This window comes from Nonomuraea helvata (assembly GCF_039535785.1).
Taxonomy (GTDB): Bacteria; Actinomycetota; Actinomycetes; order Streptosporangiales; family Streptosporangiaceae; genus Nonomuraea; species Nonomuraea helvata.
On record NZ_BAAAXV010000001.1, the window covers coordinates 57,672 to 115,342 of the forward strand.

Here is a 57,671-nt window from a genome sequence, read left to right on the forward strand (position 1 = left end):
GGACGTACAGGCGGTTGCCCTCCGGGCCGGTCCATTCCACCCGCACGACACCGGGCACGGCGGCGTCGGCGACGCGCGACGGGTCGGCCCAGTAGCCGAAGTTGGGGTTGCGGAAGAACGTCGCCCACAGGTGGCCGCCGTGGTCCACGAAGAAGTTGTTGTGGCCGGCGCCGACGCCCGCGGTCCACCGCTCGGAGTACGGTCCCTCGAAGCGGTCCGAGACGGCGACGACCGCGTCGTACTGGTACTGCGTGCGGCCGGGGCCGGGCGGGTCGTAGGCGTATCGGGTGCTGCCGTCGGCATTGGGCGAGGACCGGTTCCACGCGGCCTGGAGGAGGTAGTACTTGCCTCCGTGCTTGAACACGTACGCGCCTTCGAGGTACGGCTCGGGCGAGTAGGGAACCTGCTGGAATGTCGGAAGGTTGGTCGTCGGGACGATGTCCTCCATGTCGTCCCGGAACTTCGCGTACAGGTGGTTGTGCAGCACCAGCCACGCGTCGTCGCCTTCGGAGTAGAGGCTCCCGTCGATGTGGTGGTAGGCGCCGGGCCTGATGAAGTTGGGGCCGCCGATGACAAGGTCACCGAAGGGTTTGTCGGCGTTGCCCTCGACGAGCCGGTACGGGCCCTCGAGGCCGCCCTCGCTCACGAGCATGAACGAACCGACCTTCTGGGAGTGGTCGCCCATGCACGCGACGATGTACCACTTGCCGCGGAAGTAGTGCACCTCCGGGGCCCAGGCCTGGCCCCGCTTGCCGAACCGGTCGTCGTACCAGTACTCCTGCCACGGAGCGACGACCATGCGTCCTGGCCGGTTCTCGCCGACGAACTCCGGAGACCAGACCTTCCCCTTCTCGGCGCCGGGGCGGATGCCGGTGGTGTCGACCAGCTTCCACGGCCCCCGCATGGAGTGGGACACCCACATGAAGATGCCGTCGTTCCACGGGCCGGCCGCGGTCAGCCCGGGCACCCGGGTGGTGCCCGTGGCGACGTAGACCGGGCGGCCGTCGACGACGAAGCAGTTGACGTAGGTGTCCCGCATCCAGACCCGGCCGAGCTCCTTGTCACGGGGGCGCAGCTCGAGCGGGAGGATGAAGGAGTTGTCCGCACGCGGCCACAGGTCCTGCCGGGTGTCGGCGAGGCCGTAGGGCTCGAGCTCAGGCCAGTTCGACGGATACCGCCGCATCGATGCCGCCTCTGTCATCGGGGCCGCCTGCGCAGCGGTCGCGGGCAGTGCCGCCACTCCTAAAAGGCCGGCCGCCCCGGTCAGCAAGGAGCGTCGGCCCATGGGAAACCCACTAGCGGAACTGGTCATCACTCACACTCTCCAACGTCGGCGCCGGCCGAACTCACTCCTGGTAGCCGGCGGCATTGCGGAGAGTCTGCCCAAGTTGCTTGAATTACGTCAATAGTCCGGAAGAAATAGCCGGCCGACGCCGGCGGCCGCCGGCCGAGCCGGATCACGTCACGTGCGGGCCGGCGCCTCCCTCACGCGCCTCCCTCACGCGCCTCCCGCAGCTTCCCCGTGGCGATGTAATCGACCGCGACCCGGTAGAAGCCGGCGATCGACTCGCCTTCTTCCGCCCCGTCACGGAACTGCTTACGCACTTTCACGAACGGGAAGGCCACAGTGCCGTCCGGAAGGAGCACACCCCACCCGTCCTCCTCCGACCAGCGCCAGCTGCCACCCGTGGCGGCGACGATGCAGGCGCCCAGGAACGAGCCGAGCACGCCGACCAGGCCGCCGATCCGCTCCAGATCGAAGTCGGGCCGCGCACGCTGGCGCTCGATGAAGCCGTCCACCCACTCGACCGACTCCTCGTTGAGCCCGAAGTCCACGTCGCTCACCGGCCCGAGCCGGTCGATGGCGAGGCTGACGTTCGCCTCGATCTGCTGCAGCTCCTCTTCGTTCATCTGAGGATGGTTACATCAGCCGCAGATCCGATCAATTGGCTTTCCAGCTCGACAGCCCACCGGCCGGCGCCGGCACCTCGGGCCGGACAGGACAGCACCGGAAGGGCGACCGCCGCCCTGCTCAGGGAGGCGGTCGCCGGGGCGGCATCAGGGGTAGTACGCGGCCAGCTTGGCCTTGATCTTGGCGACGGTGCCGTCGAAGGGCATGGGCTGCGGGTCGCCGTTCCGGTAGTCGAGGAGCTGGACAGCGTACACGGCGCGGCCCTGGCGGACCACGGCGACCCAGAAGCGGTACGTAATGGTCGAGTACGGGTTGCTGGCGGCGGTGACGCGCAGGACGTCCACGCCGTCCGCCTCACCGACCTTGGTGATGTCGAACACGGCCGTACCCGTCTCGGCCGGCGGGTTGCGGTCGACGCAGGTGGCCAGGTCGGCCCGCCACTGCCGCTCGAAGGCCGCCGCGGCGTCCGCGCTTGGGAAGACCCAGACGTCGTTGTAGGAGTGGAACGACGTCGGCGTGGCGAATCTCGCGCCGAGGCCGGCGCTCGCGCCCGTGCGGCGTCCGTAATCCCAGCAGCTCGGGCCGTTGACGTCGTGCTCGGAGTACGGGTCGATCCACGGGTCCCCGTACGCCTGGCCGACCGGAGGCTGCTCCGCCTTGGTCAGCAGCACTCCGCGGTCGACTCCGGCTTCGGTCGTGCCCCCCTGGACGGTCGAGGCCGGTGCGGCCACGGCGGTCGCGGGGAGGGCGGTGAGAAGCATCGCGGTGACGACGGTGACACCGCCCAGAGCGGCCCGAGCTGCGGCTAAGTGCATGAGGCGTCCTCTCTTCGGAGCTTGACTCCATTGATCATTTGACGTCATGCGATAGTGTCATGCGAATTTGAACGATCACAAGAGGCATCCAGGCGGACCACTGCCGCGGTCCTGTTCTCCAAGGCCGAGGCGCTCATCGGGCTGACATGAGCCGCGGCCGGTCTCGGCGACGCCGGGGCTGCGGCCTTGCCGAGCAGGCGCTAGAGGTCGCCCGCGAACGCTCCTTCCGCCTGCTGGAGGGCCTCGCCCTGAGCCCGCTCGCCGATCTCGCCCTGGCGAGTGCGGACCCCCTCGGGAGCGGCGCGGCTCGCGGAGCAGGCCCTGAAGATCCATCGCGACACCGGCCACCGCATGGCCGAGGCCCGCACCCTGCGGACACTCGGCCAGGCCACTGGTGACGCCGTGTACGGGCCGCCCATGTCAGTTACTTGGCAGGACATGGCTGCTGTATCGGTGTCGCGACATCCCAATCGCAGAAGTTGGTGCCTATCTGGATCCCGTTCACGATGAAGTCCCAGCCACCCCTCATCCACTTCACCCCCTTTTCGAAGTCGTTCACGAAGGCACGGCCACCGTTGCGGATAATCCCCACGTTGACCCCCATGACCAGCGCTCCCGTCGCAGCCTGCTCGCAGGAGAATCTATCCCCGCCGCCGAGACATCCGGCCACGTCCTTGCCTGTAGAAAGCAGGCTGGCACCGAAGGCGACGTACCCCACGCCGGTGACGACAGCGGCGGGAACGCTGAGGGCAGGAATAGCGACCGCGACTGCGACTATGCCCAGGATTCCGGCGACCGTGCTGATGTGGTCCCAGACCCACGTGGCCTGACTCTCAAGGCTGTTGGCCTCCCGGAACGCCGCGAGCGCACGCGCGGCGCGGTCCGCGATATCCTTGACAAGCGGCCGACTAGCCGGTCCCGTTCCGGGCTTGTATCTGCAGGCGATCCAGCACTCTCCGTCGGGAGCGGTCCTGGTGTTGATCCGCCAGTAGCCGTTCTTGGTCGCGACCTTGCTGGCCGGGCCTTTTCCGGGCTTGTATCTGCAGGCGATCCAGCACTCTCCGTCGGGAGCGGTCCTGGTGTTGATCCGCCAGTAGCCGTTCTTGGTCGCGACCTTGCTGGCCGGGCCCTGGCCCGGCTTCCAGCCGCAGCCATTGGCGCATTCGCCGTCTGGTGCCTGCTTCCACAGCATGCCGGTCGGGTCGCTGAAGGTCACCGGGTTGTTGCCGGAGTAGGCGTAAGCGCTGAACTGCTGGGGGTTGGCCGTGTCGAGCACCGGATCGACGGACAGGAACAGGCCGGTCTCCGTGTCGTAGTCGCGGGCGCCCAGCCTGGTGAGCCCGGTGGAGGCGTCTTGCGTGCCACCGACGAAGCCCCTGCTGCCCGGCCAGCCCTGCGGCGCCTTCCCTCGTGGTGCCCCGAACGGATCGGAGCGACGTTTGGAGGCGGTCAGGGTAGCTGGATCAACAGCCAAGTCAGGCGTGCCGTGGTGGTCGGCGAAGAGGTAACGCAGGCCCGCGCCGGTCCGCACGGCCACGGTCGCGCTGCCGTGGGTGTAGTACCGCGTGCCGATGCTCTTGCCCGTGGCCTTGTTGTAACGCACCTCTCCAGACGGCAGGTAAAGGGTCGCGCCGGTGGAGTCGCGGGTGATGAGCCGGTTTCCGTCGGGCGTGTAGACGTAACCGGTGCTGGACACCGTGGCGAGCAGGCCCTCGACGTCCCAGGTGAGCGCCTGCCCGCCGGGACGCGACTTGGTGTTGCCGGCCGCGTCGTAGTCGAAGGCGTCGGTCTTCGTGCCGGATGGGCCCGTCACGGTGACGCTCGTCGGGGCATGCGGCCGGGGCCGGCCGGGGGCCGGGTAAGTGGACGTGGTGACCGTGTCGGCCGTGCCGCCGAGGCCGTGGCGGGTCTGCGACGTGCGACTGCTGACGACGTCGTACCGGTAGCTGGTCCAGTAGGGCGCCGCGCCCCCGACCGCGCTGCCGGGCGCGCCCACGCAGTCGTCGGTGGCCGCCCAGGCCTCGGTCAGCCGCCTCAGCCGGTCGAAGCCGAAGCACTGGACGTCCGTGCCATCCCCTGGCGTGGTGTTTGCGATCTTTGTGACGTTGCCTGCGGGATCGTAGGCGTAGGTGGTGTCGTCGACCGTGAGCGCGCCGGCCTTCTCGCGTTCGACGAGCGAGCGGGACAGGTTCCGGGTGGCGAGGTCATAGTTGGCAGTCCACCAGATCTGCGGCATGTCGGGGTCGCCGAAGTGGATCTGGCCGACCTCGCCGAATTCGGTGTAGCCGGTCTTGTCCACGTAGCGGTCCCGGCCCGTGAGCTCGTACGGCGAGCCGAGGTCGTCGTACGTCTGGACGAGCGTCTCGGCGGGTACGTCGACGCCGAGCGCGGGGAGCTTCGTCGCATCGACGCTGCCGTCCGCGAGGTACGTCGTCGTGGTCTCGTAGGTGCCCGCCAGCCCGTCCCCGGTGTCAGGGATGGTGATCCGAGTCCCGGTCGGCCGGTAGCCGGGGTCGTACCCGAGCACGGTCGTGGTGTACGCGACGCCGCCGTCGTAACGGGTGGACGAGTCCAGCCGGCCCTTGGCCAGGGTGTCGTAGGCCCAGGAGGCCAGCTTCGTGCCGGTGGGTGCCCCCTCGTGGACGGAGGACTTCCGACCCAGCGCGTCGTACACGGTGGCGACCGTGGATCCACGCGCGTCGGTCGTGGTGAGGAGTTGGCCGGCATCGTCATAGGTCATGGTCGACGTGCCTTTGTCAGGGTCCACTGTTCTGATCTTGTTCCTGCGCAGGTCGTATTCATAGCTCCACACGTTGCCCGCGGCGTCGGTAAGCTTGGCCAGGTCTCCTGCCCTGGTGTAGGCGTAGTTCGTCCTGGTGAAGGAGTCGCCGCCGGGCTGTGCCGCCATGTACTGCCGCAGCTCCGTGGTCTGGCCGCGGGCGTCGGTGTAGGTCGCCGTGGGCGTGCCGCCTGCGGGCGGCGTGACCTCGACGTGGTCGCCGAAGTAGCGAGTGGTCGTCGACCACTGTGCCTCGTTGAACTTCTCCAGCGTGGCCTTGGTGAGCCGTTCTGCCCCGTCGTACTGGTTGACCGTCTGGGACGGGATGAGGGTCTCGTCAGCGGGCTGGACCAAAGTGGTGCCCGGGTCTCCGTTCGCCTTGTAGGCGGCGTTGGACTTGGCCACGAGACCGCGCGCGTCGTAGAAGGTGTCGGTCAGAATGCGCCCTCCGCCCCAGCTCGGCGCCTGTGTCTGCCGCTTGCGCAGGAACCCGTCGAGCAACTCATAGCTGCTCACCAGGTTGCCGTTGGCCTTTAACGTCTCGGTGCGGACCCAGGTGGCTCCGTCATTACGGACGCCGTAGGAGAAACGGAGGTTCGGGGTCTGCCTGGCGTCGTGGGAGCGGCCCGGCAGCCATACACCCGTCAGGCGGCCCAGAGGATCGTAGGTCTGGTCAGTGCGCCGGTCGTTGGCGTCCACCGTCTTCACCGTCTGGTTCCTGGCCGGGTCGAGCGTGGCAGTGGCGGTGTGACCGAGTGGGTTGGTCGAGGTGGCCGAGGTCGGCAGACCGGTCTCGGGCTCGTACGACGTGGCGGTCCTGCGGCCGAGCGCGTCCTTGGACTCCTTGACCCGGCCGTAGCCGTCGTAGGTCGCCTGCGAGACGGTGACGTAACGCGGCTCCCCGTCGACGTAGTCGCGCACGTGCTCCGTCTTGGTCACGTCCCCCGCGATGGGGGCCTGACCGGGGGCGCCTCCGTCGTAGGAGGTGAGCACATCTGAGATGGCGTCCCTGGGCAGCACCGGGGTCGTGTCGCAGTTGACTCTGACCGTCCTCTCGCGGCTGAGAAGCACCAGCCATGCCTCGTCGTTCCGGGCGTACTCCCTGGTGGTGCACCGGTCGTCGTCGGCGGTGCTCACATCGCCGCGGTCGTCCACCTTGACCGCCACCGGCACCAGCATGTCCCCCTGGTCGTAGGTGGTCGTGGAATCGGTGCGCCGCCAGCCGCCGGGGATCGCCGTGCGGGTCCGCGTACGCTCGACCTGCACCTGGTACGCCTTGCGCGTGCCCTGCGTCGCCGTCGGGCCGCGCTGCCAGGGGTCGTAGATCGAGCCCTCGACCACCGGGCCGTCGACCCCTTCGTAGGTGAGCTCCTCCCGCAGGAAGCCGGCGAGCTGCGGCAGGTCGTCCAGGGTCCCACCTTGGGAGTCGGTGACCTGCGACGTCCGGGTGCCGCCGGCGGCCTTCTTGTCGCCGTGCAGACCGCGGAAGTACAGGTAGCCGGTGGCCGACTGCGTCAGGTCGCTCGGGTCCTTGGGGTTGCCGTGGCGAACGCGGACCTTCGCGTACCCCCGCCAATCGTTCCAAGACCGGTACTCGGCCGGGGTGAGCGGATCGTCCACGTACGCCCAGCCGGCGTCGCCCTCGTAGTCGTAACTGGTGTACTCCGTGGTGTTCCCGCCGATCCTGTCCACCTCGCCCACGTAGGCGACGACGTACTTGTGGAACCAGTCGTTCAGCGTCTGCGCGCCCTCGGGAGTCCACCTGACCGGGAAGCAGCGTTTGGGGTTGTCGTCGGGGGTGGGTTTGGAATCGGTCGCGCACTCCGGGGCCGCGTAGTTGACCTCGATGCGGCCGCCGGACTCGGTGTTGACCGCGTACACGCGGTACTTCTTCATCGGCCGCAGGCCGTCGGTGTTGGAGTCCACCCGGTTCGCCAGCGCGAGCTTGTCGAACGTCACCGGCGGGACCGACGCCTTGCCGCCCACCCTGCCCTCATGGGCGACGCTCTTCAGCCACAGGGCCGGGCTGGTGCCGTCGTCCACCGCCGGATAGTCCTGGTCGAACGTCCAGGCGTCCACGTCGCAGTAGTCGGTGCAGTCGCCGCCCAGGATCTGCGTGGTCACGCCGGTGAGCCGCTTGGTCGACCAGAAGGTCGGCGAAACCTGAGTCGGGCAGGTGGCGGCCTCACAGTTCAGGTACCACGGCACGTCCGGCCAGCTGGCCGCGGTGCGCTGCGCGCAGTCCTTGCCGGGGGCGCACCTGTCGACGGCGGTGAACATCACCCTGGCGGGGGCCCGCTGGGTGTACTCGGCGCCCTGGCGAGTGCCGTACTCGATGCGCTGCAGGGTACCGCCGCGGGTGTAGGTCTCCTTGGTGGTCGCCATGTTCGCCCCGTACGCGTTGGTCTCGGGCGCGTAGTAGTACGTCATCGTGTTGCCGTGCGGGTCCACGACGTAGTCGAGGTTCCACCGGTAGGCCTGGCGGCACTTGGACGCGGCGAACGTGGCGGCATGGCACGGCTCCCCCGCGTCGTTGCCGTAGACCGGGACGGTCCACGCGGACTCGGTCTGGGGCCGGCCGTCGGTCCAGTTCGGGAGGCGGTTGAGCCCGAAGTGGTACTGGGTCCCGTCAGGCGTGGTGATCCGCCAGTACTCGCCGTCGTCGTCGCCGTTGGCGGTCCCAAAGATGTGGTCGACCCGGGAGCCGTCGTCCTCCTTCATCCGCCACTGTTTCTTGCCCGCGTCGTACACCAGCTCGCTCGAGTGGCCGCCGAACGACACCGTGACGTACTCGAACTGCTTGGTCGCCGCGTCGGTGCCCCAGCACAGGTCGCCGGTCTTCGGGCCGTCGTACACGCAGGACTTGTACCGGCGCTCGATGCTGCCCGACCAGAGCGACCAGCCCTCCCCCAGCCATGACGCCTGGTTGTTGCTGGTCGCGATGCGACCGTCCACCGAGGCCGAGTTGTACGTCGCGGCCAGCTCCGGCTTCAGCCCGCCCGGCACCTCGGGGGCATCGAGGGGATAGGACCAGGTGAAGGCCCCCGTCTGCGTGGACACCTGCCAGGACGCCGACGGCGACAGATCCGTCGCGCGGTAGTCGCCGGTGTCACCGGAGGGGGACGCCTCCAGCGCGTAGACCGTGTCCTGCGCCGCGGCCTTCACCTCGGCCGACAGCAGTCCACCGGCGTTGCGGCTCGTCACCGGTGCGGGCCGTGCGCATTCGGCTTTGGACGGCGTCGTCACCGCGCAGGCGGGCAGCTCGACCAGGCGCAACCGGGAGGCCCAGTCGGCGCCGTAGAGGTCGCGGAAGCCGCCGTAGTCGAGGTCGAGCCTGACCTTGCCGTCGCCCTGGCCCCCGTCGGCACGGCGCAGGCGGAGCAGCAGGCCCCCCTTGGCTGCCAGCAGCTCGATGCGGACCTTGCCAGGTGGCTGCGCCGCGCCCGCCGTTCTCTTGTCCATGTCCGGTCCCGGCGCCGCCGGGCTGATCCGTACGGGCAGTCCCCCGACACGGGCCTGTGCGGGCTCGGCCGCCGTGCGCGCGTCTGTCAGGGCGATCTCCGCCACGCCCGGCTGGGGCAGCGTGAGCTTGGGCGCCGGGCTCGCAGGACCCGGGTTCCGCCTGACCTGCCGTACCGGCACCGGCTCCACCTTGACGGTGGGCTCCTGCTGCGGCTTGTGCGGACGTAACCCGGGTGCGGCCTCGGCCGCTCCGGCCGGCGTCACCAGCGTGGTGAGCGCGACCAGCACGGCCGTCGCCGCTCTCGTTCTTCTCATGACCACCCTCCAAGGCCCGTCGCGACATAACCGAGCGGCTTCACCTGCGCCTGGCCCTCGCAGCCCGGGTCGAGCGACTCGAAGCGCTCACCGGAAGCGGTGACCTTGCACCGGTAGAGCCGCGTACTGTCCACCCCTGGCGGCGGCTGTGTCCAGAGGTTGCCGATCCACGCGGTCGCCACGGCCGCACCCTCGCAGTCGGACTGTGTGGAGACGAACTCGTCCGCGCCGTCGCGGCAGGTCCTCAGCGCCACGGTGTCCGGCAGCGTGGCCAGCGCCACCATGCCGAGGACCGCTTCCGGCCGATAGTCGCCGGGCACCCCGAACGCGCTGCTCACGCGGTCACCCGGACGCGCGCTGCGCACCAGCGCCCCGTACGCCCGGGTGAATCCGAGCGGGCCTTTGACCGTCTCCCCGCCGCAGGTGGGGTCGCTGGAGTCGAAGTTCTCAAGGGTCTTCGTCACGGCGCACCGGTAGAGGGCGATGGTCGGCACGTCCTTCGGCGGGTTCAGGTACACCCGGCCGTGCTCGCCGAGCTTGCGGTGCCCCTCGCAGTTCGGGTCCATGGAGGTGAACTGGTCCTTCTCCTGGTAGAGGCAGGAGTAGAGGACCCGGGTGTCCGCGGCGCCCTCTGGTGCCGGCAGCCCGTACGAGCCGTCGAAGTGATAGCCCGGCGGCACAGAGGCGGTGCCCGTCAGGTGGTCGCCGTCGTGGCTGTACCAGCGGGAGATCTGCCCCGCGTACGGGGACGACGGCCGGGTCGCGGAGTCGCGGAACGCGGCCTTGATCTGGTCGTCGGTACGCACGCCGGAGTAGACCCGCACGTCGTCGATCGCGCCGGCCCAGAACTCGGCCGGCCGGCCCTGGATCCGCGATCGGCCGATCGCGAACGGCCCGCCGGCCTGCCAGCCGCCTTCGAGCGGCAGGCTCGTGACCTGCGCGCCGTTGACGTAGAGCCGGAGCCGCCCTGAGGCGACGTCGCGGACGGCGGCGAGATGGGTCCACTCGCCGCGGGTGGCCACGTCGGCGGACTCGGCGTTCGTCCCGGTGGTGCCGTTCCCATTCTCGTCGGGAACGGTCACGCTCCACTTGCCGCTGCTCGCACGGTATTTGATGGCGAATCCGCTGGCCTGGCCGGTGCCGTCCTGACTGAGCACGGTACGGTCGGAGGTGCCAGGATCGTCCATCAGCACCCAGGCCATGGCGGTGTAGCTGCCGTCGGTCCTCACCACCGGCCCGGCCGTGGACAGGTAGCCGGTGGTCCCGTTGAGCCGGGCCGCTCCCCCGCTGTTGCCGGGCCCCCAGGTGACGCCGCCCGTCGCGGTAGCTGTCCTGAAATTTCCAGAAACGTCCGCTGCGGTCACGCCCGCTGTCTCGTCCAGCGGCCACAGGCCCTCGTCCAGGCTCGGCGTCGTGGCCAGCTCCCTGACCTCGTCCTCGCCGAGAATCCGGTCGTAGACGCGCACGTCGTCGACCGCGCCGGGCCAGCGGTCGTCCGGTTGTCCGCCGAACTTCCCCCGCCCGACGGCCAGCGGTCCGGCGGCGTTCCATGTGCCGGTGTGCTGCAGCGTGCCGCCGAGTTCGCCGTTGACGTAGATGCGCATCCGGCCGTCGGCGGCGTCGTACGAGCCGGCGAGATGGGTCCAGACACCCGGCCGCACCGGGGCGTCCGCCGTCACCCGGTCGAACGTGGGGTCATCCCCGTCGGTCTGCGCCATGGTGAACTCCCACTTGCGAGTGCCGCCGCCGTACTGCAGGAAGAACCCGCTGACCTGGCTTCCGTCCTGGCTGACGGCGGCGTACCAGTCGTCGTCGGCACGGTCGAGGCGGACCCAGGCGGCGACCGCGAAGCTCTGGTCGGTGCGGACCGCGGGGCCGCCGGCGCTCATGTCGCCCGACTCACCGTCGAACCTGAGGGCGTCCCCGTTCCTGCCGGTGGTCCAGGCCGCGCCCTTCAGGTGAGCGCCGTCGTTGGTGACCGTGCCGGTGCGCCCGTTGCCGGAGGCGTCGCTGACCGTGCTCTGGTGGCCGAAACCGTCGAGCTGCCAGTGCCCGGTCGAGGGTGTGCCGCGGCCCGCCGCGAAGTGGTAGTGCCGGATGTTCTGCCCCACGTTGCCCGCCCGGTCCACGCTCTGGACGTACAGGTCCATCGGGCCTCTGCTCGGGGGCGTGACCAGCGCCTTGGCCGGCCCGCCCGGCGCGTCGGCGCTCACGAACGCGGGCGGCGTGGTCCCGGCGACGGAGGCCGTCCAGTACCGGTAGCGGACCACGTCGCCCACGCCGTTGGCGCCGAAGCTGAAGGTCCCGGTACGGCCCACGCCGCCCCCGAGGTCGTTCTCCGGGTACATGTCCGATGCCACGGTGGGCGGTTTGTCGGGCGCCGTCTGGTCGACGGTGAGTTCGCACCAGTCGGTCCAGTCGCCGGAGTCCGTGTGATCGGTCGTCTGCGCACGCCAGCGGATCTTGTTGCCGTTCCGGTAGGCGCCTCCGGGGACGGTCACCGCGAACTCTGCGCCCGAGCCCTGGTCCAGGGTCGTGCTCCCGCCGATCCGGCTGTCGCCCTTCCACCACTCGAACGTCACCGCCACCGGCCCGCCGTCCGGGTCCGTGGCGGTGGCCTTCAGGCGCGGGGCCGCGGTGTAGACGTACTGCCCGTCCGCACAGGGGCGGCCCTCGGACGAGAGGTCGAACGGCTCGTCGGGGTAGGAGTTGTAGTCGACGATCAGCGAGGGGTTGGTGTCGAACTTCTTCCACGCGAGCGAGTCGTTCTCGTCACCCGCCCGGAGCATGAACGCCACGCCGGCGGAGCCGGAGCCGAGCGCGCTCTCCACGTTGCCGGTGACGGTCCAGCCGATCACGTTGGCCGGGCAACCGCTGTAGCCGAAGGCGACGTTCTGGCCGCCGATGTAGGTCGCCCACGGCTGAGTGTTCCACGTCAGACCGGGGCCTATCGGCCCAGTGTGGTACAGGTCGACCACTCGCGGACTGCACGATGGCGCGTAGTTCTCGCGGGCGTTGAACTGGGCGTTGAGCACGTGCTTGCCGCGCAGGGCCCCGATGTCGAACAGGAAGTACGACCGGTAGCGGACGATCGGCCGATCCCAGGCCGAGTAGCCGACCTTCGCGACGGGATCGCCGTCGCCGCCCCAGTAGCTGTTGCCGGCCAGGCCCATGTCGGCCACCTCGGCCCAGCCCGACTTGGGGGCGTCGAGGCTCGGTCCGTTGGCCGCGAGGGTGACGGGGAAGGCCGTGTCCTTGGCGGCCAGCTGCTTCCTGTCGACCTTGACGGGCAGTTCGTCCAGCTTGCCGTCGGCCGCGGCCTCGCGGGTCTTCACCGTCAGCGTCTGCGAGAGCCCTTGCGGAGTGGCCGTCACCCGTAGATCGATCCCAGGCCGCACCTCCTGGTAGACGGCCGTGGAGCCGGTGAGCACCGGCTTGGGGAGCGGGCCGGGCCAGCTCACCTCCACGCTCTTGCCACCGCGCCGGTAGCGGGCCAGCGGGCCGTCCCCGCCGCCGGAGAGCGTCAGGTCCTCCGGCGTGGCCGCGGCGGAGACCGTACCGTCAGGGTTGACCCGCAATGTGGTGTCCACCGGCACCCACGTGCCAGCCCGCCGCACGCGGGCCGGTTGCGCGTTGAACGTGGCCGTCAGCCGCCCGTTGGGGTTGGCCACGACCTGCCGCGTCTCGGAAGTCAGCGCCGTGACCTCCACGGGCTTCCCGGACGCCCGCGCCGCCACGACAGCGGCCTGCTCCGGAGCGGGTCCTGTGCTGTCCGCACGGCCCGTGCCGTGCACCACCGATAAAAGGGTGGCTGACGCCACCACCGTAGTCATAAACCGCCGCATGGCCGCCCCAGAAGAGATCTTCACATAGCGGTCACAGTGTGCGGGGAGCGCCTGTCGTCTTGGCGACGCCGCCCATGGGCCCGCGTCAGCGCGACGACAGCGAAACGACAGGGCAGCTCGCCAGAGTGGGCTCCGCGCGGGCCGGCCCTCCTACGCTCCGTCCTCCGCCTCCCGCCTGGCCGGGCGCGGGCAAGCTCAGGGAGAGTCGTTCACGACAGACGCAGGCCGGGGCTCCGCGTGAGGCCGAGGAGGCCGAGCAGGTCGTCGATCATCTGCTCGAACAGCGGCTGCGGATCGTCGAAGGCGAATCCGTGGTGTCCGTAGACGGCCATGCAGACCAGCCCGTAGATCTGCCGCCAGCAGACGACCATGAGGAACGCCACGCCGATGGGGAACTTCAGGCCGACTTCCGAGCGGTAGGTGCGCAACTGTGCTGCCAGCACAGGGTCGATCTCCTCGTCCGCCGGACAGGTCAGCCGCCCCTCGTCCCACAGACGGGCGAACAGCCGCCCGAACAGGCCGCCCAGCTCGCGCGCGATGACCACCGGGATGCCCTCCTCCGACTCGGCGACCTTGGCATACCCGGCGCCCATGAGCAGGTCGAACTCGACCTTGTTGGCCACCGACCACTCGAGCACGGCGTGGGTGCCGGCGTGCAGCTGGGCACTGAGGTCGTCAGAGGCCTGGCGTCGCACGGCCCGGTCCACGGTGTCGATGAACTCCGCGGTGATGTCGTCGTAGATGGCGCGTACGAGGCCCGCCCTGCCGTTGAAGTAGCGGTAGAGGGCCGGGGGCGTCACGCCGACGCCGCGGGCCACGGCGGCAAGGGTGAGACCCTCGATGTCCTCCTCCGCGGCGATCCTGCGGGCGACGACCTTGGCGTCACGTTCGCGCGCGTCTCCGTCACCGCCGACGCCAGGAAGACGGCGCTGGCCGAGACGGCGAAGCGCCTTCCGGCCGTGCTCGCCGCCCAAGGGCCGGTCGCCTGCTCGCGGAATGACGAAGGGTGGCGGGCCACGGCCTACGACGACGCCTTCCGTACCCCTGTCGCCGACTTCTCCAGTGTGACGCTCGCGCCACTCCTGACCGAGATCGCCGCGAAGGCGGGCGGCGCCCGACGCTGCCCGCGCACCATCCATCCCTCCGGCAGATTCGCGGCCAACCCAAGCGGGGTGGCCGTGGGGTGGAACCTGATCAAAGGGGCCGAGCTGGAGATCCTCGCGAACACGGTGGACCGTTACGAGGACGCTCCGCTCCGGCTGCCGTTCGGCATGAAGATCGTCGTGCGCGACGGCGGCCTGCGCCACTGCGACCCCCTCGCCTGGATCAACGCCACCGACCTGCTCTGCCTGGGCGGGAGCAACGACCTCTACACCGTGCAGGTCAACCCCGGGCTGGCCCGGGACGACATCGATTACGTCCAGCACACCGAGGTGAAGGCGAAGAAGAAGATCGCCCCCGAGACCGAGACGCCGATCATCTCGGTGGCCGTCTCCCGGGACCGCCGCTCCCTGATCATCGCGGCCGGCGAGAACAGCGACTCCGGCACGGCCAAGCTCTACCGCGTCAGCCTGACCTCCCCCTCCGATCCGGTGGAACTCGGCCCGATCCCGGCGGAGTCGAGGGAGCACTTCACTCTCCTCAGCAACTTCCAGCAGCCTGTACGCGTCGACGGCACGTCGCACTGACCCCCCTGGGGTCCCCTTCCCTTGGCAGGCGGGCCTTGGATGCCGGCGGCGCGCCGGTCTCAGTACAGTGGCGGGGTGGCAGGTGAGCAGCTGAGCGTGCGCGTGGACAGTTGGATCTGGTCGGTGCGGCTCACCAGGACTCGTTCGATCGCGTCCGACGCCTGCCGGGGCGGTCACGTCCGGGTCAACGGGGTGCGGGTCAAGCCCGCGCACGCCGTACGGGTCGGCGACGAGGTCCGGCTCCGGCACGAGGGGCGCGAACGCATCGTGGTCGTCTCCCGCGTCATCACCAAGCGCGTCGGCGCCGCCGTGGCCGCCGAGTGCTACGTCGACAAGAGCCCTCCGCCTCCGCCCCGCGAGGAGGCCGTGACGGTGGCCGTCCGGGCTCGCGGCGCGGGCCGTCCCACCAAACGCGAGCGCCGCAGCATCGACAGGCTGCTCGGACGCCCGGCGGCGGAGGGTCGGCGGGACCGCCGGCCGGGCCCGGAATGACCGCCGGCTTGCTCACTGACCAGCACGGCTTCAGCGTCTACGACACCAGGTGCGAGCGGTTCTCCAGGGTCTCGGCGATCGAAACAGGGCGGCGTGGCGCGGACCGGGAAGGATAGGCTCCCCGCGTGATCTTCCCCGGATCGGCGCGTACCGATCAGCCCAAGCCGTCCCCCGCTCGACCGTGATCGATGAAGACTGACACGCGACCAGTCACCGGCTCGCTGTGGCGTGACCGGGACTTCCTGATCTTCTGGAGCGCGCAGACACTCTCGGTGGCGGGCGACTCGTTCGCGCTCATCGCGGTGCCCCTCCTGGTCCTGAACGTCACCGGCTCCGTCACCCAGATGGGTCTGCTCACCGGCGTGTCGGGGGCGGCGTCGGTGGCGGCTGGGGTGTTCGCGGGAGTGCTCGCCGACCGGTTCGACCGGCGTCGGCTGCTCATCCTCTGCGACCTCATCCGGCTCGTCCTGTACGTGACGATCCCGGTGGTCTGGGCCTTCGGCCAGCACGTCTGGCTGCTGTACGCGGTGCTGCCGATGGCCGCGGCCGTGGGCATGGTCTTCCAGGTCACGTACGTGGCCGCGGTCCGCGGCCTGGCCGGCGAGAAACGCGTCACCGAGGCCAACGGCATGCTGTATGCCACAGCCGCCGCGGCCGGCATCCTCGGCCCCACCCTCGCCGGGGTGGTGACCGGCCACCTGGGCCCGACCGCCGCGATCACCATCAACGCCGCCAGCTTCGGGCTGTCCGCGGCCGGCGTCCTGCTGACCCGCGCCTCCCGGTACGCCGTCGAAGCCATCGAGCCGGTGGAGCCCGCTCCCCACCGACGGCCGTGGCGGGAGTTGCTGGCCGGGGCGGAGTTCCTGTTCCGGCACCCGGTGCTGCGGACCCTGACCGTCCTGCTGTCGTTCTTCATCTTCATGACGCTCGGGCTGACCGACATCGTGATCTACCGGCTCAAGCACGACCTCGGCCAGGCCGATTCCGTGGTGGGCGTCGTGCTGGGAATCGGGGCGGCCGGCACGATGATCGGCTCGATGCTGGTGGCCCGAATGCGGCGCATCCTCGGCTTCGGGCCGCTCTGGATCGGGGCGCAGGTCGTATCGGGGCTGGCCATCCTGGGCCTCGGGCTCGCCCGCTCCGTGTGGGGTGTGGCCGCCATCATGGCGCTCTATCTGGCCTGCGTCAGCCTGGCCGGCATCTGCTCCATGTCGCTGCGGCAGCAGGTGACACCCTCTCACCTGCTGGGCCGGGTGACGTCGGCGTTCTGGACGATCCACTTCTCGCTCGGGCCGGTGGGCGCGGCCGCCCTCGGCTGGGCCACCGCACAGTACAGCGCTTCCACGGTGTTCGTCTTCGCTGGAGCGGCCTGCCTGCTACTGGCGCTGATCGCGCTGGTCACGCCCGTACGACAGCGCCACCCCGAGCACGCATGACCTCCTGATCGGACTGGGATCACGTACTGGTCTGGACCAGAAGTACGCGCAGGGGGCACTGGTATTGACCAGCAGAAGGGGCAAATGATCGAATGTGGGCGATTCGGCCCTCTTTTAGCAGGGTTTCGGGTCTTGGCTCCGATTCTGCCCAGGAGGACGCTTGTCCCTCAGCCGCCTGTTATCCGGCGCGATCGCCACGACGCTCTCCCTCCCTCTCCTCGTCCTGACCAGCCCATCCGCGCAGGCGGCCACCGCCCTCGTCAACCCGCCCGCCCAGCAGGTGGAGAGCCGCGACGACGGTTTCCCCCTCACCCCTGTGGTCGGGCTGGTCCGTACCAGACAGAGCGACCCCTCGGCAGAAGCCGTGGTCCGCCGCACCCTGGCCCGGGCCGGTGTCAAGCAGGTCCGCGCCACCTACGAGACCGATCCCCGCACTCCCGTCACCGTCTGGCTCGGCGACGGCGCCACCACGCTCGGCCGCCTGGGTGTCGAGGACGCCACCGGGCTGCCCGCCGAAGGGTACGTGCTGGCGGCGGGCCGCGACGCGAGCGGCCGCAAGCACGTCGTGCTCGACGGCGTCGACGCCGACGGCACCTACTACGCCGCCCTGACCTTCCAGCAGCTCGTCCGCGAACACCCCGGCAACGACCGGGTGCCCGGCATCGAGGTTCGCGACTGGCCCGGCCTGCGCTACCGGGGCTCCGTCGAAGGCTTCTACGGCACACCGTGGACCCACGAGGAGCGCCTGGCGCATCTCGACTACCTCGCCGCGCACAAGATGAACACCTACGAGTACGCGCCCAAGGACGACCCCTACCACCGCGACCGGTGGCGCGAACCGTACCCGCCGGAGAAGCTGGCCCAGCTCGGCGAGCTCATCAGGCGGGCACAGGCGGGTCACGTCGACTTCACCTTCGCCGTCTCGCCGGGGTTGTCCGTCTGCTACAGCTCGCCGAGCGACGTGACGGCGCTGCTGGCCAAGTTCGACGCGCTGTACGCGCTCGGCGGGCGGTCGTTCACCATCGCCCTGGACGACATCGACTCGGGGCGGTGGAACTGTGACGGCGACCGTTCGAAGTACGGCGCGCCGGGCGGGGCGGCGGCCGGCAGGGCGCAGAGTGAGCTGGTCAACGCCGCGCAGGCGTGGGCGGCGGGCAAGGGCGACGTCGCGCCCGTGCAGATGGTGCCGACCGAGTACTACAACGTCACCGAGACGGCCTACAAGAAGGCTCTGCGCGAGCTCATGAGCCAGGACGTCATCGTGCACTGGACCGGCACCGCCGTCGTGCCCGAGAAGATCACCAAGGCGCAGGCGGCCCAGGCCAGGAAGGTCTTCGGGCACCAGATCCTGGTCTGGGACAACTACCCGGTCAACGACTACGCCGGGGGGCGGCTGCCGCTGGCCCCGTACGACGGGCGGGAACCCGGTCTGTCGGAACACCTGGCCGGCATCATCTCCAACCCGATGAACCAGCCCTCCGTCAGCCGGATCGCGTTGTACTCCTTCGCCGACTTCGGCTGGCACGACACCGCGTTCAACGCCGAGGAGTCGTGGCTGCGTGCGCTGACCGAGCTGGCCGGGGGCGACGAGGCCCTGATCCGCGCCCTGCGTGACTTCGCCGACCTGAACTTCTTCGACGGCCGCCTGCACCGCACGCAGTCGCCCCGGCTGGCCGCCGAGGTCGCCGCGTTCTGGCCCGCCTGGCGCGAGGGACGGCCGACCACGCTGCGAGAGCACGCCGAGCGCCTGGGGGCCGCGGTCAGACGGATCGACGAGAGACTGCCCGACCGGGCGTTCGTCGCTGAGGCCGGCGCCTGGCTGCGGGCGGCCGAGCTGTGGTCGAAGGCCATGGTGAAGGCTCTCGACGTTCTGCGAGCGGTGCGGGACGACGACGGCAGGAGGGCCGTACGGGCCGCCGACCAGGCGCGCGAGCTGGTCGCCGCCGCGAACGCCATCCGGGACACCCGCGTCCCGCACGACGCCCAGGCCCCGCGCGTCGGCGACGGCGTGCTGGACAGGTTCGTCACCGACGCGCTCACCGAACTGGACCGCTGGATCGGCGTCACCTCCACCAGGCCGCGCGCCACCACCAGCCTCGGCACCTACCAGGTCAACACCCCCGACCGGATGGTCGACGGCGACCCGGGCACGTTCTACTGGAGCAACAGCTCACCAGGCTCCGGCGACCACGTCACCGTCGATCTCGGCGCCTCCCGCGCGATCGGGGACATCACGCTGCTCATGGGCAAACCGGGCAGTCCGAACGACTACCTCCACGCGGGAGCGCTGGAGGTCTCCCGTGACGGCGTCGCCTGGACGCGGCTGGCCACGGGCACGACCGCCGAGGTCAAGGTGGCGGCGCCCGCCGGCACCGTGGCCCGCTACGTGCGCTACCGCGCCACCGCCGCCAACAGCACCTGGCTCGTGGTCAGGGAGTTCACGGTCCAGGTGAGCGACGACTCGGTCACCAGGATCACCGTCAGCGGCACCCCGGCGGGCACCGGCCTCGACCTGGCGGCCGACGGCGACCTGGGCACCGCGTACGCGGCGGGCACGGCGCCGGTCCGGGGCGACGCGCTGGTCGCCACCCTGTCCGGGCCGCGGCTCGTCGAGCGGATCCTGGTCCTCGGCACCGGATCGGCCGAGGTGCAGGTGCGCGCCGACGGCCAGTGGCGGGCGATCGGACGGCTCGCCGGGCCCTACACGGATCTCGATCCGGAGGACGTGCGGACCGACGCCGTGCGCCTCGTCTGGGCGCCCGGCGGACAGCCACCGCGGATCGCCGAGATCGTCCCCGTTTACGGCGACGGCTCCGCCGCCACCCTGATCGCGGACCCCGCGGCCATGGACGCCACCAAGGGCGTCGAGGCGACGGTCAGCGCCACGTTCGTCTCCGAGCGGGCCGCCGACGTCACCGGGACGCTCAGCGTGACCGGACCTGAGGGCTGGCGGATGCCTGAGGACCGGCAGGTCACCGTGCCTCGGGGAGGGGGGCTGACGCTGCCGGTCCCGTTCACGCCGACGGCGTCGGGCACCCTGCGGATCGTGTTCACCCCCAGCCGTGCGGAGCCGGTCGAGGCCCAGGTGACGGTCACCGCGCACCGTCCGGCCGGCGACGCCGACGTCGCTCTGAGACGACCGGTGACCGCGTCCTCGGTCGAAGGCGGCACCTCCTTCGCCGCCGCCAACGCGGTGGACGGCGACCCGGCCACCCGCTGGTCGTCCGGGCGCGCCGACGGCGAGTGGCTGGCCGTGGAGCTGGCCCAACCGGTCGACGTGGCCAAGGTGACGCTGCGCTGGGAGGCCGCGTACGGCACGGCGTACCGGATCGAGGGCTCGGCGGACGGCGCCACGTGGCAGCCGCTGGCCACGGTCTCCGGCGGGGACGGCGGCATCGACACGCTCTGGCTCGACGAGCCGAACCAGACACGGTTCCTGCGCGTGCAGGGCGTCAAGCGCGCCACGAGTTACGGCTACTCGCTGTGGGAGCTGGAGGTGTATCCCGCCTCCTAGCGGGAGGCCGTTCGGGCAGACTCGGTGGCTGGTGAGTGAGCACTCTCGCCTCCTGGACGGGTGAGCCCGGCCCGGACCGAAACCCCGGAGGGTTCCGGTCCGGGCCGGGTCGGTCAAGGCTGCCCGCCCCGGTATCCGACCTGGGACAGGATCCGGGCCAGCACCCCCGCGTACGCGGACGTCCCGGCGTCGTTCGGATGGAACGACTCCCGGCTCAGACACACCGGGTTGGAGGGGTCGGGCGGGTAGGGAATGCAGGTCGCCGGGGCGTCCCCGGCGTGGAAGTCGCCCTCACCGTTGGGGTTGATCATGATGGGGTTGATCCAGGACGCGCCCCCGCACGCCTCGTGGCCGGCGAAGTCGCTGATCGGGCTGGCCGCGTACACCTCGAACGGCGGGTCGTTCGGACCTCCCTCGGACTGCAGCTGGGAGACCAGCTCCCACTGCTTGCCTTCCATGTACCGGGCGAGCTCGCCGAGCGCGGTCGCCTCCCCATCGGTGATCAAGGATATGCCGGCGGCGCTGCAGCCGCCCGAGGCGATCAGTTTCGGATAGCTCAGCAGGATGATCTTCGCGTTCGGCGCCCTGTCCGGGGCGTGGATCTTCCTGATGGCCTCCTTCAGCTTGCCGGCCGTCCGGTCGATGATCGCCTTGTACGTGGGCAGGAACGTGTCGCTGGTGCACTCCACCACCGGGGCGATGCAGGAAGTGAGCGCGTTGGTGAAAGCGTTCTCGTCGTTGCCGCCGAGCGTGAGCGTGACCAGCGTGGTGTTCTCATCGAGCACGCCCGAGTCGATCTGCGCGATCTCGTGGAACTGGCCGTCACCGTCCTTGTACCTCTCCGGGTACTGCCAGGACCACGGAACCCCGTCCCCGATCACGTTCCAGGTCTTCGCGCCGGAGCAGGCCACGAAGCCGAGCTCGTGGTTGGCGTCGAACCGGTCGACCAGCGTGCCCAGGTTCTCGCTGTCGCCGGGCAGGACCACCTTGCGCGAGTAGGCGTCGTTGCTGCGCCGGCAGGCGTTCCAGTAGGGCGTGCCGTGGTCGGCGTCGGACTCGGAGAAGTAGTCGCCGGCGCCCTCGCCGGAACTGTAGGAATCGCCGAGCGCGGCGACGATGTGCTTGGGCTTGGCGTTGAGCTTCTGGACGGCGAGCGCGTCCCAGGCCACGCGTACGGTGCCCTTGCCGTCCTCGGTGATGTTGCTGAGGCGGATGCTGGGCACGGTGCCGTTGAAGTTGTACACCCCCAGCGACACCCAGCCGTTGCGGCCGAGCTCCTGCGGCAGGTAGCGATGCTTGGTGTAGGTACGGCTGCCGTTCACGTCGATCTCGTAACGGGCCTGCTGCGTGCGTGCCCCGATGACCGGCAGATGGACGAGGATCCGGGCCCATCCGGCGCTCTGGTTCAGCGTCCAGGTGCCGACGGCGCTGCGGGCCGACTCGCTGTCCGTGATGGTGTTACTCATCCAGAACTGGCCGGCGAACCCGCTGCCTATCTGATGGATGTCGATCTTGCCTGGATAGTTGCCGGCGGCGTTCTGCTGGAAGGTGAACCGGAACCCTCCGGGCAGCGTGCCGCCGTCGGCGTAGTCGGGGGAACAGCCGGGCCTGATGGATGGCGTGCTCTTGGGCAGGTTGTCGATGACCAGCGCGCCCTGCGGCAGGCCGGTGAGGCGGCAGTTCGGGGCGTAGTTGGTGGCGTCCTCCTGGTAGGCGTAGCCGGCGTCGAAGCGCTCCCTGCCGTTGCCGCAGGTGGTCGGGCAGTTGGCCTTCCACGTGGACGCCTGGTGCCACCAGCATTTCAGGTCGTACTGGCCGAGGGTGTTCTTGTGCGCGCAGGGACCGGCGGGCTCGCCGATCACCTCGGGGTCGTTCGGCGTGTGGGACTCGCCGGGGTAGCAGTCGTTGCTGGCCGCGCAGAACTGCACGACCGGCGGTTTGACGTTGTAGCGGTACTCGTTGGCGTTCCACCAGGCGTACAGGTGGGAGTACACCAGGGTGCCGGGGCTCTCGATGAGCTCGATCGGGTGGCCGGCGAAGCCCAGCACCTTCTCCGGGTACGGCCAGTGCTGCGGGTGCGCGGCGTCGGCGTAGGAGGTCTCCATGAACGGGGGACGGTCGGCCGGGTAGCGGGGGTTGACCGGGTTGTTCAGCCAGCCCAGTCCCCACGGGTTCGGCCCGCTCGGCTGGTGCAGGCCGGAGTTGTAGGCCCACACCGCGAAGAACCAGTTCTCCAGCCCCGCGGCGGTGCCGTTGTTGACGATCAGCCCTGCCCCGCGGGTCTCGTTCCACTTGTCCTGCAGCATCTGCAGGCCCTTGGCGATGTTGGCGGCGAAGTCGAGGGCGATCGCCCGCTGCTGGTTGACGGGCAGCGCGGTCTCGCCCGGCTTCTCCTTGCCGGCCAGGCGCATGCCGTCGGTGACCTGCATGATGCCGTAACCGCAGTCGGCCTTGGCCCAGTCGATCGCCCAGTCGTCGCCTTCGTCGCTGTTGTAGTAGTTGATGCCGAAATAGTTGCCGATCAGGGGGTTGGCCGTGACGCCCGGGATGGCGAAGCGGGCGGCCTGCCACGTGTTCGACTCCTGCACGGCGACGCCCATCATGATCTGCGCGGGCACGTGCCCGCCGCCGTCGAGCGCCCTGGGCGGGAACAGGCCCTGCGGCGTGTACGCGGGCATGCCCAGGTTCTTCCAGTTGGCCGGCCGCTGCACGTTCAGCACGCCGAGCACGGCCTGGTCGACGGCCCACTCCACCTGCCGCGGCTTGGGCTGCATGGCCTGGCTGCCGGGGTCGTTGCGCGCCACCGAGCAGACCTGCTGGCCGCCGTCGGCGGGGTCGTTCGGGCCGCCGCCCACGGCGAGCGCGGACCGGCCGAGCGCCGGGCTCGGCTCCGCGCCGCCGCCCGCGCCGTCCGCCGGCGTCACCGAGAGCGTGAACGGCTTGTTCGTGGCCAGCGACGTGGCGGTGATGTCCACCCGCTGCGGCGCGTCCGGGTCGGCGGGCGCCACCCGCGGGTCCTTGGTGTTCGTGCGCAGCACCGAGGTCACCGCGAGGCCGCCGGACAGCGACACTCCCGCGTCGGACGGCACGTCGGCGAGCGCCACGCTCGGCGCCGCCGCGGTGCGGGCCGTGGTGGACTTGGCGCCGGTGACGTACACCTGGCCGCCCCGGGCGGCGCGTACGCTCAGGCCGGTGATGCCGCCGGTGGCCAGCGTGGTGACCGCGTTGCCCTTCTCCATGTCCACGCGGCGCACAGAGGCGTTCTGCTTGTCATCCATCTGGGCGTACACGACGCCGCCGTCGGCGTCGGGGGTCAGCCGGTACGGCACCCCCTTGGCCGAGGCCAGCACCGTGCGCTTGCCATCGGGGCGCACCCGGACCACCGCGCCGGAGTCGGCGGCCACGATGCCGTCCTTCACCGGCACCGCCGAAGTCAGCTGCCCCGGCACCTCGATGGGTGACCCCAGCTTCCCCTTGACCGTGTCCAGTTCCAGCAGCCGGGTCGAGGTCAGGTCCTCCCCGCCGCCCTGAGTGAGCACCACCGACTCCGACGGGCCGCAGCCCGGGTTGAAGTAGGCCAGGCTCGTCTGCGCTTTCAGCTTGCGCACCGGGCCGCCGTCGAGGTCCACGATCGCGGTGAACCCGCCGCGATCGGCCAGCTCGGCCTTGTTGGTGAACGTGCGGGGCGCGTACACCACGACGGCTCGTTTCCCGGAGGCCGTCACGCAGACGTTGCCGATCCACGCGTCGGTGTCGAACCCGGGCTCCGACAGCGAGGCCGCCGTCCGCCACCGGTAGCCGTCCTTGGCGTCGGCCACCAGCACGTGGAGACCGGTGGCATCACCCGCGGTGGTCACCGCCCGGTCGGATGATTTCTCCCACCCGCTGCCCAGCAGTTCGGCCCGTCGGCCGGGGTCGACGCTCTCAGGGGCGGCGGACGGCGTGGCCGGGGCCGTGAGGGTGTTCTCGGGCGGCGGCTTCGACGGCTCGGCGCTCGCGGGAAGCTGCATGGATAACAACATGGAGATCGCTAAAACGGTGGTCAGGGATTTTCTGGTGCGCACGGGCACTCCTTGAGACGAAGGTCAGGCGTTGTAACGGAGCCAGATCTGGTGTGCTTGGTGGTGGCAGTCCCACTGGACGATGGAGGCGAAGTCGTCCAGCGCTCCGCCGAGCACTTCCATGCACAGGTTGGTGCCGTCGTTCTGGTGCACGTTGGGGTCGGTGCTCCTGGTGATCCACACCTGCTCGGGCGTGAACTGGTAGCAGCTGATCTGCTTGATCGGCGCCATGAGGTCATGGCTCCACGCCATGAGGCACTTTCCGGTGTAGGCGTTGCCGAGCAGATGGAAGTCGATGGACCCGTCGCCCTCGGTGTGCCAGAGGTACCACATCTGCCCGGCCATGCCGGCGACGCACCTGTACTGCACCGCCGGCGCGCCGTTGTCCTTCGACCCGTTCAGAATGTCCAGGCACTTGCCGCTGTTGAGGTTCCGGTAGGTATAGGGCCCGATCCAGGAACCCTGGAGCCGTGTCCCATCCCTCATGGTCGGTGGCGGGGGCGGCTCCGGCACACCCTCACCGGTGACGGACGCCGCCACCCGCATGGCCGTGTCGGTGTCCGGCTGACCCGCCGACGCGCTCGCCGTGCCGGACAGACCCAGAACGAGCAGCACGACGGCTGCGATGGACGAGAGCAATTCTCTGATGCGCATGATGCTTTCCTTCTTCGGGCGGCAGGCCGAACTACCTGACCCTGGCCGAGCCGGACGCTTGGCCCAGGATCAGGAGCATGAGCGTTGAGGAGATGGGGCTTGTGCGGCGAGCGCCCGGAAGAAGCGCGTGCGATCGGCCGCGCCGGATTCATCCACGGCCGGCTATTTCCACGGGGTGCAGACGTTGCGGCCCGTCCAGGTGCAGGCGCCGCCGTAGCAGTCGGGCTGGTTGATGGCCTGGATGTCCGTCCAACTCGCGTTACATGGGGTCCTTGCCCGAGCACGTGTTCCCGTAGCAGGTGGCCGCGGCGCCGACCGGATCGGTCCGCGCCGCCTGCGACTCGGCGTACGCGACGCTGCCGGCGCCGAACGTGGTGAACAACGTGGTTGCCGCCGCGCCTACGGTCAGAGCGGCCCGACGTTTCATGCGTACCTCCGGTTGGCGTTGTGCATCACATGTCCTTCGAGCGGGCTGCCGGGCACGGGCAGAAATTCTTGACCAACTGGCGAAAGGCTCGTGCCCCATGTACAAGATCCTTCGACGAAAACCGTTCTTGGGATCGAGGAGATTGCGCCGGCTGCAATTACCCGGCGGGCGCACGGATTCTCCTTTCTCAGCTCAATCCGTTTGTCCGACGCCACACTTTCACGGGCGCCGTGAAATCAGAAGGGCAGCGACCGGACAGCGACCGGACATTTGGCGGATGCCGAAAGCGGCGATGACGAAGATGCCGACGATGCCGACGAGGGACAGAGCCGTCCTGACCGCCGCGACGGAATCGTTCTGGAGAACGATGCAGGTGAGAGACCACTGAGTGGAGCGTCGAGAGCTCGATGTGTTGCTACCCACAGGAGTCGTTAATTCTGGTGATGGCAAATTCTAAAGCTGTTTGACGTGAACTCTGCTTCGCTGTGAATCTTGAGTGGCTGGGGGCTGCGTCAGCGTGCCTTGAAGAGGTGGCGACATGCGGGCCTGTCGTCGGCGGATGCGATGATGGTGCCGACCATCTCGGTGGCGATGGCAGTGATGATTTCCGGGTTGGGGGCGGGTTCGGACCAGCGTGATCGTCACGGGGCCCAACGAGACGGTCACGGCGGTCGGCGCCATCATGACCATCTCCACGTCCCATGACTTCTCAACCGTGGTCTGAGCCTTTGCCCACGTTCGTCGCCTGACGGTCACCGCCGCCCAGGCCCTGACCCCCACGGCGGCCGCCCAGGCACCACAGCTCGCTAGACGTGCCCGGCCAGGCCCTCGGACAGCAGGGCGAAGGCATGTTCGGCGTCGGCGACCGCCTCCGGATAGCGCTCTTCGGCGGTCTGGCCCCCGTCCAGCGCCTTGGAGTTGTCCATCGTCAGCAGCCAGTGCGTGGCCACCAGGTGGGTGGCCGCCAGGCGCGCGGTCAGGGCGGGCACGCCTGCGGTCTCCTGGAGCGCCTCCGTGAGCGCCCGCTCCGCACCCTCCTGGAAGCGGATCGCCCTGGACCGTAGCGCCGGGGTCTCCCGGACCATGCGGGTGAGCGCGAGAATCTCCGGGACGTCGTTGAGGCCGGTGATCGGGTCGCGGTCGCGCAGGCCGTCCAGGAAGTGGTCGCGGAGGGCGGCCAGCGGCGCGACGCCCGGCGGGCGGGCGCGCACCACGCGGGCCGACTCGGTCTCGTGGTCGGCGAAGCGGTGGACGACGAGATCCTCCTTGACCGGGAAATAGGCGAACAGGGTCCGCTTCGACACCTCGGCGGCCTCGGCCACCTGTGCCACCGACACCTGGTCGAACCCGCGCTCAAGGAAGAGCGCGATGGCAGCCTCCGAGATGGCGGCATGGGTCCGTGCCCGTTTGCGTTCGCGCAGCCCTGTCATGGCTCCACGATAGCAAGAACCTGCACTCGAACTTTTCTTGCTACAGGTATATATTTGCACCCGGTCGAGTATTTTGGGGAGGAACGATGATCGAAGTGATCGTGGCGGGCGCCGGACCCACCGGGCTGGCACTGGCCTGCGAGCTGGCTCTGGCCGGAGTGGAGGTCCTGGTGGCGGAGCGCCTGCCGGACCGGATCAAGCAGACCAAGGGCGGCACGATCCAGCCGCGCGTACAGGAGTTGCTCGAGCTGCGCGGCCTGCTGGAGCCGATGCAGGCCAGGGCGGTCTCCCGCGAGCCGGCCGGCGGGCACTTCGCGCTGCTGCCCGTGCCGCTCGACTGCACGGCGTGGGACACCGCGCACCCCTACCCGCTCGCGATCCCGCAGTGGGAGATCGAGGAGGTGCTGGAGGAGCGTGCCACCGCACTGGGGGTCAAGGTGCTGCGCGAGACCGAGGTGACGGCGGTGGAGCAATCGGACGACGGCGTGGTCGCGACGGCCGGCGACCGGCGGATCGAGGCCCCCTACCTGGTGGCCTGCGACGGCGCGCACAGCACGGTCAGGAAGCTGCTCGGCGTGCCGTTCTCCGGCAGGCCGGGGACGTATACGGCGGTGCTCGCCGACGTGCGGCTGTCGTCGGTGTCCGACCTCGTGCCGAAGGCGCTCGGGCACATCAGCACGATGACGCGCGAGGTCGACGACTGCTGGGTGATGCTGGTGCCGCTGGGCGGCGGCCACTACCGGTTCACCGGCGGGGCGGCGGGCGCGGAGCCGGCCAAGGACAGCCCGGTCACGTTCGAGGAGATCGCCGAGATGCTGCGCATCGTGTACGGCGAGCAGACCGTGCTGGACACCGTGGACAACGCCTCCCGGTTCGGCGACGCCACCCGGCAGATCGACAGCTACCGGGTGGGCAACGTGTTCTTCGCCGGCGACGCCGCGCACATCCACCCGCCCTTCGGCGGGCAGGGCCTGAACCTGGGCGTGCAGGACGCCTTCAACCTGGGCTGGAAGATGGCCGCGGTGCTGCGGGGCCGGGCCGCGACCGACCTCCTGGACACCTACCACGCCGAACGGCACCCGGCCGGAGCCTGGGTCCTGCACATCACCCAGGCGCAGCGGGTCTTCGCCGACCCCCGCCCCAGCGCGGACGTCATCGAACTGCGCAAGGTCTTCACCGACCTGATGCGCCTGCCCGAGGCCAACAGACACCTGGCGGGCCTGATGTCGGGCCTGTCCCACTCCTACGACCTGCCCGGCGACCACCCGCTGGTCGGCCACCGGGTCGCCGGTCTCGATCCGTCGCTGTTCCTGGCCGGCAGGCCCGTCCTGGTCGATCTGGCCGGGATGCTCCCGGACGACCTCGGTGCCACGCGCGTGGAGCCGGTGGACGGCCTGCCCGGCGCGATCCTGGTCCGTCCCGACGGCTACGCGGCCTGGGCGGCGGACACGGATCCCGACCTGGACGCCCTCGTCGGCCATCCGTGCTGGTCGCTCATGGGGTAGGTCCGCGGAGAGACAGCCGTGTCCGATCGTAGATGGATATGATCAACCTGTGTCGTTCGCCATGTACTCCGTAGAGTGAGACCAAGCCGGGCGTACCGGCGACGCCACGGCTGTGAAAGCGAAGGACGTCAACTGCCACCGCCTGATGCTGGTGGTTTGCTCTCACGGTCCCGTGTGGCTGAAGGGAGGCCGGTAGCGTGTGGCTGGTTGACGGCAGCCCAGCCCGCGGCGCCGCGTCGGGCGATGTTGCGGGCCGCGATGTGATCGGCGTGCCCGGCGAGCCCACGCTGTTCACCGTCACCCGCTCCGGCGGGAAGGTCTCGGTCTCGTCCTCCCGCGCCACCGGCTGGAGGTACGAACTCGCCTGACGAGCCGGTTGACCTTGTCACGGGCGTCAAGGTTTACCCTCGACCCCTCTGACATCGACGAACGGACGCACATGAGCACGGATCGGGCCACCCTCCTCAAGCACGACCAGAGCTTCTTCGACGCCTTGGTGGCAGGCGACCTCGGCGTGCTTGAGGAGCTGCTGTCGGACGACTTCATCCTGGTGGGCCTCCAGGACGGGGCCGTCGCCGACAAGCGGATCGTTCTTGACCTTGTGGCGTCCGGAGCTCTGGAGTTTCCCCGGATTGACTCGTTCCCGGATGAGGCGATTGTCCGCGTCATCGGGAACGTCGGCATCGTGGTGGGGCGTACCGGCATGAACGTGACCAACCCGGACGGCACCATGTACAGCGCCGGGAGCCGTTACACCCACGTGTACGCCACCGGCTCCCCCGGCGCCTGGCGTCTCACCTCCGCCCAGGGCACCGCCATCAGGCCCTGACCGCCTTCGCCTTCGCAGAGCGTGCCGGCAGCAGCGAGACCGAGCCCAGCAACCAGTCCGCCAGAAGGTCGCGTTCGACCAGGATCAGCGGCGTCCGTGCGCCCAGCGCCTCTTGTCTGGCCTGTTTGGTGAGGCTGCCGGACGTGACCAGCACGCCGGTGTGGCCGGCGAAGGTGTTGGCCAGCGCACCCAGGAAGTTGCGCACCTCGGGCGCGCCGACCGTCTTGCTGTAACGCTTGCACTGGACGGCGTACCGGCCGCGCCCTGGAGCGACGGCCGTGATGTCCACGCCACCATCACCGGCGCCCCCGCACTCGCGGACCTTGCGGAAGCCGTCAGCGATCATCCGCTCGGCGACGAGGTGCTCGAACGCGGGGCCCGCCATCCGGTCGACCTTCTCCAGTTGGGCATTGGCGGCCAGGAACCGCCGTCTCTCCGCCTCGATCATGCGGTACCGGAGGACGAGCCCGCCCACGAACAGCACGGCGAGCAGGCAGGCGGTCCCGGCAGCCCAGCCGGGGTACTCGCTGACGAACCACACGACGACGACGCTCAGAAGGCAGCCCCCCGTAACTGCCCATTGTCTCTTGCGTGCTCTCCGCTCAGCGCTTCCTCTCTTGGAGCCCCTCGCCATGGTTCCTCCTGGATAGGTGGTGTGGAACACGCACACCTGCCCCCCAGGCGTTGAAATGATCACAACTCTGCCGGAAGCGGCGGCGCTGGTGCTCGACCGTGGACGGCTTTACTGCTCGTTCTGGGACAGGTGGGCCTTGGCGTCGTCGTAGGAGGCCTCGCCGCTCGCCTCGGCGGGCCGGTAGACCAGGTACAGCACGCCCGTCGCGAACGTCTCGGACTTGATCAACTCCAGCGGGACAGGGTTCTCCCCCTCGTCGAACAGGCGCTCGCCCTTGCGGACGGCGATCGGGTGCACCAGCAGGTGCAGTTCGTCCAACAGTCCCGCGGCCAGCAGCTGGCGGACCACCGAGACCGAGCCGCTGATGGCGATGCGGCCGCCCTGCTCCTTCTTCAACGCGGTCACGGCCTCGGCCAGGTCGCCCTGGAGCAGCTCGGAGTTGCGCCAGGTGAACTCCAGGGGCTGGCGCGACACGACGATCTTCCGTGCGTCGCCGAGCGTCTTCGCGAAGCCGGCGTCCTCGCCGCCCTCGGCCTCCCGCTCCGGCCACGCTCCGGCGAAGCTGTCATAGGTCTTGCGTCCCAGGAGCAGGGTGTCGGCCATCTGCCCCGACACGGCGGCGCCCATCTCGTCGTTGAAGTACGGGAAATGCCACGACGCCGGCTCCTCCACGACACCGTCGAGCGAGATGAACAGGCTTGCGACGATCGTCCTCATGAAATCCTCCAAGGAAGGGGCGGGCCGTCCGGCCCGGCCGTTCTGATGTGCTTGTAGTCTCGCGGGGCCGGCTTACGGATTGCTTAAGGTCTCCCTTTGGGTCGGGCGGAGATACGACCGGGGCAGGCTGGGTAGCGCGCTGCGAATGGGATCGACTCCGGCATCCGGGCTGCGGCGGCGGCTCATCACTCTCTTGATCGCCGTTCTGCTGCTCGGCATCACCGAGTCCATGATCGGTCCCTACCTCGTCCTGTTCGGTGTCGAACGCCTGCGGTTGTCGGCACTGGAGATCGGCCTGTTCGTCTCGCTCACAGCGGTCAGCGGCATGGCCGTCAGCGTCTGGTTCGGTCGCCGCTACGACCGCCGTCCCAGCCGGTGGCCCACGGTGGTGGCCGCGGCGCTGGCCGGGACGGGATACCTGCTGCTCCTGCTGACCCCGTCATATCCGCTGCTGCTCCTCATCGGTGTGGTGTTCCTCGGCGCGGGCAGCGCGGTGTTCCCGCAGCTCTTCGCCCTGGCCAGGAGCGACGCGGACGGGCCGGGCGGCGGCACGCCCGTCCTGCGCTCGGCGTGGTCGCTCGCCTGGGCGATCGGCCCGCTGGCAGGTGGCGCGCTGCTGGGCGGGCCCGGCTACTCCGGGGTGCTCACGGCCACGGCCTGCGGGTTCTGCCTGGTGGTCGTGGCCGTGTTCGGGGTCGATGGCCGCTCGCCCGCTCCGTCCCGGCCCGTCGAGGAGCGGACCGACCGGCAGCTGTCCTCGCCGGCCGTCGCGCTGTCGATCGCCGGCTTCGTGCTGTTCCACGTCGCGATGTTCTCGGGCGCGGTGGCGCTGCCGCTCTATGTCACCGAGGCGCTGCACGGCTCGGCCGGTGCGGTGGGATGGATGTTCAGCGTCTGCGCGGCGGCCGAGATCCCCGCGGCGCTCGCTCTGCTGGTGTTACCGGGCCGCTGGAGCAGGGAGCGGATGATCCTGATCGGCATGGGGTTGATGATCGCGTACTTCGTGCTGGTGGCGGCGTTCACCGGAATCGTGGCGCTGGTGCTCGTCCACATCGCCCGGGGGGTGGCCATCGCCGTGGTGGGCGCGCTGGGCATCAGCCACATGCAGGACCTGCTGCCGTCCGCTCCGGGACGGGCCACCACCTTGTTCGCCAACACCGCGACGGTCGGCTCGCTCGTGTCGGGCATCGCCGCCGGCGGCATCTCCCATGCCCTCGGCTACCGTGCGGCCCTGCTCGCCTGTGGCGTGCTCAGCGCCGTGGCGTAGCTGCTGTTCCTCCTCGCACGGCGTCGGGCGGCGGCCGAGACGGGGAGCCCTGCCACCGAGCCGGTGTCCCGCCGCCGGCAGCGGGCTGTCGAGGCTCGTCACGCCGTGGGACGCGTAGAGCTCCCGGCCGCCCACCAGCACCCCGACAGCGACACCGGGTAGGCCGAACTCCTTGGCCGCCGTCGCCACGAAATCGGCCGGCTTCTCCTGTGACATCGTGTTTCATCTCCGTTCGCAGACGTCCGGCATGTGCACGCCGGCCGAGGCTGCGGATGCGGCGGCCTCGTACGGCTGGCGTTGCACCCAGACGATGGCCGTCGCCGCTGACGGCGCTGAGATCGCGCTGTCATGAAGCTCCGGCCGCCGTCCGAGGGTCGCGCCGACGGTCCCGGCGCTCAGCTGCCAGCGCTGGACTGGAGCGCGTGGTGTGCGCCTGCGGATCGCGCGGCTGCCTGGAAACCTACGCCAGCACCGTGCCATCCTCCGCTGCGCGGAGCAGCCCACCGGGCCGCGAGCGCGCTCGGCATCGCACTGTCCGGCGCGGTCAACGTGCTCGACATCGACTCTGTCCTGCTCGGCGGCAGTTTCGCGCTGCTGTCGTCGTGGCTGACCGACTCGGTGCGCGCCGAGATCGACCGAAGGGTGCTGACCGCCTCCTGGTCGACGGTCACCGTCCGCCCCACCCTGCTCGGCCCCGACGCGGCCGTCATCAGCGCGGCGCTCACCTCCATCGACCGGATCCGCCGCCGCCCCACCACCTGGCTGGCCCGCCAGAGCCGAACTGTCAGCCGCGCCTGCTACCGGTGGCGGCCTGCCACGCGCCGACTTCAGCAACCCGCTCCGGCGTCCCCAGCTCAGCTCTTCGAGCTACAGCAGGGCGGCAACGAGTTCAGCGAATTCCTCTGGAGTGGCGACTCGCACCCCGAGGCTCTCCGCCTTGGCCCGTTTGGAGCCCGCCTTCTCCCCCGCCACCAGCAGCGACGTCTTGGCGGACACGCTGGAGGAAGCCTTGCCGCCCGCCCGCTCGATCAGCTCGTTCATCTCGTTACGGGACAGAGCCGCCAGCGGCCCGGTCATCGCGCCGGTGACCACGACGGACATCGAGGCCAGCGGCAGCTCCACCGCCGTGCCGGGCGTGTCGGGCGCGTCGGAGGCGGGCGTGACGCCGGGCTCGGTCATGTTCACCCCGGCCTGGACGAGCTTGTCGATGAGCGGGGCGAGCTCGGTCAGCTCGGCGACCACGACCGGCGCCTTCTCCGGGCCGATGCCCTCCACCTGCTGGATCGCCTCGGCGTCCGCGGCGCGGATGGCGTCCATCGTGGCGAAGTGGCGGGCGATGCGGCGGCTCATGGACCGGCCGGTGCCGCGCACGCCGAGCGCCGCGAAGACCCGGCTGAGTGGGCGGCCCTTGGCCTGGTCGATGGCGGCCAGCAGGTTGTCGGTGCTGGTCTCGCCCATGCGCTCCAGGCCGAGCAGCTGCTCGCGGGTCAGGAAGAACAGGTCGGCGAAGTCGGCGATCAGCTCGGCGTCGAGCAGCTGCTTGATGCGGTTTTCCGCCAGGCCCTCGATGTCGAGCTGGTCGCGGCCGACCGCGTAGATGATGGAGGCGATCGCCCGGCACGCGCGCCCGCGCACGCACCGCCAGCGCTCCTGCGAGCTGTCGATCGCGTCCCCGCACGACGGGCAGACCTGCGGGATCTCGATGGGCCGCTCCTCCCCGGTGCGCAGGTGCACCACGGGTGCCTCCACCCGGGGGATCACGTCGCCCGCTTTGTAGACGGTCACGCTGTCGCCCAGCATCAACCCGCGACGCGTGATGTCGGCGACATTGTGCAGGGTGGCGTAGGTGACGATGCTGCCGTCGAGCTCGACCGGCTCCAGCACCGCGCGTGGGGCGATCACGCCGGTGCGGCCGGTGTTCCACTCCACCGCGAGCAGCTTGGTGATCTTCTCGGTGGCGGGCAGCTTGTACGCGACCGCCCACCGGGGCGCACGGGAGCTGAATCCGGCTTCGGCCTGGTCGGCCGCCAGGTCACACTTGATCACGATGCCGTCGATGCCGAACGGCAGCTCGGCGCGGACCGCGGCGATCTCCCCGACGCGCTCCTGTACCCGCTCGAGGGTCTCGGCGACGGTCCCGGCCACGGGTGTGGCGGCCGTCGTCTGCACGCCCTGCGCCGCGGCCCAGTCCATGATCTGGCTGTGCGGCAGCTCCCGGAGCCGCACCGCCAGCTCCGAGGTGTCGTCCGGGGACGGCAGGACGCCGTAGCCGAAGAAGGTCAGCTCGCACACGTACGGCCGGTCCTGCGCGCGCAACGTGCCCGCCGCCGCGCTGCGCGGATTGGCGAACGTGGTGCCGTCGTGCGCCTGCCGCTTGGCACAGGCCTCCTCGAACTGCGAGGCGGTCATCATGACCTCGCCGCGCACCTCCACCGTCACCGCGTCGGCCAGCCGGTCCGGCAGGCCGACGATGGTGCCGACGGCGTGCGAGACATCCTCACCGGCGCTCCCGTCGCCGCGCGTGACCAGCTGGGCCAGGCGGCCGTGCCGGTAGCGGGCCGAGATCGCCAGGCCGTCGAGCTTGGGCTCCACGCTCCACGCCGTCACCGGACGGCCAAGCCGGCGCTCCACCCCGGCCGCCCAGTCGGCGAGCTGCTCGGCTCCGAACACGTTGTCCAGGCTGAGCATGGGCACGGTGTGCGGCACATCGCCCACCACGGCTCCGCCGGCCACCTTGCCCGTGGGCGAGGACGGCAGCACCGCCTCGGGGTGCTGCTCCTCGTACGCCTGGATGCCGCGGACCAGCCGGTCGTAGGCGTCGTCGTCGAGCGTGGAGGTGCCGTCGGCGTAATAGGCCGCGGCCGAGTCCACGGCCAGCTGAACGGCTTCGGCGTAGGCCGTGTCGTCGGCCAGGACGGTGACAGGGGGTGCGTCGCTCATGGCTCCACCATGCCTGGTGCCACCGACAATTCCGCAGCCGACCGATCAGTCGGCGACGAGGGTGTCGAGCGTGAGGGTCTCCTCGCCGGACGGGCCGGTGAGCCGGATCGACAGCTCCCAGGCGCCCGTCATGAAGAACAGGTCGTCGCCCTCGGCGACGAAGTGGCCGGGCGCGGTCTTCCTGGCGGTGACCTCGGGCATCGAGTGGCCCATGGTGAGCATCACGGCGGCGACGGTGACCGTGTCCGCCTGGCCCTTGTCCACCTGTACGTCGATCGCGTTCCGCTCGGCGGTGACGGTGACGGCGTAGCGGGTGCCCGTCGTGGTGACCGGGGTCGCGCCCGAGGTGCGGGCGACGATGAACGCGGCCACCACGGCCGCCACGAGCCCGGCGAGCACCAGCAGGCTCCTCAGGCCCTTGCTCCGCATCATCGGGGGACCTCCACGGTGAAGGGCACCGTGGTGATGCCGCGGTCTGTGGCGTACTGCGTCCAGGCGAGGTAGCGGCCCGGCGCGGGGAAGCTGAACGTGAAGCGCAACCGGCTGCCGGGTGTCCCCATCTCGTGGACGTGGCCGAGGAACTGGCCGTCCTGGCTGCGTACGATGAGGTGTCCCGCCATCCCGAGCCACGGCCGCGTCGTCCCGCTGGTGCTCACCTCGACAGTGGCCGGCCGTCCCGCCTGCGGTACGGCGGGCGTCACCGTGACCGTCCCGCCGGGGGCGGCGGCGGCCTGGTCCGCCACGTCGGACGTGGCATTGGACTCGGACGTGGACTTCCCCGGCCCGGTGACCGTGAAAGAACCGGTGAGGAGCTGGCCGCCGGAGTCGGTGCGTTCGAGCTCGACGTAGGCGAGATAGCGCCCGGGGCGGTCGGCGCGCAGCCGTACCTCGAGGCAGCCGGGCGCGGTGCGCAGCGGATGGACGTGGCGGAAGTAGCGGCCGTCCTCGCTGGTGACCACCAGGTGCGCCATGGCCTCGTGGTGGATGGTGAGGTCGTCGACAGGTCGCCCGGTGGACCCGTCGAACAGTTCCACCCGCGTAACGAACTCCTCGCCCACGGCGGGGCGGGCGGGGACGGTGGTGACGACCCGCTGCACGTACGGCCGTCCGATCGCGGAGTCCGTGGGGCGCGGCTCGGCGCCGTCCGGCGCGCCGGCGGGCAGCCACGGCTCGAGGACCACGACCAACGCGGCCACCGCGACCCCCGCGGCGGCCACCGCGGTCACCACGAACGCCGGACGGCCGCGCCGGTTGAACGCCCCGGTGAGCAGGCCGCCCACCAGGAGCAGACCGGCCACGAACAGGCCACCGTAGATCAGGAACTCCCACCCCGACCCGCGGTCCACCAGGACCCGGAACGGGAGCACGGCGCTCTCGCCTCCGGCGCTGACGGTCAGCTCGTGCGGGCCGGTCTCCTCGACCCCCAGCTGGGCGGGGCGGCCAGGCGCCACCGTGCCCTGCACGACGCGCCCGTCGGCCATGGAGCGGAGCCGCAGGCTCAGCCCCGGAGCGGTCGGGAAGCCGATCACCTCGACGCGCAGCGGCCCCGGCACCCTGGTCGTGGCCTTGATCACCAGGGTCAGCTCGGAGCCCGCGATCGTCTGCGCGATCCGCAGGTCCGCCCCCGCCTTGACGACGTGTGCCGCCGCCGGTGGCGCCAGCGCCACCAGCAGCAGGGCGACCAGGCAGAGTAGCCGGGTCATGCCCGCCGGTCGCCGGACCCGCCGGCCTCCGCGGGCATCGCGTTCGGGAGGAACAGGGCACCGAGGGCGAGGCCGATGAGACCGGCCACGATGGGTGCGCCGGTCCACAGTTCGGGTACGGCGGGCAGCCGCCCGGTGACCACGGAGGCGACCGCGATGTACAGGGACCAGGTGGCGAACGCCGACAGACCGGCGAAGGCCCAGTAGGCGGCCCGGCGCTCCCGCGAGGGACGCAGCCACCGGATCAGCAGGTCGCCCACCACCCCCGCGGCGACGAACGTCAGCAGGATCGGCAGGTTGCGGAAGGCCGTCTGCGCGCCCGGCATCAGCACGCCGACCACGGACAGCACGGTCACGCTCCCGGACGGAAGCTGCCAGCGCCGCAGGAGGAACAGCACGGGAGCGAGCAGGATGACGTTCGTGATGACCATCGACGCGGCCAGGCGGCTGGTGCTGCCGTCCTCCACGCTGGAGAAGGCCTGGACCACGCCGTTCGCGCCCCATTCCATGGCGTCGGCGTACGACAGGAACAGCGACACCAGCGTGGCGCCGAAGCCGAGCCCGATCAGCGCGGGCAGCAGCCGCGACAGCCGGGGCCGGTCCCCGACGTCCGGGGCGTTCCAGGCCGAGCGGAGCGGGGTCGTGATGATGAGCATCATCGTCACGATCAACCCCAGGTGGGAGGGGCTGAACAGGATGTCGATGGTCTGCTCGATGCCCAGGAACGTGTGCCACATCATGTCGGCGAACCCGAACGCGGCGAACGCCGGGATGGCGACCAGCCCCGCGAGATACCCGTTCGGCACCGCGGCCAGGCCGCTCCGGCCGGCGCGCACGTTGCGGTAGACCTGCCAGATGATCCAGGCCGACACCGCCGCGAACCCCGAGTAGAACGCCGCGTGCCAGGGCGTGAAGAACGTCTCCAGCCCGGCCAGGTTGCTGTGCGCCCAGGCGTCGATCATCAGCCCCACGCCGAACCAGACGCCGAGCAACGCCATGACCAGGTCCGTCCGGGGGGTCACCCACGTGCGTGTCTCCCCGGAGTCCGCGAGCAGCCGTCGCACCCCAGGACTCACCGCCGTCATCAGTACGCTCCTTCCAGTCGATCCGATCTTCCGCGACCAGGTCCGGAAAGGGAACCCGGCTGGCACTCACGGAGAGGTACGGTTACCCGCACCCCTCATGCGTTCAGGTACCGCAGCACCGCGAGCACCCGCCGGTGGTCGTGGGCGCTCGCCTCCAGTCCGAGCTTGGCGAAGATGCTGGTGCAGTGCTTCTCCACGGTGCGTTCGGCGATGGCCAGCCGCTCGGCGATCGCCATGTTCGTACGTCCCTCGGCCATCAGGCGCAGTACTGCGCGCTCACGCTCGGTGAGCAGGCCCAGCGGGTCGCCGGGCTGCCGGTGGCGGCCGACGAGTTGCTCGACGACGACCGGATCCAGCGCGGAACCGCCGGAGCCCACCCGCCGGATGGCCGCGGCGAACTCGGCCAGGTCCGACACCCGGTCCTTCAGCAGGTAGCCCACGCCCTCGGTGCGGCCGCCGAGCAGCTCGACCGCGTAGCTCACCCGTACGTGCTGCGACAGCACGAGCACCCCCACCGCCGGGTGCCGCTCCCGCAGCGCGACGGCCGCCCGCAGCCCCTCGTCGGTGTGCGTGGGCGGCAGGCGGATGTCGAGCACGGCCACGTCGGGCGGGTCCTTCTCGACATGGGCGAGCAGGTCCTCGGCGTAGTCGACGCATGCCGCCACCGTGAACCCCGACTCGGCGAGCAGCCGGGCCAGTCCCTCGCGGAACAGCGTGGAGTCCTCGCAGATCGCTACGCGCACGGCAGGACCACCTTCAGCACGGTTCCCTTCCCCGGTGGGCTCTCGATCGTGAGCTTGCCGCCGTTGGCCTCGGCGCGGTCGGCGAGCCCGGCGAGCCCCGAGCCGCGCGCGGGATCGGCCCCGCCGGCGCCGTCGTCACCCACCTCGACCCAGAGGCGACGGCCGTCGTGGGCGAGCCGTACCCATGCCTTCGACGCGGCGGCGTGCCTGGTCACGTTGGCCAGGGCCTCGTTGACGATGTAGTAGGCCGCGCTCTCCACGGACTGCGGCAGCGGCTGGTCCAGCGCCAGATCGCAGGTGACGGCCATGGGGGCGACCGCGGCCAGCTCCTTGACCGCGCCCGCCAGGCCGCGCTCCGTCAGCACCGGCGGGTGGATGCCGTGGCTGACCGCACGCAGGTCGTCCAGCGCGGTCAGCACCGCCGTCTTGGCCTCGCCGATGAGCGGCACGGCCCGTCCGGGGTCGGTGCCGGCCTCCGCCAGCCCGAGCGTCATCGCCGCCGACAGCAGCCGCTGCTGGACGCCGTCGTGCAGGTCGCGTTCGATCCTGCGGCGCTCGGCCTCGCCCCACTGCAGCATCCGCCGCCGCGAGGCCGCGAGCTGCCGCAGCCGGGCCCGCAGGTCCGCGGTGAGCCGCTCGTTCTCCAGGGCGAGCGCCGCGGCGGCGCACGCGGCCTCGACCAGCAGGGGCTGCTCGAGGAGGGCGGCGTCGTGCACGAGTACGGCGAGCGGCGCCTCGCCCTGGTCGACGCGGGTGACGACCCTGCCCGGCCCCGGGTCCAGGGCGACCGGGCGGCCGTCGGCGTCCACGTAGCGGTCCTGCTCGGCCGTACAGTAGCCCACGATCAGCCCCGGGTCGCGCAGGGTGGCGGCCAGCTCGTCACGCAGGCTGTGCGGCCGTTCGCGCCTGCTCAGCCGTACCACGAGGTCGGCCACGCGGCCGTGGTCCATCCGGCTTCGCATGAGTCCGGCCAGGTACGCCAGCGGGACCGCCATGAAGGCCCCCAGCATGACGAGCGCGAGGGGGACCCGCAGCGGGTTCGGGCCGAAGAGGCCGGACATGCGGTCCACGGCGAAGGAGGCCGTGGCGAGTATCGAGGCGCCGGTGACCGGCGCGACCGCGCGGCGCTGCGCCACGCTCGCCTGCTGCCAGCGCTTGACCGTGAGAGCGAGCACCGCGCCGGAGATGAGGACGGTCACCTGCCAGGAGGAGTCGTCGAGCGCGACGGCGAAAGCCCGGAGCGGCTGGGGCAGGGGCAGGTACGTGGCGGCCTGGGCCGAGGGCAGCAGGAGAGCCGCCACGTACGCCAGCCCGGTCACCACCCGGTAGGACACGAAGCGCAGTCTGCCGGTGGGGAAGGCGAGGAACAGGTGGCAGGCGACCGCCGCCCACAGGCCGCACAACGCCAGCGCCCACAGCACGTCCCCTGGACGGGCCAGCAGCTGCTGCGGGAGCCAGGCGACTCCGACCGCCACCATGAGCGGGCCGACCTGGTTACGTGGATGCTCCCGCCAGGCCACGGTCCCGGCCGTGAGGAAGGAGACGCCGACCAGCGCGCCGAGCATCCAGATCGGGCCGTGCCGCCAGATGGGGCCGTGACCGGTCCCGAGGACGTTGACGACCAGCAGCCAAGCCCCTGCCGCCGCGACGGCGAGTAAACCGGTGGTGCCCCTGGAACGCGTCGCCATCGCCCACCCCCGTTGGGGATTCTACGGGCGAACCGCCCGGAATGAGGCTGCGCGCGGGCTCGCGGTCACCGCGAGGTGAGTCTGATCACCGGATATTCGCGGTCGGATTTGCTCTGGTACTTCGCGATGCGGGGCTGGGCGGCGGCGATGCGCTGCCAGGCCCGCTCGCGGTCGGCGCCGCCGAGCCGGTGCGGCGTCACCGGCATGGCGGCGCGGCCTGGCAGTTCGATCGAGGCCTGGTCGGGGTGGGCCATCAGGTTGGCGTGCCAGTCCGGGTGCCGGCTCCCACCGCCCGACGCTACGATCAGCCAGGCGTCCTCGCCGTCGGCGAACCACGCTGGTTCTGTGCCATGTCGCCGACGTTAGGCAGCGGGGCCGCCGGCCTGTTTCTCCATTCCTGATCGGTCCGGTCCGCCCCGCGACATGGATCCGGCGGGGAATATTCCGTTGCGGTTTCTCTGCTGATGGCCGCACTATGTTCGGCATGTTCCTGCACGCTCTCCTCGCCACACCCGCGGTGCCGGGTGTGCTTGAGCGTGCCTGCGACGGCCTGGAGCGCTGACCTCTTCCCGTACGTCCTGAAGTGACCCGGCGGGGGGAGGTTGTCGGCCCGGACGGGTCACGAAATTTCCAGGTATGTCAGGAAGGAACCATGGCCAAGCAGGCCTACGTACGGAACAAGCACCACCTCAACATCGGCACGATGGGGCACGTCGACCACGGGAAGACCACGCTGACCGCGGCCATCACGAAGGTGCTGGCGGAGCGGGGGCAGGCCACGTACACGCCGTTCGAGCGGATCGACCGCACGCCCGAGGAGGCGCAGCGGGGGATCACGATCAACATCTCGCACGTCGAGTACGAGACCGCCACCCGCCACTACGCCCACGTGGACATGCCCGGCCACGCCGACTACGTGAAGAACATGATCACGGGTGCGGCGCAGCTCGACGGCGCGATCCTCGTCGTGTCCGCGCACGACGGGATCATGCCGCAGACCCGGGAGCACGTGCTGCTCGCCCGGCGGGTCGGGGTCGAGCACCTGGTCGTGGCCGTCAACAAGGCCGACGGCGCGGACCCGGAGCTGACCGACCTGGTCGAGCTGGAGCTGCAGGACCTGCTGACCGAGCACGGCTACACCGGCGTCCCGATGGTGCGGGTGTCCGGGCTGCGGGCGCTGGCGGGCGACCCGGTCTGGACGGCCTCGATCGAGGCGCTGCTCCGGGCGGTGGACGAGCACATCCCCGTGCCGGTGCGGTACGTGGACGCGCCGTTCCTCATGCCGGTCGAGAACGTGCTCACGGTCACCGGCCGGGGCACGGTCGTCACCGGGGCCATCGAGCGCGGCGCGGTCCGGGTCGGTGACACGGTGGACGCGCTCGGATTCGGTGACGGGTTCGGCGCGGTCGTCACGGGCGTGGAGATGTTCGGCAAGACGATGGAGCGGGGCGAGGCCGGGGACAACGCGGCGGTGCTGCTGCGCGGCGCCCGGCGAGATGACGCTGCTGTCCCCCGACGCCGGAGCGGTCGCCCGGCCGGGTGACACCGTGGACGTGGTGGTCGAGCTGGGCAAGGCGGTGGCGCTGGAGCCCGGGCTCGGCTTCGCGATCCGCGAGGGCGGCCTGACGGTCGGCGCGGGCACGATCCTCACCGTGCCCGGCTGACCCGCACGACCGCACGGCGTCGCGACCGGCTCGTTCCCGTCAAGGGCACGAGCCGGACGGTGTCGCGACCGGCCCGTTCCCCGTCAGGGGCGCGAGCCGGTCGCTGCCGCCCGTCAGCTGGGCTCGAACCTGAGCCTGAACGTCGTCCGCCCGGCCCTGAGGTCGTACGCGGGAAGGGCGCCGGGGCCGCAGGTCGCGGTGCCGATGCCCTGCTGGGCCAGGTCCAGGCCGATGTGCAGGCGGTCGCCCGGCACCAGGTCGGGACGGTGACGGGCCCGGTCCAGCTCGGCCGCGCTCCACGGGCGCGCGGTCAGGCCGAACACCGGGTACCCGCGCACCTTGAAGGCGCCGAAGTCGGCCCATCGCACGTCCGCCCGGTGGCCGTTCTCCTGCGGGAACACGTACGGGATCTGGAGCTCGTCGATGCTCGCCCGCCAGCGGCCGACCCTGGCGGACATCCCGGTGTCCGGGTAAGCCTCCCCCGGCCCCCTGCCGAACCAGGTGACGTGCTCGACCGTGCCGGCGGGCAGCGTCATGTTCAGGCCGACGCGCGGGATCGGATCGGTCCAGTCGCCCTCCGGCTCGATGTCCACCGTCAGCTCCAGGCCGCCGCCCACCGCCGTCCAGGTGTACGTGGCCCGCATGCCGAGGTCGGTCACGGCGGGCGCCACCCGGGTGCGTACGGTCAGCCCGTCGCCGGCCTCGATCCCGTCCACGCGGTGGGTGAGCCGGTGCAGGCCGAGCCGCCGCCACTTGCCGGCCAGCCCGCCGTAGGTGTCGTTGTCGGTCGGCGCCCGCCACAGGTCGAGCCGCGGTCCTTCGACCTCCGTCCCGAACAGCCGCACGAGCCTGCCGGTGGCCGCGTCGAACTCCGCGTCGCCGAGCACGTGGTGCTCCCGGCCGTCCAGGACGGCCCGCGCCGGAGCGCTCACCACGGCGGGGGCGGCGGGTTCCACGGGCGAGGGGAACGGCTTGAGCGGGGCCTGGCCCCAGGCGACCTCGTGCCCGGCCGCGGCCCACGGCTGGTCGGCGGCCAGAACGGCGCGCACGGTCACCCACAGCTCACCGTCCCCAGCCGGTGGCGGGGGCAGCTTGACCTCGCCGCCCTCGGCGGGCACCGTCAGCCGGTGCTCGGCCACCGTCTCCCCGTCCGCCTCCACGGTGACGACGAAATCCAGGTGCGACAGGTCACGGAAGCCGTGGCCGTTGACGACCCGCACCACGCCGTCCCCGAACTCGAAGCGGACCGGCTCGAACACCTTCTTCAGGTCGTGCAGGCCGGGCGACGGCGTACGGTCGGGGAACACCAGACCGTCGATGACGAAGTTCGAGTCGTGCACGGGCTCGCCGTAGTCACCGCCGTACGCGTACTCGTACGTGGGGTGCGCCAGCCCGTGGTCGATCCACTCCCAGATGAACCCGCCGGCCAGGCGCGGATACCGCTCGAACAGCTCCTGGTACTCGGCCAGCCCGCCCGGCCCGTTGCCCATGGCGTGGGCGTACTCGCACTGCATGAACGGCATCCCCCGCCGGCGTTCGTCCAGCGCGGGGTCGTCGAGGGGGGCCTCCTCGCGCCGCCCGATGGCCTCGACCTCGGCGTGCGAGGCGTACATGCGCGAGTACACGTCGGTGTGCGCGCACGACCGGTCGCCTTCGTAGTGGATCGGCCGGGACGAGTCACGCGAACGGGTCCAGTCCGCCATGACGGCCAGGTTGCGGCCGACGCCCGCCTCGTTGCCGAGCGACCACATGATGATGCTGGGGTGGTTCTTGTCGCGTTCGACCATGCGGCGCATGCGGTCGAGCAGCGCGTCGGCGTAGCGCGGGTCGTCGGTGGGGTTGGCGCGCCAGCCGACCTCGCCGAAGCCGTGCGTCTCGAGGTCGCACTCGTCGATCACCCACAGGCCCAGCTCGTCGCAGAGGTCGAGGAAGTCGGGGTGGGGCGGGTAGTGGCTGGTCCTGACGGCGTTGACGTTGTGCCGCTTCATCAGCAGCACGTCCTCGCGCATCGTCTCGTACGGGACCGCCCGGCCGTGCTCCGGGTGGAACTCGTGCCGGTTCACGCCCTTGAACAGCAGCGGGCGACCGTTGGCGAGGAGCACGCCGTCGACGATGGAGATCGTGCGGAAGCCGATGCGCAGCCGCACCGTCTCCTCCGGGAACGTCACGACGGCGTCGTACAGGCGGGGGGTCTCGGCCGTCCACGGCTCCACCTCCACCGACACCTCGGTGCCGGGCGCGAGGTCGGCGACGCCGAGCTCGGGGACGCTCAGCGTCCCCTCGCCCTCGAAGCTGAGCGTGCCCCGGCCGTCGGCGTAGGAGGCGTGCACGAAGACGTCGGCGCTGGAGCGGGTGAGCGTGACGTCGCGGAAGATGCCCGGCAGCCACCACATGTCCTGGTCCTCCAGGTACGTGGCCGCCGACCACTGGTGCACGCGGACGGCGAGCACGTTGCGCCCGGGACGCAGGTACGGGCCCGCGTCGAACTCGGCGGGGAGCCTGCTGCCGGTCCAGAAGCCCAGCTCGTGGCCGTTGAGCCAGACCCTGGCGAAGGACTCGGCGCCCTCGAACCGCAGCCGGCCGCCCGTCCAGCCCTCGGGCAGGTCGAAGACGCGCCGGTAGTCGCCGGTCGGGTTCTCGTCGGGGACCCGGGGCGGGTCGATCGGGATGGGGAAGTCGACGTTCGTGTACGCGGGCGCGCCGTGGCCGTGGAGGTTCCAGTGCGACGGGACCGGGAGCGAGTCCCAGTCCGAGTCGTCGAAGGACGGCTCGGCGAAGTCCTCGTGAACGTTCACGGATTGTGAGAAACGGAAGCGCCACGTCCCGTTGAGGTCGAGTGCGGGCGCGTCTGAGCGGAGTGCGGCCCTGGGTTCGAGCAGTCCCGAACCGGGGGCGAAAGTTTCGAGGTCCATCGTGACCGAGCCTAGAGGTTCCAGATGGTTTCGTCACCGATGAGTTTTCTGTCCGCTTGCATGTACAGCCGCCGCGCTCATGCGTCCCCGAGGTCGTAGACGCGGCGCGCATTGCCGGCGCCCACCATGAAGGCCACCCGCATGGCCTGCTCCACCGACCACTCCCCCTCGGCCACGAATCCGCCCAGCACCCGCGCCATCGCCCGCCGCCACAGCAGCGCCCCGAGGTGGTGCAGCTCGGCGGGCCCGAAGGCGTCGGACGAGAAGAGGATCTTCGCGAACGGCGCCACCTCCAGGCTCTCGGCCACCACGGCCACGCTGCGCGCCCCCGTGTGGCTCACCCCCAGCCCCACGTCGAAGAAGACGTTCGGGTACGCGTGCGCCAGGAACCCCGCCTGCCGCTGGTAGGGGTAGCAGTGCAGAAGCAGCAGCGGCACCCCGGTCGGCTCGGCCAGCTCGATCAGGCCGCGCAGCAGCAGCGGGTCCGACCGGCGCAGGTCCACGTCCGGATCGCCGAACCCGATGTGGAACTGGAGCGGTAGCCCGCGCTCCAGCCCCGTCCAGATGAGGTGGCGCAGCAGCACGGGGTCCGTCAGCCGGCCGCCGCCCGCCGACAGCCAGCGCCCTGCGGCCTCCGTGACCTCCTCCCGCGCGGGTGGCGCGGGGTCGAAGTCGAGCCCGTGCCGGTAGGCGGCGACGCTCTTGAGCCCGCGTGCCGTACGCGTGCGCTCCCACAGCGCCTCGGCGAACCGGCCGGCGAACGCGCCGGCCCCGCACCCGGCGGCGGCCACCTGTTCGGCCACGCTCTCCAGCCGCACGATCTCGTCGGCGGGCACGCCGCTCGCCTCGGCCATGCCGGACGGACCCAGCAGCTCCTCGCTCCGGTAGCCGGTCTCGACGAGGAAGTGCCCGATGCCGGCGGCGGCCAGCAGCAGCCGGTTCGTCTCGGCGGCGCCGAGCCGCGCGCGCCTGGCGAGGTACTCCTCCGGCGTGCAGAACGGCTCGAGCCCGAGCACCGGCGCGCAGTGGCGCAGGATGGCGTGGCCGAGCTGGGAGTCGAACTGGGTCATCCACGAGGGCACCGGCCGGTCCGACTCGGTGATCAGCTCCTCGAACGCCGTGCGTGACAGGTCGTGCGACGTGGCGCCGTGCACGTGGTGGTCCACCAGCGCCATCTCCTCGATGGCCCGCACGAAGCCGCTGGGCAGGAGGTCGAGCTCAATGGACATCCGCGAGGTCTCCCAAGGTCAACGTAGCCGTGTTACCCCCCGAGGGCGAGGCTTCACGCGCCCTGGTGAAAATTGTGGCCAAAGGTGACAAGAACCACGAAAACTGTTTCAATCCGGGATAAGTGACCAAGAGGCCTGCACCGCCGGCTACTACCGCGCCCGGGAGAACCGAAGGGCAGTGAATGCGCCGCTTTGACCGTGTCCTGGTGATCTCCCCCCACGCCGACGACGAGGTCCTGGGCTGCGCCGGGCTGATGGCCGCGCAGGCCGGGGCAGGGGCCGAGGTGCACGTCCTGTATCTCGCGGTGGACGGCCTGCGCCACTACGGGCTGGACGGGGCCACGAGCTACCCGCAGCGGCTGCAGGAGATCGAGGCCGTGCGGGACCTGCTCGGCTTCACCTTCGAGATCGCGTACGGGGACGCCGGGCTGACCGAGCGGCTCGACACGCTGCCGCGCAGGGAGCTGGTCGACCTGTTCGAGCAGGCGCTGAACGAGCGGCGGCCCGACCTGCTGCTGCTGCCCGGCTTCGCCGACCACGACCAGGACCATATCGCGGTCTTCGACGCCGGGTTCGCCGCCGCCCGGCCGATCGCGCAGCAGTCCGGCAGGTGGCTGGTGCCGAGCGTCCTCATGTACGAGATGTCGAAGATCCAGTGGGCGTCCGAGCCGATGCCCCGCTCGACCGCGTACTGCGACATCTCCGCGCACATGGACGCGAAGCTGAAGGCGCTGCGGGCGTACAAGAGCCAGCACCGGCCCGCGCCGCACATCAGGAGCGAGGAGGCGGTGACGGCGCTGGCCACGTTGCGCGGGGCGGAGATCGGTGTCGCTCACGCGGAGGCCTTCGGGGTGTTGCGGGAGGTCCTGTGAAGGCGGACGCGTTCGCGCACCGGCGGCTTCACCCGTGGAGTCGTACGTAGTCCACCAGCGCGTCCAGATTGTCGACGGCGGCCGGATCGAGCTCCACCCCGAACTCGGCCTCCACGGCGTCGATCAGCCGCAGATAAGCCAGCGAGGTGACGCCGAGATCGCTCAGCCGGGCCTGCCCGGACAGCACCTCGCCCGGGTCGACCGCTCCGTCGGCGGCCTTGGCGATCATGTCGGCGAGCCGCTCGCGGAGCTCCCCATCCATCTGCACCTGGTGAACCCTCCCTCGTCGGGGAATCCGGGGCGAGTGTGTCACGCGCTGCCAGATGTCGGCAAGCGCCTGCGGGGAAGGGGCTGAGGCGTCATCCCGCCGTATGACGTTCTTCGCCGAATGGAGCCCGGGCCGAGATCACGTGTCGTTACCCTGGCACGCGACCCGCCGCCCCATGACTGGAGCAAGCCGATGTTCGGGCGCTATGTGAAGTCGCAACTGCTGGTCTTGCTCTGTGGTGGGCTGGTCGGGCCCATTTTCCTGTTCGTGTACTTCGGGATGAGCGCGGGGAGCCGCGAATACGTCCAGTGGCTGCTCTACGGCGGGCTGCTGGTCACGGTGGCCGACGTGCTGATCGCGCTGGCTCTGGCCAGGTCCGGCGCGAGGTCGGCCGCCAAGGCCGCCGCCCTGGAGCGGACCGGGGTTCTGGTGCTCGCCCAGATCACGGGCATGTCGGAGACCGGCACGAGGGTCAACGACCAACCGCTGATCAGGCTCGGCCTGCACATCGCGGGACCGGGGTTCGCCTTCGACACCCAGGACCGCGTGCTCGCCACCGTGACGCGGATGGGCAACTTCACCGCGCGCAAGCTCGTCGTCCTCGTCGATCCGGCCACGAAGGAGCACCTGATCGACTGGGACCGGAGCGCTCTGGTGAACGGGCTGGTGCCGGCGCGGTTCACGGTGGAGGAGGATGGCAGGACCTACGACCTGAGCGGGCAGGCCGGCCCGCTGATGGAGATCCTGCAGATCCTCAAGGCCGCCGGCATCCCCCTGAAGGGCATGCTGGACATGCGCTCCGACCCGGCGCTGCGGGAGCGGATCCAGGACGTGGTGCGCCGGGCCGCCGATCGGCCGCCGGCCGCCGCCGCGCCGGGGTTCCCGCCGCCTGAGCGCTCCGCCGCACAGCGTCTGGAGGAGCTGGAGGCGCTCCGCGGGACCGGGGCGATCACCGACGACGAGTACGCCGCGAAGCGGCAGCAGATCATCTCCGAGCTCTGAGCTTGTCGTTTAACCTGCCTGCTCGCGGTGCTCGGTGAGTGATGCCGCGCGTTTGGCGGTCTTTCCCACCTCGTGATGACGGGCGGGGACGCGGTTCCTTGATCCCTTGGGGCGTCCGGGACCAGCGCTCGTGGGTTTGGGCGCACCGGCGGGCTGGGGCAGGCTCGTGCGGAGGTGGCGAAACCCCCGGCGGACGCGAGCGGGGGTGAGCCGCTCGGGCGGCAGCGGCCTCTCCCACGGGCGGCGAAGGTCTTCGGCGAGGAGGCGAGCGAGACGAAGCTGGGTGTAGGCGATAATGATCAGCCAGGTCCAGCGGTCAGCGGCGTAGGGGTCGCGGATCTTGGGGACGGTCCAGCCCAGGGTCTGCTTCCACATTCTGAACGTGTGCTCAAGATCGAACCTGCGCAGGAACGCCTGCCAGAGCCGATCCAGATGCGCGGCGGTGATGCCGATGGCCGATGTCCACAGCCACACCGGCTTGGGATCACGTTCGCCGGACAGGTGCTCGACCCGCAGATGGATGAGGGTGCCCTCGATGACCGGGAGCTCGCCGACATGATCGATCCAGGCGCTGCGGCGGCCCAGCCGAGGGTGTAGCCGGTCCCAGCAGGAGGCGACCGCCGTGCCGTACCGGCTGGTGGCGGTGCTCGTGAGGTGGGCCGGCTCGCCCCAGCTGGTCTCGTCCTTCATCCGGAACTCGCCTCCATGTTTGGGCGGACGTCCGCCACCGGGGCTGGCCAGCAGGAATTCCTCACGCGATGGGGCGGGACGCAGCAGCACCCGGTCCGAGCGCAACCGGCCCAGCACCTCCACCGGCAGGCCGTCCAGGAGGAAGGCCAGTCGGGCGGTGTCGTATCCGGCGTCGACCACCAGCAGGATGTCCGGGTCGCCCTGACGCCACTGCCCGGCCTGGATCAGGCGGGCGACCAGGTCGCGAAGCTGGGTTGCGGTGACGGCGGCCTCATCGTCGTCGGGGCCGAGCCGCACTGCGTCGAGCACCGCAGTCCAGGAGGTCCGGCCGGTCTCCAGTGCGGCGATCATCGAGTATGGCCAGCCGGGGATCATCTGATGCTCGTCCTTGCGGCGGCCGTAGGTGTGGCAGAACAGCCGTTCGGGGCTGGTCGGCGCGTCTGGCCGCAGCCACGCAGTCACATCGGCGGCCAGGACGATCCGCCCGCCCGCCGCGCGCGGCAGCGGCACCGTAGCCAGGGCTCTGCGGAGCCGGCCGATCTCGATCCGGCCGTGGTTGATCGCGTCATACAAGGCGCCGTGACCGCGCCGGTGTTCGGGGGCCAGCGCCAGTCCGACCAGGCTGCGTACCGGCCCGTCGGCGCATAACACCGCCTCGGCCAGCTCGAACAGCTCATCCGCGCGCGCCGTCAGGCAACCATATATCTCCTGGCGGAACTCCGACAACTCCGCCATCGCTTCGGCCCGCTCACCCTCCTGGCCCGATTCCAGGACAGCCGCCACCGCGGATGCCAGCATGGAGGACACAGCCACCGCCTCCTCTTCTTTGGGTTGACACCTTGAAGGTGGAGACGGTGGCTGGCCTGGGTCACGGCGACACGCCGTATCGCAGAGGACACAATCCGCTATGCCGGATAGATGACTCTCAGACCCGATCGCCACAAACGTCCAGGCCAGAGGTTAAACGACAAGCTGAGGGCGGGCGCAGGTCTTCCCGCTCCTGGTACGGGACGAGCGCACGACGCCAGACCCTGGCGTCGTGCGCTCGCCACCTCAAGTGCCCGTCAGGCGGCGGCCTTGGCGGTCAGCGCCACGGCGGCCTGCCGCGTGACACCGCTCACCGTCACGGCCAGCGTCACCTGGCCCTGCCGCAGCGCCGTCAGCGTCCCCGTCGAGGGGTCGAAGACGGCCACGTGCCACGGCTTGGCCGTCTGGCGGGTGCCGATGTGCAGGTTCGGCGAGCCGGACCAGGCCGCCGAGACCGGGTAGGCCGCGGGAACCGTACGGGTCCCCTGCTTGACCGCCGCCGTCACCGTGGCGGGCGCGCCGACGGCGACCGTGGCGGGCGCGGTGAGCACGAGGTCGTCCACGTGCGGCCGGACCTGCGTGCCGATCCAGTCCGGCGCGTCCGCGAACCAGTTGCGCCGAACGTGCTCCGCCTCCGAAGGCGTCACCGGATCAACACCCCACAGCGACCACCCGGTGAACCCGCCGTCGTCGGGCGGGGTGGCCGGGTTCTTGCCGGAGTTGCCGTTGATGAAGTACGGCACCGCGTCCACGTGCGAGGCGTGGAAGGTCCCCACGTGCGCCCCGATGTACGCGGCGCCCTTGCCGGTGGTGCGCTGGAAGTCGGCCAGCCAGCCTTCGACCAGCGCCGCCTCCTTGCGGTCGCCGAGCTGGCTGCCCTTGCCGGGCGTCGGGTCGCGCGGCGGGACGTGGAACAGGACCGCGACCGACCCCACCGACGGGTCGGAGGCCGCCTTGTCGAGCTGGGACCGCAGCATGGCCACCTGGTCGAAGCCGCCGCCGCGCAGGTTCAGGCGCGAGGTGTCCAGGGTGATGAAGCGGGTCCCCTTGTGGTCGAAGGTGCCGTACGTGTCACCGAAGACGGCCTTGAAGTTGTCGATCTTGCCGCCCATGACCTCGTGGTTGCCGGGAATGTAGTGATATTCCAGCGTTCCACCCAGTTCCTCGTCGAGGATCTTCTTGGCCAGCGCGAAGTCCTCGGGCGAGGCCTCGTCCACCAGGTCGCCGTTGATGAGCAGGAAGTCCGGCTTGGCGGCCTTGATCTCGCGCAGCGTGCGGCGGGCGTTCTTGACGATGTCGCTGTCCGGATCCCTGGCCACGAACTGCGCGTCCGACATGACCGCGAACCGCCACGGCATCCTGGCCACGTCCGCCTTGACCACCGGATCGGCGATCCTGGGCGCGGCGGGCGCGCTGACCGACGGCGGCACCTTGGCGACCAGGCCGTCGATGAGGATGTCGTTGGTGTACTTCGCGTCCGCCTTGGTCTCGGCCACGTAGAAGCGCCGGAGCTTGAGCGGGTAGTTCACGCCCGGCGGCACGGTGAACTCGACGTACTTCCACCCGGTCCACGTCATGTACGGCCCGCGCAGGATCTGCGACTGGCCGAGCGCGTCGTAGAACTCCAGGCTCGGCCACTCGCCCTTGCCGGTGGAGTTGATCCAGAGCCCGAACGCCTGCGGCTGGCCGTCGATCACGATCTGCTGCGGCGGACTGGCATACGCGGCCCGGGTCGCGGTGGAGGTGGTGAAGTCGTACGACAGCTTGAGGCCGCCGCCGCTCTGCCCCGGCGCGGCCGACAGCGAGCCGGTGGCGCGGGCGGCGGCGAACGTCCACTTGGCCGCGTCCTCGAAGTCGGCGACCGGCTTCTCCTCGAACCCGACCGTCACCGGCACGGCGGTGCTGGTCCTGCCGACCTTGGCGGTGATCAGCCCGGACGCGGGGGCCTTCTTGGCCTTGACGGAGAAGTAGCCCTGCTCGGCGGGGGTGACCTCGAACATGCTCTTGTCGTAGTCGAGCGTGACGTCGGAGGGCTCGATGGGCGCGGAGTTGCCGTTGCGGTCGTACCCGACCACGCCGAACGTGGCCACACCGTCCGCGCCGGCCAGCCCGAGCCGGTCGGCGGTGGTGCCGAGCCGCTCGAGCGGCTGCAGGACGGTGAGGTCGATGGTGCCCTTCGCGCCGCCGCGCGAGGCGGTGACGGTGGTCTGGCCGGGCACCAGCGCATGGAACTTGCCGTCGCGGATGACGCCGTGCACCGCCGGGTTCGCCCGCCACGACGGCGTGCCCGCGGCGGGGCCGTACGTCTCGTCGTATCCGGCGGCGGTCAGCCGCCTGGTGAGGCCGGGGAAGACGCGGTCGGGGCGGCCGCCGGCGACGGGAGCGAGGCCGGGAGCCTTGTCGGGGTCGGTCGCGGTCTCCAGCCAGAAGCCCTTGAGCTTGCCGCTGCCCTCGGGCGCGTAGAGCGCGAGGCCGTTGGGGACGTGCCGCTCGCCGCCGTCGGAGGGGCTGTTCTCGACCTGCACGTCGGCGGAGCCGGGCTCACGGGCGAGCATGGTGGAGGAGCCGCCGCCGTCGAGGTTGAGCGCGTTGGCGGCGCCGAGGTCGACCATCATGGCGGCCAGCTCGTTCAGCGTGACGCCGCGGCTGTCGGCCTGGCGGCCGTCCACGGTCAGCAGGTACATCTTCCTGCCGTCGGCCGAGAACCCGACGGCGGTACGGGGGTGCGCGGCGGGGTCGGTGGAGTTCTGCACGACGCCGTCCTTGACCAGCACCTGGTTGCCGCCGACGGCCGCCTTGACCTGGCTGCCGTCGGACGGCTTCGGCTGGTACCTCACATCGACCCGGTCGCCGGGCTTCAGCGCGGACAGCGCGGTCGCGCCGGCGTCGCGGCCCAGCAGGATCGTGGTCCCGGCGGGGATCGGGCCGGTGCCCGCGGAGGTGCGTACCTCGGAGACCACCCCGTCCACCAAGACGGCCTCGGCGACGGACGTCGCGCCCTCGACGGCGCGGGCCCGGGTGTAGGAGCCCCACAAGGGCGTGAACAGCCCGACGCCGCCGCTCTGCACGATCTGGTTGAACTGGGTGAGCTTGATCGGCGAGCCGCCGGCCGGCGTGGCGGTGCCCTCGAAGTACATCTTGAGCACGCGCCCGACGCCGTCGCCGGTGACCGCGACCGCGTTCTCGTGGCCGGCGACGGGCGACTGCACCAGCGAGCCGTTCTGCAGGCCGATGCCCAGGGCGGCGCCGGAGCTGTTGATGTCGAAGAAGTCGCCGTTGACGGCCGCGACGGCGTGCGCGCGCTTGGCGGGCCCGGACAGCGGCTCGGTCTTGGTCACCTCGCCGGAGTACAGGTAGTCGGCCTTGGCGCCGCCGAGGTCGGCGGTGATCGCGTCGGCACGCAGCCAGCCGAGCGCGTCGTAGGTGTCGAACGAGGTCAGCGAGATGCCCGGCGCCACCGGCCGGGTCCTCTTGGCCGTCTCCAGTTTCTGCCCGGCGTCTTGGGTGGCGAGCAGCGTGGACGGCGGCGGATAGGACGACGCTTCGAGCGCGTCCTCTGCGGGGGTCGCGGGATCGGCCTGCGCGGGGGCTGCGGTCAGGGCCAGGGGGCCTAACGCCAGGGCCGCGGCGGCCAGGATTCTGAGGGACTGCACGACCGAACTCAATCGCTCGTGGATATAACTTTCAAGACTTAAGAGTGAACTAAAAGAAAATTTCAGATCTTGCCGGGCCGCCGCCCTGCTACGAGCATGGGACGCGTGGATCGAGAGGCGCTCTACCGCGACCCGTATCCCGTCTACGCCAGGGCCCGCGCCGCGCCGGGGCTGACGTTCGTCGAGGAGCTGGACGCCTGGCTGGTGGCCCGGCACGCCGACGTGCGCGAGGTGCTGGCGCGTCCTGACGACTTCTCCTCCAAGGGCGCGCTGCGGCCGGACGTGATCCCGGCTCCGGCGGCGTTCGCCGAGCTGGCGGGCGTGCCCGGGAACGCGCCGGTGGTGCTGAGCACGGACGGCGAGGCGCACGTCCGCTACCGCCGGCCGCTCACCCGCGGCCTGTCCCCCGCCAAGGTGACGGCGGCGCTGCCGTTCATCCAGGCCACGGCGGGCGAGCTGGTCGCGTCGTTCGCGAAGGACGGCCGCGTGGAGTGGATGGCCGGGTACGCCAGGCCGCTCCCGGCCGCCGTGATCGGCCACCTGCTCGGCCTCGACCCGGCCGACGTCCCCGGCGCGGTCCAGGCCGGCAACCGGGCCGAGGACCTGCTCTTCACGCCGATGCCGGAGGATCGGCAGGTCGCGGCGGCACGCGAGGTGGCGGCGCTGCGGCGGATGCTGGCCGCGCACGCCGCCAGGTCGAGGACCCAGGACAACCTGACGGGCGAGCTGTCGCGCGGCCTCGCCCCCGGACCCGGCGAGCCGGCGCCGGAACAGCGCGACGAGATCGTGGCCAACACCCAGAACGTCATGCTGGCCGGCCACCTCACCACCACCGCGCTGCTCGGCACCCTCGTGCACCGCCTGCTGCGCGACCGCCGCCAGTGGGAGCTGCTGTGCGAGCGGCCGGACCTGGCGGGCGCGGCGATCGAGGAGGCCGCCAGGTTCGAGGCGCCGGTGCAGGGCTTCCGCCGCACGGTGACCAGGCCGCTGGAGCTGGCGGGGACCGCGCTGGACGAGGGTGACACGGTGTTCGTGTCGTACGGCTCGGCCGGCCGGGACGAGACGGTCTTCGAGCGGCCGGACGAGTTCGACATCGCCAGGGAGCCGGTGCGGCACCTGTCGTTCGGCCACGGCGTGCACGGCTGCCCGGGCGCGCTGCTCGCCCGCGAGCAGCTCAGGATCACCCTGGAGCTGCTCGTACGCGACCTGCCCGGTCTACGTCTCGCCGGCGAGGACGTCGTCATGGCGGCCACCCTCATCCACCGGGCCCCCGAGGAGCTCTTCCTCACCTGGTGAGCGCACCCCGGCGTACAGCACCAGCGGCACGGCCAGCGCCACCGCCATGGAGAGCACGGCGGTGCCCGAGTCGTTGACCAGCATGCCGACCACGCCGCTGACCAGCGCCCCGACGAGCCCGGCCCGCAGCATGGGCGCCCGTGCGAACGCCCTCGGCACGATGCCCGCGCTGATCTGCCCGGGCCGCAGCACGGCGAAGACCAGGAAGGCCAGGCCGGCCAGGACGATCGGCATGAGGTTCGGGGAGAGCATGGTGTTGAGCATGGCGCCCAGCTTGCGGCCGATCATGGGCCAGAACGTCCCGTCGATCACCTGCCCCACGAACCTGCCCAGGTGGGTCTGCGACGCGGGCGGCCGCAGGTGGTCGAGCACGGCGATGACCGACACGGCCACCCCGCCGAGCACGCAGAACGCGCCCAGCTTCACCACCGACACCCGCTTGCCCGCGACGAGCAGCGCGGTCACCGCGATGCCCGGCACGAACGCGATAACGCCGCCGAAGTCGCTGCCCACGCCTGGCCAGCCCGCCAGCAGCATCGCGGCCACGCCGAGCCCGGCCACGCCGAGCCCGGCCACGCCGGCCACGGCCGGCCGCCTGCGCCCGGCCCGTACGAGGTGCTCGGCGGCGATGGCGGTGACCATGAGCACGGCGGTGGCCAGCAGCGCGAACGGGATGTTCGCCAGCCCGTAGTAACGCCCGCCGACCACCGCGGTGTAGCCCATCAGGCTGTCGAACTGCAACGTCGTCCCGGTCAGCAGGTCGCCCACGAGCACGGTGGCGGTGATCGCTGCCACGGCGGCGGGCGGTCCCAGCGGGTCGCGCCGCCAGGGGCCGCCGAGCGCGACCGCCGCGAAGAGCGCCGTACACGCCAGCACGCCGCCGATCAGCGTCGGCACGGGGTACGGGCTCCGCTCCCACGGCAGGAGGTTGACCGCGTACGTGGAGACGGGGACACAGGCGAGCACGATCGCGGCGGTGCCCACCACGCCGAGGCGCCTGCGTCTGGACAGCAGGACGTAGGCGAGCGCGTAGAAGGCGACCTGGACGACGGCGAAGGCGGTGAAGAAGACGCCGGTCGTGCCGCGCACGGCGGTGCCCTTGAGGTCGGACCTGGCCAGATCGCCGGGGGTGGTGCGGTCGCCGAGCCGCCACGGCTGCCCGATCACGGTGGGCGGCGGCGCGATGCCGGCCGCGGCGAGGATCGTGGGCGTGATGTCGGGCAGGACGGTGATGTCGTCGCGCCTGGTCGAGTTCGTGCCCACGGACGGCCCCGCGACCTCGCCCACGTGCAGCGTTTGGACGTCGATCCCGCCCAGCATGGGTGCCTCCCCGCCGAACGTGCCCGGCTGCTTCGCCGGGCCCGTTCCCGGGCGCTTCCACATCGCCACGCGCAGGTGCGGCACCGAGCCGTGGTCGCCGATGCCGGCCAGGATGATCTCGGTGTCCGGGGGCAGCTCGTCGAGCGCCGCCCCGACCCGGGCGTCGGCCTCGCGGACCAGGGAACGCCGCCGCTCCGGCGCGAGCAGCTCGGGCTCCTGCGGCAGCTTGCCGTCCACGATGTACGGCTTCACCAGCGTGTCCACGTCCACGGCCAGCACCCGGCAGCGCGACCAGTCGGCCAGGCCGGCGGGCTCGGCGGCGTACCGGTCGACCTTGCCCTCCCGGTCGGCCAGGGCCAGCGCCGCGCCGGGGCCGACGGCGGCGGTGCACTGCCCGGCGGCGTGCACCGCGGCGCCGAGCGTGCCCGCGTAGGTGCCGTCACGCAGTCGCAGCAGCTCGCGGACCTCGGTGACCACCGCCCCGCCACCCTGCGCGACCGGCTCGGGCGGCAGCCCGCACCGGTGCCCGACCGCCGAGCGCACCCCGGCCGACACGGTCAGCCACCCGTCGTACGGGCAGGTCACGGTGCCCACGGCCTTCACCGACACGGACCCGAGTGCGCTCTCCCCTGCCAGCTGCCACAGGCGCGGCGTCTCGGCCGGGTCGAGGTCGTCCCAGAGCAGCCCCGGCACCCCGATGAACGCCACCCGCCCCGCCGGCGCCTCCGCCGCCTGGGCGGGCGCAGCCATCCACCACAGGGCGGACGAGACCAGCAGTAACAGCACCCACCTCACGATCGAACCCCCGTCGCTGTTGGGAAACGCCCGAAACCCTACCGGCCCGGGTGGTCAGACGGCGGGCTTCTTGACGATCAACCGGGCCAGCGCCTCGTCATACGGCGGGTCGAGCCAGTAGTCGGAGTGCCGGCGCGCCTCGGGCAGCGGCTCGCCGGGGCCGGGCTGGATCGGGTCCCAGCAGAACAGGTCCACGCCGTTCGGGTGGTCCGTTGACGGGGCGAGGGGGTCGACGCGCCCGAACACGGGGCCGCCGATGGGGTCGCTGAGCCGGTAGAGGTTGAACCAGGGGACGGCGTCCCGGACGGCCGACAGTGCGGCGGTGCCGAAGTAGGCGGGGAAGAAGGCGGCGTACAGGCGGCGCAGCGGCGACCCGTGGGTGAGCATCCTGACCCGATCCCGGAGCTCGGGGCCGAGCTGCAGCACCAGGGCGGCGGTGATGACGCTCCCCTGGCTGTGCCCGGACAGGACGACCTTGTCCCGCGAGTGCCTGGCGAGCCGGTCCACGCGGTCGATCAGCTCGGGGATGACCCGCTCGGTGTAGCAGGGCGGCGCCAGCGGGTGGATCGCGCGCGGCCAGAAGGTGGAGATGTCCCAGACGATGCCGATCGTCCGGCGCAGCCCGGAGTCGGTGTACGTGCGGCGGCCGAGCAGCACCAGGCCCACGATGACCGCCGTCATGGCCCAGCTGCCGAGCGTGGCGAGCAGCCCCGCCAGACCGCCCTCCGGCGTGAACAGGTGGAACTGGTAAATCACGGTCACCGCGGCGAACCCGGCCACGCCGATCCCGGTGAACACGGCCAGCACGAGGCCGGCCCGGTCGGTCAGCGAGGCGAGCGCCCACGTGGCGGCCACCTCGTCGTCGTAGCGCTCGCCGTAGTAGCGGGTCAGCTCCGGCGTGAGCCGGCCGGCGACGGACCCGCGGATCGCGTACAGGACGGCGGCCAGCGCGGCGAACCCGGCGGCCAGCAGCGGCACCAGCGCGGCCGTCCACCACACCGGGTCGTCGAGGAAGAGCTGCTTGCCGGGCGGCTCGGGCGAGGCCGAGGTGCCCGGGACGCCGAAGAACGTGGCGGTCCAGAAGAGCACGCCGAGCGCCAGCACGTTCGCGCTGCCCGCGGCCACCATCAGCACGAACCACGCGGCGATCCCGCCCATCGCGCGCGGCTCCCCCGACGCCCGGTCCATCCGGGCCAGCACGCACGAGGTGACCAGTATGAAC

The 57,671-nt window shown here is 70.9% G+C and carries 37 protein-coding genes and 2 pseudogenes (1 of these 39 only partly in view); 13 read left to right on the top strand and 26 right to left on the bottom strand.

What is annotated here, in order from left to right; translation table 11 throughout:
* The 7 genes from ABD830_RS00255 to ABD830_RS00285 all read right to left on the bottom strand — a co-directional run.
* On the bottom strand, positions 1 to 1,201 hold the 5' portion of the coding sequence (locus ABD830_RS00255; protein WP_344984141.1) for a family 43 glycosylhydrolase. 32 nt of this gene lie to the left of the window's left edge; 1,201 of the gene's 1,233 nt are visible here — the first part of the coding sequence; the start codon lies at positions 1,199 to 1,201; its stop codon lies beyond the left edge, outside the window.
* 284 nt (positions 1,202 to 1,485) lie between these two features.
* Entirely contained in the window at positions 1,486 to 1,911 is a 426-nt protein-coding gene (locus tag ABD830_RS00260) for a hypothetical protein (protein ID WP_344984142.1), read from the bottom strand.
* A 147-nt stretch (positions 1,912 to 2,058) separates the two neighbouring features.
* Complete coding sequence (locus tag ABD830_RS00265; protein WP_344984143.1) at positions 2,059 to 2,727, bottom strand: hypothetical protein; 669 nt, start codon at positions 2,725 to 2,727, stop codon at positions 2,059 to 2,061.
* Between the two features lie 200 nt (positions 2,728 to 2,927).
* The gene (locus ABD830_RS00270) at positions 2,928 to 3,146 is read right to left on the bottom strand and encodes a hypothetical protein (protein WP_344984144.1); all 219 of its coding nucleotides are present in this window, start codon (positions 3,144 to 3,146) and stop codon (positions 2,928 to 2,930) included.
* A gap of 5 nt (positions 3,147 to 3,151) precedes the next feature.
* The gene (locus ABD830_RS00275; RefSeq protein WP_344984145.1) at positions 3,152 to 9,283 is read right to left on the bottom strand and encodes an RHS repeat-associated core domain-containing protein; all 6,132 of its coding nucleotides are present in this window, start codon (positions 9,281 to 9,283) and stop codon (positions 3,152 to 3,154) included.
* Positions 9,280 to 13,080 (bottom strand): LamG-like jellyroll fold domain-containing protein, encoded by a 3,801-nt coding sequence (locus ABD830_RS00280; RefSeq protein WP_344984146.1) that lies wholly within the window; start codon positions 13,078 to 13,080, stop codon positions 9,280 to 9,282. Before ABD830_RS00280 ends, ABD830_RS00275 begins: the two co-directional genes overlap by 4 nt.
* 257 nt (positions 13,081 to 13,337) lie before the next feature.
* Positions 13,338 to 14,102 (bottom strand): TetR/AcrR family transcriptional regulator, encoded by a 765-nt coding sequence (locus ABD830_RS00285; RefSeq protein ID WP_344984147.1) that lies wholly within the window; start codon positions 14,100 to 14,102, stop codon positions 13,338 to 13,340.
* On the opposite strand from ABD830_RS00285, the gene ABD830_RS00290 reads away from it, so the two are divergent.
* The 4 genes from ABD830_RS00290 to ABD830_RS00305 all read left to right on the top strand — a co-directional run bounded on the left by ABD830_RS00290 (position 14,088) and on the right by ABD830_RS00305 (position 20,258).
* Positions 14,088 to 14,816, top strand: coding sequence for a hypothetical protein (locus tag ABD830_RS00290; protein ID WP_344984148.1), 729 nt, complete (start codon positions 14,088 to 14,090; stop codon positions 14,814 to 14,816). The two genes, ABD830_RS00285 and ABD830_RS00290, sit on opposite strands and share 15 nt — an antisense overlap.
* 75 nt (positions 14,817 to 14,891) lie before the next feature.
* On the top strand, positions 14,892 to 15,308 hold the full coding sequence (locus ABD830_RS00295) for an RNA-binding S4 domain-containing protein (protein ID WP_344984149.1): 417 nt from the start codon (positions 14,892 to 14,894) through the stop codon (positions 15,306 to 15,308).
* A 188-nt stretch (positions 15,309 to 15,496) separates the two neighbouring features.
* On the top strand, positions 15,497 to 16,744 hold the full coding sequence (locus ABD830_RS00300; protein WP_344984150.1) for an MFS transporter: 1,248 nt from the start codon (positions 15,497 to 15,499) through the stop codon (positions 16,742 to 16,744).
* A gap of 160 nt (positions 16,745 to 16,904) precedes the next feature.
* Positions 16,905 to 20,258 carry a beta-N-acetylglucosaminidase domain-containing protein gene (locus ABD830_RS00305; protein WP_344984151.1) on the top strand — a complete coding sequence of 1,118 codons (3,354 nt, stop codon included), beginning with the start codon at positions 16,905 to 16,907 and terminating at the stop codon, positions 20,256 to 20,258.
* A 113-nt stretch (positions 20,259 to 20,371) separates the two neighbouring features.
* Here ABD830_RS00305 and ABD830_RS00310 read toward each other — a convergent pair whose 3' ends face one another.
* The 4 genes from ABD830_RS00310 to ABD830_RS00325 form a co-directional block, all read right to left on the bottom strand.
* On the bottom strand, positions 20,372 to 24,322 hold the full coding sequence (locus ABD830_RS00310; protein WP_344984152.1) for a hypothetical protein: 3,951 nt from the start codon (positions 24,320 to 24,322) through the stop codon (positions 20,372 to 20,374).
* Between the two features lie 21 nt (positions 24,323 to 24,343).
* Positions 24,344 to 24,973 (bottom strand): RICIN domain-containing protein, encoded by a 630-nt coding sequence (locus ABD830_RS00315; protein WP_344984153.1) that lies wholly within the window; start codon positions 24,971 to 24,973, stop codon positions 24,344 to 24,346.
* Positions 24,974 to 25,232: 259 nt separating this feature from the next.
* On the bottom strand, positions 25,233 to 25,400 hold the full coding sequence (locus ABD830_RS00320; protein ID WP_344984154.1) for a hypothetical protein: 168 nt from the start codon (positions 25,398 to 25,400) through the stop codon (positions 25,233 to 25,235).
* Between the two features lie 806 nt (positions 25,401 to 26,206).
* Entirely contained in the window at positions 26,207 to 26,830 is a 624-nt protein-coding gene (locus ABD830_RS00325; RefSeq protein ID WP_344984156.1) for a TetR family transcriptional regulator, read from the bottom strand.
* 86 nt (positions 26,831 to 26,916) lie between these two features.
* On the opposite strand from ABD830_RS00325, the gene ABD830_RS00330 reads away from it, so the two are divergent.
* The 3 genes from ABD830_RS00330 to ABD830_RS00340 all read left to right on the top strand — a co-directional run bounded on the left by ABD830_RS00330 (position 26,917) and on the right by ABD830_RS00340 (position 29,164).
* Positions 26,917 to 28,335: an FAD-dependent oxidoreductase gene (locus ABD830_RS00330; protein ID WP_344984158.1), complete on the top strand. Its 1,419-nt coding sequence runs from the start codon at positions 26,917 to 26,919 to the stop codon at positions 28,333 to 28,335.
* A gap of 197 nt (positions 28,336 to 28,532) precedes the next feature.
* The gene (locus ABD830_RS00335; RefSeq protein ID WP_344984160.1) at positions 28,533 to 28,703 is read left to right on the top strand and encodes a hypothetical protein; all 171 of its coding nucleotides are present in this window, start codon (positions 28,533 to 28,535) and stop codon (positions 28,701 to 28,703) included.
* A 71-nt stretch (positions 28,704 to 28,774) separates the two neighbouring features.
* On the top strand, positions 28,775 to 29,164 hold the full coding sequence (locus ABD830_RS00340) for a nuclear transport factor 2 family protein (RefSeq protein WP_344984161.1): 390 nt from the start codon (positions 28,775 to 28,777) through the stop codon (positions 29,162 to 29,164).
* Here the strand turns inward: ABD830_RS00340 and ABD830_RS00345 are convergent.
* Both ABD830_RS00345 and ABD830_RS00350 read right to left on the bottom strand, forming a co-directional pair.
* Complete coding sequence (locus tag ABD830_RS00345; RefSeq protein ID WP_344984162.1) at positions 29,154 to 29,705, bottom strand: restriction endonuclease; 552 nt, start codon at positions 29,703 to 29,705, stop codon at positions 29,154 to 29,156. The genes ABD830_RS00340 and ABD830_RS00345 overlap by 11 nt on opposite strands.
* Positions 29,706 to 29,906: 201 nt before the next feature.
* Positions 29,907 to 30,515, bottom strand: coding sequence for a dihydrofolate reductase family protein (locus ABD830_RS00350; RefSeq protein ID WP_344984163.1), 609 nt, complete (start codon positions 30,513 to 30,515; stop codon positions 29,907 to 29,909).
* A 79-nt stretch (positions 30,516 to 30,594) separates the two neighbouring features.
* Here ABD830_RS00350 and ABD830_RS00355 point away from each other — a divergent pair, with 79 nt between their 5' ends.
* Together ABD830_RS00355 and ABD830_RS00360 are read left to right on the top strand one after the other, a co-directional pair.
* Positions 30,595 to 31,782 (top strand): MFS transporter, encoded by a 1,188-nt coding sequence (locus ABD830_RS00355; protein ID WP_344984164.1) that lies wholly within the window; start codon positions 30,595 to 30,597, stop codon positions 31,780 to 31,782.
* A 172-nt stretch (positions 31,783 to 31,954) separates the two neighbouring features.
* Positions 31,955 to 32,134, top strand: a complete 180-nt coding sequence (locus tag ABD830_RS00360) for a hypothetical protein (RefSeq protein ID WP_344984166.1) — start codon at positions 31,955 to 31,957, stop codon at positions 32,132 to 32,134.
* A gap of 515 nt (positions 32,135 to 32,649) precedes the next feature.
* Here ABD830_RS00360 and ligA read toward each other — a convergent pair.
* From ligA to ABD830_RS00395, 7 genes and pseudogenes are all read right to left on the bottom strand, one after another.
* Positions 32,650 to 34,722, bottom strand: coding sequence for an NAD-dependent DNA ligase LigA (ligA, locus tag ABD830_RS00365; RefSeq protein ID WP_344984167.1), 2,073 nt, complete (start codon positions 34,720 to 34,722; stop codon positions 32,650 to 32,652).
* A gap of 45 nt (positions 34,723 to 34,767) precedes the next feature.
* Positions 34,768 to 35,154 (bottom strand): hypothetical protein, encoded by a 387-nt coding sequence (locus ABD830_RS00370; RefSeq protein WP_344984168.1) that lies wholly within the window; start codon positions 35,152 to 35,154, stop codon positions 34,768 to 34,770.
* Entirely contained in the window at positions 35,151 to 36,425 is a 1,275-nt protein-coding gene (locus tag ABD830_RS00375) for a hypothetical protein (protein WP_344984169.1), read from the bottom strand. Before ABD830_RS00375 ends, ABD830_RS00370 begins: the two co-directional genes overlap by 4 nt.
* A complete protein-coding gene (locus ABD830_RS00380; RefSeq protein WP_344984170.1) occupies positions 36,422 to 37,510 on the bottom strand; it encodes a hypothetical protein in 1,089 nt (362 codons plus the stop codon). Before ABD830_RS00380 ends, ABD830_RS00375 begins: the two co-directional genes overlap by 4 nt.
* A 95-nt stretch (positions 37,511 to 37,605) precedes the next feature.
* Positions 37,606 to 38,253, bottom strand: coding sequence for a response regulator transcription factor (locus ABD830_RS00385; RefSeq protein WP_344984171.1), 648 nt, complete (start codon positions 38,251 to 38,253; stop codon positions 37,606 to 37,608).
* A complete protein-coding gene (locus ABD830_RS00390) occupies positions 38,244 to 39,941 on the bottom strand; it encodes a sensor histidine kinase (RefSeq protein WP_344984172.1) in 1,698 nt (565 codons plus the stop codon). Before ABD830_RS00390 ends, ABD830_RS00385 begins: the two co-directional genes overlap by 10 nt.
* Before the next feature lie 65 nt (positions 39,942 to 40,006).
* Positions 40,007 to 40,270, bottom strand: a pseudogene (locus ABD830_RS00395) (nitroreductase family deazaflavin-dependent oxidoreductase); the annotation flags it as partial.
* A gap of 323 nt (positions 40,271 to 40,593) precedes the next feature.
* Between ABD830_RS00395 and ABD830_RS00400 the strand changes: the two are divergent.
* Positions 40,594 to 41,605: pseudogene (locus ABD830_RS00400) on the top strand (GTP-binding protein).
* A 113-nt stretch (positions 41,606 to 41,718) separates the two neighbouring features.
* Here the strand turns inward: ABD830_RS00400 and ABD830_RS00405 are convergent.
* Together ABD830_RS00405 and ABD830_RS00410 are read right to left on the bottom strand one after the other, a co-directional pair.
* Positions 41,719 to 44,517 (bottom strand): glycoside hydrolase family 2 TIM barrel-domain containing protein, encoded by a 2,799-nt coding sequence (locus ABD830_RS00405; RefSeq protein ID WP_344984173.1) that lies wholly within the window; start codon positions 44,515 to 44,517, stop codon positions 41,719 to 41,721.
* 77 nt (positions 44,518 to 44,594) lie between these two features.
* A complete protein-coding gene (locus tag ABD830_RS00410; RefSeq protein ID WP_344984174.1) occupies positions 44,595 to 45,746 on the bottom strand; it encodes an amidohydrolase family protein in 1,152 nt (383 codons plus the stop codon).
* A gap of 182 nt (positions 45,747 to 45,928) precedes the next feature.
* On the opposite strand from ABD830_RS00410, the gene ABD830_RS00415 reads away from it, so the two are divergent.
* Positions 45,929 to 46,618: a PIG-L deacetylase family protein gene (locus ABD830_RS00415; RefSeq protein ID WP_344984175.1), complete on the top strand. Its 690-nt coding sequence runs from the start codon at positions 45,929 to 45,931 to the stop codon at positions 46,616 to 46,618.
* 28 nt (positions 46,619 to 46,646) lie between these two features.
* Here ABD830_RS00415 and ABD830_RS00420 read toward each other — a convergent pair whose 3' ends face one another.
* Entirely contained in the window at positions 46,647 to 46,880 is a 234-nt protein-coding gene (locus ABD830_RS00420) for an acyl carrier protein (protein ID WP_344987594.1), read from the bottom strand.
* 198 nt (positions 46,881 to 47,078) lie between these two features.
* Between ABD830_RS00420 and ABD830_RS00425 the strand changes: the two genes are divergently transcribed.
* Positions 47,079 to 47,888, top strand: coding sequence for an SHOCT domain-containing protein (locus ABD830_RS00425; RefSeq protein ID WP_344984176.1), 810 nt, complete (start codon positions 47,079 to 47,081; stop codon positions 47,886 to 47,888).
* A gap of 9 nt (positions 47,889 to 47,897) precedes the next feature.
* Here the strand turns inward: ABD830_RS00425 and ABD830_RS00430 are convergent, their stop codons facing one another.
* On the bottom strand, positions 47,898 to 49,376 hold the full coding sequence (locus ABD830_RS00430) for an NF041680 family putative transposase (protein ID WP_344987595.1): 1,479 nt from the start codon (positions 49,374 to 49,376) through the stop codon (positions 47,898 to 47,900).
* Between the two features lie 266 nt (positions 49,377 to 49,642).
* Positions 49,643 to 53,038: a phosphodiester glycosidase family protein gene (locus ABD830_RS00435; protein WP_344984177.1), complete on the bottom strand. Its 3,396-nt coding sequence runs from the start codon at positions 53,036 to 53,038 to the stop codon at positions 49,643 to 49,645.
* Between the two features lie 105 nt (positions 53,039 to 53,143).
* Here ABD830_RS00435 and ABD830_RS00440 point away from each other — a divergent pair, with 105 nt between their 5' ends.
* A complete protein-coding gene (locus ABD830_RS00440) occupies positions 53,144 to 54,334 on the top strand; it encodes a cytochrome P450 (RefSeq protein ID WP_378520854.1) in 1,191 nt (396 codons plus the stop codon).
* Here the strand turns inward: ABD830_RS00440 and ABD830_RS00445 are convergent.
* Positions 54,254 to 56,440, bottom strand: coding sequence for a hypothetical protein (locus ABD830_RS00445; RefSeq protein WP_344984180.1), 2,187 nt, complete (start codon positions 56,438 to 56,440; stop codon positions 54,254 to 54,256). The two genes, ABD830_RS00440 and ABD830_RS00445, sit on opposite strands and share 81 nt — an antisense overlap.
* Between the last annotated feature and the right edge of the window lie 1,231 nt (positions 56,441 to 57,671).

Coding starts and splice junctions, on each gene's coding strand:
- ABD830_RS00260 (WP_344984142.1), bottom strand. CDS start 1,911: ATGAACGAAGAGGAGCTGCAGCAGATCGAGGCGAACGTCAGCCTCGCC.
- ABD830_RS00265 (WP_344984143.1), bottom strand. CDS start 2,727: ATGCACTTAGCCGCAGCTCGGGCCGCTCTGGGCGGTGTCACCGTCGTC.
- ABD830_RS00270 (WP_344984144.1), bottom strand. CDS start 3,146: ATGGGCGGCCCGTACACGGCGTCACCAGTGGCCTGGCCGAGTGTCCGC.
- ABD830_RS00275 (WP_344984145.1), bottom strand. CDS start 9,283: ATGAGAAGAACGAGAGCGGCGACGGCCGTGCTGGTCGCGCTCACCACG.
- ABD830_RS00300 (WP_344984150.1), top strand. CDS start 15,497: ATGAAGACTGACACGCGACCAGTCACCGGCTCGCTGTGGCGTGACCGG.
- ABD830_RS00315 (WP_344984153.1), bottom strand. CDS start 24,973: ATGCGCATCAGAGAATTGCTCTCGTCCATCGCAGCCGTCGTGCTGCTC.
- ABD830_RS00320 (WP_344984154.1), bottom strand. CDS start 25,400: ATGAAACGTCGGGCCGCTCTGACCGTAGGCGCGGCGGCAACCACGTTG.
- ABD830_RS00325 (WP_344984156.1), bottom strand. CDS start 26,830: ATGACAGGGCTGCGCGAACGCAAACGGGCACGGACCCATGCCGCCATC.
- ABD830_RS00330 (WP_344984158.1), top strand. CDS start 26,917: ATGATCGAAGTGATCGTGGCGGGCGCCGGACCCACCGGGCTGGCACTG.
- ABD830_RS00340 (WP_344984161.1), top strand. CDS start 28,775: ATGAGCACGGATCGGGCCACCCTCCTCAAGCACGACCAGAGCTTCTTC.
- ABD830_RS00350 (WP_344984163.1), bottom strand. CDS start 30,515: ATGAGGACGATCGTCGCAAGCCTGTTCATCTCGCTCGACGGTGTCGTG.
- ligA (WP_344984167.1), bottom strand. CDS start 34,722: ATGAGCGACGCACCCCCTGTCACCGTCCTGGCCGACGACACGGCCTAC.
- ABD830_RS00370 (WP_344984168.1), bottom strand. CDS start 35,154: ATGATGCGGAGCAAGGGCCTGAGGAGCCTGCTGGTGCTCGCCGGGCTC.
- ABD830_RS00375 (WP_344984169.1), bottom strand. CDS start 36,425: ATGACCCGGCTACTCTGCCTGGTCGCCCTGCTGCTGGTGGCGCTGGCG.
- ABD830_RS00380 (WP_344984170.1), bottom strand. CDS start 37,510: ATGACGGCGGTGAGTCCTGGGGTGCGACGGCTGCTCGCGGACTCCGGG.
- ABD830_RS00390 (WP_344984172.1), bottom strand. CDS start 39,941: ATGGCGACGCGTTCCAGGGGCACCACCGGTTTACTCGCCGTCGCGGCG.
- ABD830_RS00405 (WP_344984173.1), bottom strand. CDS start 44,517: ATGGACCTCGAAACTTTCGCCCCCGGTTCGGGACTGCTCGAACCCAGG.
- ABD830_RS00410 (WP_344984174.1), bottom strand. CDS start 45,746: ATGTCCATTGAGCTCGACCTCCTGCCCAGCGGCTTCGTGCGGGCCATC.
- ABD830_RS00415 (WP_344984175.1), top strand. CDS start 45,929: ATGCGCCGCTTTGACCGTGTCCTGGTGATCTCCCCCCACGCCGACGAC.
- ABD830_RS00420 (WP_344987594.1), bottom strand. CDS start 46,880: ATGGATGGGGAGCTCCGCGAGCGGCTCGCCGACATGATCGCCAAGGCC.
- ABD830_RS00425 (WP_344984176.1), top strand. CDS start 47,079: ATGTTCGGGCGCTATGTGAAGTCGCAACTGCTGGTCTTGCTCTGTGGT.
- ABD830_RS00430 (WP_344987595.1), bottom strand. CDS start 49,376: ATGCTGGCATCCGCGGTGGCGGCTGTCCTGGAATCGGGCCAGGAGGGT.